This window comes from Enterobacter sp. RIT637 (genome assembly GCF_019718755.1).
Lineage (GTDB): Bacteria > Pseudomonadota > Gammaproteobacteria > Enterobacterales > Enterobacteriaceae > Enterobacter.
This window is the reverse complement of record NZ_JAIHAZ010000002.1, coordinates 414,576-472,246: the sequence shown is the minus strand read 5'-3', so window position 1 is coordinate 472,246 and position 57,671 is coordinate 414,576. Positions and strand designations below refer to the sequence as shown.

General features: G+C 55.9%; 53 protein-coding genes and 1 pseudogene (1 of these 54 only partly in view). 44 read left to right on the top strand and 10 right to left on the bottom strand.

Annotated features, from left to right (window positions below):
- The first annotated feature begins 440 nt into the window (after positions 1-440).
- The 31 genes from K5E19_RS05795 (at position 441) to tri1 (ending at position 35,520) form a co-directional block, all read left to right on the top strand.
- A complete protein-coding gene (locus K5E19_RS05795; RefSeq protein ID WP_221550358.1) occupies positions 441-935 on the top strand; it encodes an SH3 domain-containing protein in 495 nt (164 codons plus the stop codon).
- A gap of 24 nt (positions 936-959) precedes the next feature.
- On the top strand, positions 960-1,463 hold the full coding sequence (tssJ, locus tag K5E19_RS05790; protein WP_010432816.1) for a type VI secretion system lipoprotein TssJ: 504 nt from the start codon (positions 960-962) through the stop codon (positions 1,461-1,463).
- Between the two features lie 28 nt (positions 1,464-1,491).
- Positions 1,492-2,835: a type VI secretion system baseplate subunit TssK gene (tssK, locus tag K5E19_RS05785; RefSeq protein ID WP_221550357.1), complete on the top strand. Its 1,344-nt coding sequence runs from the start codon at positions 1,492-1,494 to the stop codon at positions 2,833-2,835.
- Positions 2,836-2,852: 17 nt separating this feature from the next.
- Positions 2,853-4,091 (top strand): DotU family type VI secretion system protein, encoded by a 1,239-nt coding sequence (locus K5E19_RS05780; RefSeq protein ID WP_221550356.1) that lies wholly within the window; start codon positions 2,853-2,855, stop codon positions 4,089-4,091.
- Between the two features lie 2 nt (positions 4,092-4,093).
- A complete protein-coding gene (gene tssM / locus K5E19_RS05775; protein WP_221550355.1) occupies positions 4,094-7,714 on the top strand; it encodes a type VI secretion system membrane subunit TssM in 3,621 nt (1,206 codons plus the stop codon).
- Between the two features lie 16 nt (positions 7,715-7,730).
- The gene (tagF, locus tag K5E19_RS05770; protein ID WP_221550354.1) at positions 7,731-8,447 is read left to right on the top strand and encodes a type VI secretion system-associated protein TagF; all 717 of its coding nucleotides are present in this window, start codon (positions 7,731-7,733) and stop codon (positions 8,445-8,447) included.
- Between the two features lie 11 nt (positions 8,448-8,458).
- The gene (tssA, locus tag K5E19_RS05765) at positions 8,459-9,475 is read left to right on the top strand and encodes a type VI secretion system protein TssA (RefSeq protein ID WP_221550353.1); all 1,017 of its coding nucleotides are present in this window, start codon (positions 8,459-8,461) and stop codon (positions 9,473-9,475) included.
- A gap of 75 nt (positions 9,476-9,550) precedes the next feature.
- Positions 9,551-10,075 carry a type VI secretion system contractile sheath small subunit gene (gene tssB / locus K5E19_RS05760; protein ID WP_010432827.1) on the top strand — a complete coding sequence of 175 codons (525 nt, stop codon included), beginning with the start codon at positions 9,551-9,553 and terminating at the stop codon, positions 10,073-10,075.
- A 3-nt stretch (positions 10,076-10,078) separates the two neighbouring features.
- Entirely contained in the window at positions 10,079-11,578 is a 1,500-nt protein-coding gene (gene tssC / locus K5E19_RS05755; protein ID WP_028018712.1) for a type VI secretion system contractile sheath large subunit, read from the top strand.
- A gap of 368 nt (positions 11,579-11,946) precedes the next feature.
- Positions 11,947-12,336, top strand: a complete 390-nt coding sequence (locus K5E19_RS05750; RefSeq protein ID WP_221550506.1) for a T6SS amidase immunity protein Tai4 family protein — start codon at positions 11,947-11,949, stop codon at positions 12,334-12,336.
- A 180-nt stretch (positions 12,337-12,516) separates the two neighbouring features.
- Positions 12,517-12,999: a type VI secretion system tube protein Hcp gene (locus K5E19_RS05745; protein WP_010432842.1), complete on the top strand. Its 483-nt coding sequence runs from the start codon at positions 12,517-12,519 to the stop codon at positions 12,997-12,999.
- A 65-nt stretch (positions 13,000-13,064) separates the two neighbouring features.
- Positions 13,065-13,469 carry a hypothetical protein gene (locus K5E19_RS05740; protein WP_221550352.1) on the top strand — a complete coding sequence of 135 codons (405 nt, stop codon included), beginning with the start codon at positions 13,065-13,067 and terminating at the stop codon, positions 13,467-13,469.
- Positions 13,470-13,597: 128 nt separating this feature from the next.
- Complete coding sequence (locus K5E19_RS05735; RefSeq protein ID WP_221550351.1) at positions 13,598-14,614, top strand: hypothetical protein; 1,017 nt, start codon at positions 13,598-13,600, stop codon at positions 14,612-14,614.
- A complete protein-coding gene (locus K5E19_RS05730; protein ID WP_143350104.1) occupies positions 14,615-15,007 on the top strand; it encodes a hypothetical protein in 393 nt (130 codons plus the stop codon).
- Between the two features lie 123 nt (positions 15,008-15,130).
- Positions 15,131-16,897 (top strand): type VI secretion system-associated FHA domain protein TagH, encoded by a 1,767-nt coding sequence (gene tagH / locus K5E19_RS05725; protein WP_221550350.1) that lies wholly within the window; start codon positions 15,131-15,133, stop codon positions 16,895-16,897.
- The gene (locus tag K5E19_RS05720) at positions 16,894-17,691 is read left to right on the top strand and encodes a PP2C family serine/threonine-protein phosphatase (protein ID WP_042714629.1); all 798 of its coding nucleotides are present in this window, start codon (positions 16,894-16,896) and stop codon (positions 17,689-17,691) included. Before tagH ends, K5E19_RS05720 begins: the two co-directional genes overlap by 4 nt.
- A 16-nt stretch (positions 17,692-17,707) precedes the next feature.
- Positions 17,708-18,694, top strand: coding sequence for a hypothetical protein (locus K5E19_RS05715; protein WP_221550349.1), 987 nt, complete (start codon positions 17,708-17,710; stop codon positions 18,692-18,694).
- 9 nt (positions 18,695-18,703) lie between these two features.
- A complete protein-coding gene (locus K5E19_RS05710; RefSeq protein ID WP_221550348.1) occupies positions 18,704-19,516 on the top strand; it encodes a type VI secretion system accessory protein TagJ in 813 nt (270 codons plus the stop codon).
- Positions 19,509-20,072 (top strand): type VI secretion system baseplate subunit TssE, encoded by a 564-nt coding sequence (gene tssE / locus K5E19_RS05705; RefSeq protein WP_010432861.1) that lies wholly within the window; start codon positions 19,509-19,511, stop codon positions 20,070-20,072. The genes K5E19_RS05710 and tssE overlap by 8 nt, the downstream gene beginning before the upstream one ends.
- A 2-nt stretch (positions 20,073-20,074) precedes the next feature.
- Entirely contained in the window at positions 20,075-21,946 is a 1,872-nt protein-coding gene (gene tssF, locus K5E19_RS05700; RefSeq protein WP_221550347.1) for a type VI secretion system baseplate subunit TssF, read from the top strand.
- Positions 21,943-22,986 carry a type VI secretion system baseplate subunit TssG gene (tssG, locus tag K5E19_RS05695; RefSeq protein WP_221550346.1) on the top strand — a complete coding sequence of 348 codons (1,044 nt, stop codon included), beginning with the start codon at positions 21,943-21,945 and terminating at the stop codon, positions 22,984-22,986. The genes tssF and tssG overlap by 4 nt, the downstream gene beginning before the upstream one ends.
- A 34-nt stretch (positions 22,987-23,020) precedes the next feature.
- Positions 23,021-25,636: a type VI secretion system ATPase TssH gene (gene tssH, locus K5E19_RS05690; RefSeq protein ID WP_221550345.1), complete on the top strand. Its 2,616-nt coding sequence runs from the start codon at positions 23,021-23,023 to the stop codon at positions 25,634-25,636.
- 24 nt (positions 25,637-25,660) lie between these two features.
- Positions 25,661-27,085 carry a serine/threonine-protein kinase gene (locus tag K5E19_RS05685; RefSeq protein WP_221550344.1) on the top strand — a complete coding sequence of 475 codons (1,425 nt, stop codon included), beginning with the start codon at positions 25,661-25,663 and terminating at the stop codon, positions 27,083-27,085.
- Between the two features lie 32 nt (positions 27,086-27,117).
- Positions 27,118-28,584, top strand: coding sequence for a phospholipase (locus K5E19_RS05680; RefSeq protein WP_221550343.1), 1,467 nt, complete (start codon positions 27,118-27,120; stop codon positions 28,582-28,584).
- Positions 28,581-29,342 carry an ankyrin repeat domain-containing protein gene (locus K5E19_RS05675; protein WP_311775511.1) on the top strand — a complete coding sequence of 254 codons (762 nt, stop codon included), beginning with the start codon at positions 28,581-28,583 and terminating at the stop codon, positions 29,340-29,342. The genes K5E19_RS05680 and K5E19_RS05675 overlap by 4 nt, the downstream gene beginning before the upstream one ends.
- 199 nt (positions 29,343-29,541) lie before the next feature.
- Positions 29,542-31,470 carry a type VI secretion system Vgr family protein gene (locus tag K5E19_RS05670; protein WP_221550342.1) on the top strand — a complete coding sequence of 643 codons (1,929 nt, stop codon included), beginning with the start codon at positions 29,542-29,544 and terminating at the stop codon, positions 31,468-31,470.
- Between the two features lie 11 nt (positions 31,471-31,481).
- Entirely contained in the window at positions 31,482-32,276 is a 795-nt protein-coding gene (locus K5E19_RS05665) for a DcrB-related protein (RefSeq protein ID WP_221550341.1), read from the top strand.
- Between the two features lie 2 nt (positions 32,277-32,278).
- Positions 32,279-33,541: a polymorphic toxin type 46 domain-containing protein gene (locus tag K5E19_RS05660; protein WP_221550340.1), complete on the top strand. Its 1,263-nt coding sequence runs from the start codon at positions 32,279-32,281 to the stop codon at positions 33,539-33,541.
- Positions 33,534-33,881: an immunity protein Tsi6 family protein gene (locus tag K5E19_RS05655; protein WP_221550339.1), complete on the top strand. Its 348-nt coding sequence runs from the start codon at positions 33,534-33,536 to the stop codon at positions 33,879-33,881. Before K5E19_RS05660 ends, K5E19_RS05655 begins: the two co-directional genes overlap by 8 nt.
- A 309-nt stretch (positions 33,882-34,190) precedes the next feature.
- On the top strand, positions 34,191-34,349 hold the full coding sequence (locus K5E19_RS24225) for an immunity protein Tsi6 family protein (RefSeq protein ID WP_311775510.1): 159 nt from the start codon (positions 34,191-34,193) through the stop codon (positions 34,347-34,349).
- 70 nt (positions 34,350-34,419) lie between these two features.
- Positions 34,420-35,520, top strand: a complete 1,101-nt coding sequence (gene tri1 / locus K5E19_RS05645; RefSeq protein ID WP_221550338.1) for an ADP-ribosylarginine hydrolase Tri1 — start codon at positions 34,420-34,422, stop codon at positions 35,518-35,520.
- A 126-nt stretch (positions 35,521-35,646) separates the two neighbouring features.
- On the opposite strand, the gene ychF is transcribed toward tri1, so the two are convergent.
- A complete protein-coding gene (gene ychF, locus K5E19_RS05640; protein WP_010432886.1) occupies positions 35,647-36,741 on the bottom strand; it encodes a redox-regulated ATPase YchF in 1,095 nt (364 codons plus the stop codon).
- A gap of 126 nt (positions 36,742-36,867) precedes the next feature.
- Positions 36,868-37,452 carry an aminoacyl-tRNA hydrolase gene (pth, locus tag K5E19_RS05635; RefSeq protein ID WP_023336005.1) on the bottom strand — a complete coding sequence of 195 codons (585 nt, stop codon included), beginning with the start codon at positions 37,450-37,452 and terminating at the stop codon, positions 36,868-36,870.
- Between the two features lie 274 nt (positions 37,453-37,726).
- Between pth and ychH the strand changes: the two genes are divergently transcribed.
- Positions 37,727-38,002 (top strand): stress-induced protein YchH, encoded by a 276-nt coding sequence (ychH, locus tag K5E19_RS05630; RefSeq protein ID WP_221550337.1) that lies wholly within the window; start codon positions 37,727-37,729, stop codon positions 38,000-38,002.
- Positions 38,003-38,122: 120 nt separating this feature from the next.
- On the top strand, positions 38,123-39,181 hold the full coding sequence (locus tag K5E19_RS05625; protein WP_221550336.1) for a MerR family transcriptional regulator: 1,059 nt from the start codon (positions 38,123-38,125) through the stop codon (positions 39,179-39,181).
- On the opposite strand, the gene dauA is transcribed toward K5E19_RS05625, so the two are convergent.
- The 4 genes from dauA to lolB all read right to left on the bottom strand — a co-directional run bounded on the left by dauA (position 39,167) and on the right by lolB (position 43,521).
- Positions 39,167-40,846 carry a C4-dicarboxylic acid transporter DauA gene (gene dauA / locus K5E19_RS05620; protein WP_221550335.1) on the bottom strand — a complete coding sequence of 560 codons (1,680 nt, stop codon included), beginning with the start codon at positions 40,844-40,846 and terminating at the stop codon, positions 39,167-39,169. The two genes, K5E19_RS05625 and dauA, sit on opposite strands and share 15 nt — an antisense overlap.
- Before the next feature lie 124 nt (positions 40,847-40,970).
- Positions 40,971-41,918, bottom strand: coding sequence for a ribose-phosphate diphosphokinase (prs, locus tag K5E19_RS05615; RefSeq protein WP_003856663.1), 948 nt, complete (start codon positions 41,916-41,918; stop codon positions 40,971-40,973).
- Between the two features lie 125 nt (positions 41,919-42,043).
- Positions 42,044-42,913 (bottom strand): 4-(cytidine 5'-diphospho)-2-C-methyl-D-erythritol kinase, encoded by an 870-nt coding sequence (gene ispE / locus K5E19_RS05610; RefSeq protein WP_221550334.1) that lies wholly within the window; start codon positions 42,911-42,913, stop codon positions 42,044-42,046.
- The gene (gene lolB / locus K5E19_RS05605; RefSeq protein ID WP_221550333.1) at positions 42,910-43,521 is read right to left on the bottom strand and encodes a lipoprotein insertase outer membrane protein LolB; all 612 of its coding nucleotides are present in this window, start codon (positions 43,519-43,521) and stop codon (positions 42,910-42,912) included. The genes ispE and lolB overlap by 4 nt, the downstream gene beginning before the upstream one ends.
- Positions 43,522-43,722: 201 nt before the next feature.
- Here lolB and hemA point away from each other — a divergent pair, with 201 nt between their 5' ends.
- The 6 genes and pseudogenes from hemA (at position 43,723) to kdsA (ending at position 48,766) form a co-directional block, all read left to right on the top strand.
- Complete coding sequence (gene hemA / locus K5E19_RS05600; RefSeq protein WP_010432912.1) at positions 43,723-44,979, top strand: glutamyl-tRNA reductase; 1,257 nt, start codon at positions 43,723-43,725, stop codon at positions 44,977-44,979.
- Between the two features lie 41 nt (positions 44,980-45,020).
- Complete coding sequence (gene prfA, locus K5E19_RS05595; RefSeq protein WP_221550332.1) at positions 45,021-46,103, top strand: peptide chain release factor 1; 1,083 nt, start codon at positions 45,021-45,023, stop codon at positions 46,101-46,103.
- Positions 46,103-46,933, top strand: a complete 831-nt coding sequence (gene prmC / locus K5E19_RS05590) for a peptide chain release factor N(5)-glutamine methyltransferase (RefSeq protein ID WP_221550331.1) — start codon at positions 46,103-46,105, stop codon at positions 46,931-46,933. The genes prfA and prmC overlap by 1 nt, the downstream gene beginning before the upstream one ends.
- Positions 46,909-47,051 (top strand): annotated as a pseudogene (locus K5E19_RS24220) (siroheme synthase); the annotation flags it as partial. The gene prmC and the pseudogene K5E19_RS24220, both read left to right, overlap by 25 nt.
- A gap of 14 nt (positions 47,052-47,065) precedes the next feature.
- Positions 47,066-47,875, top strand: coding sequence for an invasion regulator SirB1 (sirB1, locus tag K5E19_RS05585; protein ID WP_089599489.1), 810 nt, complete (start codon positions 47,066-47,068; stop codon positions 47,873-47,875).
- A gap of 36 nt (positions 47,876-47,911) precedes the next feature.
- Positions 47,912-48,766 (top strand): 3-deoxy-8-phosphooctulonate synthase, encoded by an 855-nt coding sequence (gene kdsA / locus K5E19_RS05580; RefSeq protein ID WP_029741601.1) that lies wholly within the window; start codon positions 47,912-47,914, stop codon positions 48,764-48,766.
- 114 nt (positions 48,767-48,880) lie between these two features.
- On the opposite strand, the gene chaA is transcribed toward kdsA, so the two are convergent.
- Positions 48,881-49,981 carry a sodium-potassium/proton antiporter ChaA gene (chaA, locus tag K5E19_RS05575; RefSeq protein WP_010432924.1) on the bottom strand — a complete coding sequence of 367 codons (1,101 nt, stop codon included), beginning with the start codon at positions 49,979-49,981 and terminating at the stop codon, positions 48,881-48,883.
- A 270-nt stretch (positions 49,982-50,251) separates the two neighbouring features.
- On the opposite strand from chaA, the gene chaB reads away from it, so the two are divergent.
- Positions 50,252-50,482, top strand: coding sequence for a putative cation transport regulator ChaB (gene chaB / locus K5E19_RS05570; RefSeq protein ID WP_032680829.1), 231 nt, complete (start codon positions 50,252-50,254; stop codon positions 50,480-50,482).
- A 177-nt stretch (positions 50,483-50,659) separates the two neighbouring features.
- Entirely contained in the window at positions 50,660-51,355 is a 696-nt protein-coding gene (locus K5E19_RS05565; RefSeq protein ID WP_221550330.1) for a gamma-glutamylcyclotransferase, read from the top strand.
- A gap of 30 nt (positions 51,356-51,385) precedes the next feature.
- On the opposite strand, the gene K5E19_RS05560 is transcribed toward K5E19_RS05565, so the two are convergent.
- From K5E19_RS05560 to K5E19_RS05550, 3 genes are all read right to left on the bottom strand, one after another.
- Positions 51,386-51,625: a DUF1883 domain-containing protein gene (locus K5E19_RS05560; RefSeq protein ID WP_010432930.1), complete on the bottom strand. Its 240-nt coding sequence runs from the start codon at positions 51,623-51,625 to the stop codon at positions 51,386-51,388.
- A gap of 194 nt (positions 51,626-51,819) precedes the next feature.
- Positions 51,820-53,604, bottom strand: a complete 1,785-nt coding sequence (locus tag K5E19_RS05555) for a methyl-accepting chemotaxis protein (RefSeq protein ID WP_221550329.1) — start codon at positions 53,602-53,604, stop codon at positions 51,820-51,822.
- Positions 53,605-53,710: 106 nt separating this feature from the next.
- Positions 53,711-54,064: a DsrE/DsrF/TusD sulfur relay family protein gene (locus K5E19_RS05550; RefSeq protein ID WP_010432934.1), complete on the bottom strand. Its 354-nt coding sequence runs from the start codon at positions 54,062-54,064 to the stop codon at positions 53,711-53,713.
- A 73-nt stretch (positions 54,065-54,137) separates the two neighbouring features.
- Between K5E19_RS05550 and nasR the strand changes: the two genes are divergently transcribed.
- The 3 genes from nasR to ntrB all read left to right on the top strand — a co-directional run.
- Entirely contained in the window at positions 54,138-55,322 is a 1,185-nt protein-coding gene (gene nasR, locus K5E19_RS05545; protein WP_221550328.1) for a nitrate regulatory protein NasR, read from the top strand.
- A 227-nt stretch (positions 55,323-55,549) separates the two neighbouring features.
- A complete protein-coding gene (locus tag K5E19_RS05540) occupies positions 55,550-56,797 on the top strand; it encodes a CmpA/NrtA family ABC transporter substrate-binding protein (protein ID WP_221550327.1) in 1,248 nt (415 codons plus the stop codon).
- Positions 56,798-56,799: 2 nt separating this feature from the next.
- Positions 56,800-57,671, top strand: the 5' portion of a protein-coding gene (gene ntrB, locus K5E19_RS05535) for a nitrate ABC transporter permease (protein ID WP_221550326.1). The gene runs 7 nt beyond the window's last position; the window shows 872 of its 879 coding nt (coding positions 1-872); the start codon lies at positions 56,800-56,802; its stop codon lies beyond the right edge, outside the window.

Below are 57,671 nucleotides of genomic sequence, written 5' to 3'. Positions count from 1 at the left end.
GTTCTTCTGATATCACCAATACGCCAATTCTACTAATTATGGTAGTGGCGATAATAGCGACATTGCGTTAATGAAAGTGGTTCTCTTTTGGTTTTTTTATTTATAAAACAGATTGTTATATAGGTTTTAGGTAAGGGAATAAAGGGATTCAGGCCATGTATGATTTTTTATTAAGATTAATCCTATAATCTACCGACTGCTTCATTTACCAACAGTTACGTAACGGTAAATATTGAATTGATGCGAAGCTCATGTAAACTTGTTTACCGTTTGTCAAAATATGTCAGGAAGACGCTGGGCCTTATTCTGAAAGGCTCGTGCGGTAGCTATGCCCTAAAAATAGTAACGCCCCGAAAATATCCTGACTATTTTAACAATAGCACTTAAGTCAAACTTCATCTCCTTATCTCCATCATCGAAATATCGCTACGGAAAAGCATATGAAAATGCGCGTACTGTTTTCACTTCTGTTTGTAATGGCGGTGGCGGGCTGTAAAGCGCCGCAGAAACCTGCGATCACTGACGATACCATCGTGACCAGCCAGGTTAACGGCGTCACCTTAACTCACCGTCACGTTGTGCTGCCTCCGGCAGAGTTCACCCAGGTGAATGAGCCTTATCGCGCCATGTATCCCGCATCCCTGATGAGCCGTCCGGACTACGGCGGAAAAGTGATCCGCACGCTCGAGACCGGCAAAACCTACGTGGTGCTGGGTCAGGTTGAACACTTCTGGATGGCGCTTGCCGACGAAGGGAATGAGCAGCTGATTGGTTACGTTCCTATGCGCGCCGTCATCAAGGCCGACCAGTACGAAGCCACCGTGCGTAAACAGGCGATCCGCCCTAAAGCGCGTAAGAAAGCAACCTGTGTTGACGTCGATGGCAACAGCAAAGCCTGCAAAGACAGCGCAAACGGCACCTGGATCCTGAACTAAACGGGTTTCAAGAGCGTATTTTTTATGAATACAAAAACGTTTCATCAGCTCGGGTTAGCATTTTTCGCGGTGATTTTCACCCTGTTGAGTGGTTGTACGTCGTCTTCACACAGCGACCCCTCCCGCTACAATCTGCAGTTTCAGGCTCACCCCCAAATCAATGATTCTGCGCCATTAAAGGTCAGAGTGTTGCTGCTGAAATCCGATGCGGATTTCATGTCCAGCGACTTCTATTCCCTGCAGAACAACGCGTCAGCCACACTTGGCGCGAATCTGCTTAACAGCGATGTGTTCTTCCTGATGCCGGGCCAGCTTTCGAAAACCCTGAGTGGACAAAGCTCGCCCGAGGCACGCTATATCGGCGTGATGGCGGAATATCAGACGCTGGACGGGAAAAAATGGCGCGTCTCAATCCCATTGCCTGTTCCCGGCGAAAACCATTTCTACCAGTTCTGGAAATGGTCCGCAGATGAACTCATCGCCAACGTCTTCCTGGACGTGAACGGTATCCGGGTCATCAGCCAGTAACGCGCTTCATAACAGGAAACACATCATCATGACGAAAGCAGAAAAGGTCGTCTGGACCGAAGGGATGTTCCTGCGTCCACACCATTTTCAGCGGACAGAAAGTTACCTGCTGAACCACATTCGTGAATGGGGTGCGCTGCAGCGATCGTATCTGTGGGGCTTTCTCGACGTTGAACTGGACGAAGCGATGCTCCGCCAGGGCTGCATAGCGCTGAGCTACTGCAGCGGGTTATTGCCTGACGGCACCTTTTTCCAGGTGCGAAATGGCCGCAACGGCCCGGTGCCGCTGAAGATCCCTGACAATCTCACCAATGAGAAGGTGGTGCTTGCGCTGCCGGTTCGCCGCGGCGAACGTGAAGAGGTGATTTTCAGCGAAGAGCAGGCCTCGCTGGCGCGTTACCTCGCCTTTGAAGAGGAAGTCGAAGACGATAACGCCATGTCAGTGGGCGATGCCACGGTACAGTTTGGCCGTCTGCGCTTGACCCTGATGCTGGAAAAAGATCTCACGGCAGAGTGGACCGCCATCGGCGTGGCCTTCGTGAGCGAAAAACGCAACGACAACCACGTGCGGCTCGACAACAGCTACATTCCGCCGATGCTAAACGCCAACTACAGTCCGCAGATCTACAGCATGATCAACGATCTGCACGGGCTGCTGGTGCAGCGCAGCCAGCAGATTGGCGGACGTCTGCGCCAGCCCGGGCGTTTTAATACCTCCGAACTGATTGAGTTCACGCTGCTTTCGCTGGTTAACCGCCATCTTGGTGAAATTTCCCATTTAAAAACCCTGCCGCTCCTCCACCCGGAAACGCTGTGGCGCAGCTGGCTGCCGTTTGCGACGGAACTGGCCACCTGGACCTCTCAACGCACCGCCGAGAGCGTGCTTCCGGTGTATGACCATGACGATCTGGCGATCTGCTTCAGCAAGCTGATGTTGATGCTGCGTCAGGGGCTGTCGCTGGTGATGGAAGATCACGCTATCCAGCTGCCGCTCAACGAGCGTTCCCACGGTCTGAATATCGCCACCGTGCCGGAGACCAGCATGGTGCGCGAGTTCGGCTTCGTGCTGGCGGTGAAAGCCAACGTGCCGGGCGAACACCTGCAAACCCATTTCCCGGCCCAGATGAAGGTGGCACCGGTCTCGAAAATTCGCGATCTGGTTCAGCTGCAGCTGCCGGGTATTATGCTGCGCGCCATGCCGGTCGCCCCGCCGCAGATACCGTGGCACGCGGGCTACAGCTATTTCGAGCTGGAGAAAGGCAGTGAGCTGTGGCACGAGATGGATAAGTCCGGTGCGTTCGCTCTGCATCTCGCAGGGGAGTTTCCGGGTCTCGATATGGAGTTTTGGGCCATCCGTAGCCCGACAGAATAATAAAGCGAGCACTAAATATGCAGGAACGACAGGATACCGGCAGTGATGCTGTGTTTACCGGAGCCAGTGGCAACAATCAGCTGGTGGCGGCTGCCAACCCGCTGCTCAATGCCATTCCACAAATCCGTCATTCGGTTTCTCATGACGATCAGGTGGCGTTGCGCCAGCGTTTGATCGACGAAATTCGCCGTTTCGAAGTGCGATGCCAGCAGGCGGGGCTGCCGTATGAAGTGATCGTCGGCGCCCGCTACTGTCTGTGTACGGCGCTGGATGAAGCCGCCGCGCTCACACCCTGGGGCAGCAGCGGCGTCTGGTCCAGCAGCGGCCTTCTGGTGACGTTCCATAACGAAACCTGGGGCGGGGAAAAATTCTTCCAGCTGCTGGCGCGCCTCTCTCAGAACCCGCGCGAACATATTCTGCTGCTGGAGATGATCAACTACTGCCTGCTGCTCGGTTTCGAGGGCCGCTATCGGGTGCTGGACAATGGACGCACCCAGCTTGAAACCATTAAACAGCGACTGTGGCAGATGATCCGCAGCGTGCGCGGCAGCTACGCGCCACCGCTCTCGGTGCACCCGGAAGATCGTCCTGTACTGCGCAAGCTGTGGCGTCCGATGGTTCCCCTCTGGGCCTGCGTGGCGCTGGTCGGGTTTATCGCCTGTCTGTTTTATATCGTGCTTAACTGGCGTCTGGGCGATAACACCAGCCCGGTGCTGGCGAAGATTTACCAGTCTCAACTGCCGGAAACCACCATTCAGCAGCCGGCTCGCCAGCTGCCTGCGGTACTGAACCTGCGCGGCTTCCTGAAGCCTGAAATTGATGCCGGTCTGGTGGCGGTGAAGGATGAAGCGGATCGCAGCGTGGTGATCCTGAAAGGGGACGGCCTGTTCGCCTCGGCCTCGACGGTGGTGCGTGACCGCTATGAGCCGGTCATCAACCGCATTGCGCAGGCGATGAATAACGTCAGCGGCAAAATTCTGGTGGTGGGCTACAGCGACAACGTGCCGATCCGCAGCGCGCGCTTTGCCTCCAACTATGAGCTCTCTCTCGAACGCGCCCGGTCGGTGCAAAAACAGCTGCAGGGAAGTCTCTCGCAGCCTGAACGCGTGAAAGCGGAAGGGCGGGGCGAGATTAACCCGGTGGCACCAAACAATACGCCAGAAAACCGCGCCCGTAACCGCCGTGTGGAAATTACTCTGCTGGTGTCGCCTGAAAATACGCAGGCTGAGCTGAACGGATTGCCGCAAGGAAACTAAGGATGCTGACTACTCTTCTTTCCATACTGACCAATCGCATTCTGTGGAGCTTCCTCGGCGTAACGGCGCTCGCGGCGGTGATCTGGATGATTGGTCCGCTGTTGTCCATCGTGGATACCCGCCCGCTTGAATCTGAACAGAACCGCGTTATCAGTATCGCGGTGGTGTACCTGATTTGGGCCCAGAGCCACATTCTGCCCCGGCTGTATAACGCCTGGCTGAACCGCAAGCTGATGGACAAGCTCAATGAAAACACCACCAAAGCGGACGCGGCCGACCCGCAGAAACGCCTGAATAACGAGGAGCAGATCCTCGCAGGTCGATTCGACGAAGCCGCGCAGATGCTGAAAAAAGCCCACTTCAGTAAAGCGGGCCACAGCGCGCAGTGGACGCAGCGTTTCAGCACACAGTATCTCTATCAGTTGCCGTGGTACGTCATCATCGGCGCGCCGGGCTCCGGGAAAACCACCGCGCTGGCCAACTCCGGGCTGCAGTTCCCGCTGGCGGATCGCTTCGGTAAAACCGCGCTGCGGGGCATCGGCGGCACGCGCAACTGCGACTGGTGGTTCACCAACGAGGCTGTCCTGCTGGATACCGCCGGACGCTACACCACGCAGGAGAGCGAACAGGTTCAGGACGCCGGGGAATGGCTGGAGTTCATCAACCTGCTGCGTAAGTATCGTCGTCGCCAGCCGATCAACGGTGTGATTATTACCATCAGCATTTCCGACCTGCTCACCCAGTCCGCCGAGGCGTCCCGCCAGCAGGCGGTGAACCTGCGCCAGCGTCTTTCCGAGCTGCATGAGCAGTTGGGCATCCGCTTCCCGGTGTACGTGATGGTAACCAAGGCTGACCTGCTCAAGGGCTTCCGCGCCTGGTTTGCCGATTACGACAAAGCGCAGCGCGACCAGATCTGGGGCTTTACGCTGCCGTGGGAGCAGACCAAACACGCGGATTACGACCTGATGGGCAACTTCCAGCAGGAGTTTTCTCTGCTCCAGCAGCGCCTGGATGCCGGTCTGCCGGAGACCATGCTCAAGGAGCACGACGGCAAAACCCGCGCGGAAGCCTATCTCTTCCCGCAGGAGTTTGCCGCGCTGCGCCCGCTGCTGGCGGATTACCTGAGCACGGTCTTTGCCCGTTCAAACTTTGAAACCGAATTCTCGCCGCGCGGTATCTACTTTGCCAGCGGGACCCAGGAAGGCATGCCGTTTGACCGCGTGATGGGCGAGCTTAACCGCGCGCTCTCTCTGCCGGAAGGGGCCGAAAGCGACAACTGGGATTCCGTCAGCAAAGAAGCCCCGATCCCGGGCGCGAAGGGCCAGAGTTTCTTTATCAAGAATCTGCTGCAAAACGTCATTTTCCAGGAAGCGGGCATTGCCGGTGAAAACCGCTGGTGGGAGTTGCGCAACCGGGCGGTGATCTGGTCCGGCTACGCGGCGCTGCTGGCCCTGCTGGTGATTCTGGGCGGGCTGTGGCTGACCAGCTACGCTAAAAACAAGGCGTATCTGGAAGAAGTTGACGCCAAAGTGCCGGTGCTGGAGCAGCAGAGTAAGGCGCTGCAAAATCAACCTCAGCGCGATCTCTTTGCGCTGCTGCCGCTGCTAAATGGTCTGGTCGATTTGCCGAAGAGCGGTGCCTTTGATGTGAATGACCCGCCGGTCTCTCGCCGCATGGGTCTTTATCGCGGGGATGACGTCAGCGATGCATCGCAGTCCCTGTATCAGAAAGCGCTGGATCAGATGTTGCTCCCCGCCGTGGCGATGCACATCACCACCTGGCTGCGTAACGACAACGGCAGCGACGTCGAATACAGCTACGAGGCGCTGAAAGCCTATCAGATGCTCTATCAGCCGAAACACTACGACGGCAAATTCCTGCATTCCTGGGTGATGCTCAACCTGCAGCGCAACCTGCCGCAGGACGTCACGCAGGCGCAGCTTCAGCAGCTTGAATGGCATCTGACCCAACTGCTGGAACCGAAAATTCAGGCGTCACCCTATGCGCTGGATGAATCCCTGATCGCGCGCGAAAGGGCGCTCATCAATCAGCAGCCGCTCTCCACTCGCGTCTACGGTCGTCTGAAGCGCCTGCTGGAGCACGATGAGAACCTGAAGCCAGTTTCGCTTTCCGATCTCGGCGGCCCGCAGAGCGAGCTGGTCTTTTCCCGCAAAAGCGGCAAGCCGGTCAGCGAAGGCGTGCCGGGTCTGTATACCCCGGACGGCTACTGGAAAAGCTTTAACGGCCAGATTGACAGCGTTACGACCGCTCTGCATGAAGACGACGCCTGGGTATTGGGTGCCACCACGGCCCAGGAAGATAAACAGCAGATCGATAACGCGGTGCGCCAGCTTTACATGCGTGACTTTATCGCCAACTGGGATCGCTTTCTCGCCGACATTCAGCTTAACAACAGCGCCGATCTCTCCCAGCGTATCAACACCGCGCGCCTGCTTTCCGGGGCAAACTCGCCGCTGCGCCGTCTGGTGCTGAACCTGAGTCAGGTGCTGACGCTGTCGCGAAATGCGCCTGCGCCAGAGGATGCCGGGAAAGCGGAGGAGCAGAGCAACCGTGCTACCCGCACGCTGCAGGCGCTGTTCAGTAACAGCGATGCGGCGCCAACGCAGGGAGCGGTAGCGGTACAGGCGCCTGAGCAGCTGGTGACTGATCACTATGCGCCGATGATAGAGCTGGCGCAGCCGCTGGAGAAAGGCGGAAAGACCATTGTGTTTGACGATTTTCTCAAGCAGGTTGATGAGCTGTATCGCTACCTGACCGCCGTTCAGGATGCGGCCAACAGCGGAATGCCTGCGCCGGGCGGCGACGCGATTAGCCGTCTGCAGGCCAGTGCGGGCCGTCTGCCGGGCGGGCTGCAAACCATGTTCAGCAATATGGCCGTGGGTGCCAGCAGCGACACCCAGCGCCGCGATCTGGAAAACGTACGTAAGCGCATTAACGTGGAAGTGGGCGGTTTCTGCCGTCAGGCGATTGCCGGTCGCTACCCGCTGGTGCGCAGCGCCAGCACGGAAGTCACGCCTGACGATCTCGCCCGCATGTTTGCCCCCGGTACCGGGCTGATGGATACCTTTTTCCGCGATAACCTGACCAACAAAGTCGACACTACCCAGGCCAACTGGCGCTTTATGCCGGGGATCGACGGTAAAACCCTGCCGGGCAGCGAAGGGCTGCTGCGCCCGTTCCAGCAGGCGCAGTCAATCCGCGACGCTTTCTTTGCCAACGGGGCGACAACGCCGTCCTATAAGGTCACGGTGCGCACCGTGCGGATGGATAACACCATTCTGAACCTGACGCTGGACGTTGACGGCCAGCTTCTGCGCTACAGCCACGGCCCTCAGGCGGTGCAGATCATGAACTGGCCAGGACCGGGCGGCACCAACCAGGTGCGTATGCAGCTCGGGCTGGCAAACGGCAGTACGGCATCTCTGGTGACTAACGGATCCTGGGCGCTGAACCGCTTTTTCGATAAGGCCCGGACCAGTCCTGGCGCGGGTAGCCTGAGCCGTCAGGCCACCTTCAACGTCGACGGTCATCAGGTCACGCTGGAGTTTGCGCCAAACAGCATCCGCAACCCGTTCCAGCTTCCCCGTTTCTCATGCCCATAACCGCAAGGACAGCCGTATGACGAATACCCCTGCGATGAACCGCTACAGCTGGTATGGCAAATTACCCAGCGCCGGTGACTTTTTGCAGCGTCGCTTTCCTGACACCCTTCAGCGCCAGTGGTCACACTGGTTTCAGGTCGGCCTGCTGGCCTGGCAACAGGAAGAGCAGCGCAGCGGTGAGCGCCAGTTTACGAAAGCTCCGGTGTGGAACTTTGTCGTCCCGCCTATGCTTGGCAGCCAGATGATCCAGATGGGCTGCCTGCTACCGGGACGTGACAGCGTAGGACGCCACTACCCGGTCTGCATTCAGCTGAGCTTTAGTCCTGCCGAATGGTCATCGCGTCTGCTCGGCCAGGCCGAAAGCTGGTACCAACAGCTGGGTCGTCTGGGACTGCACGCGGTGCGCAACGGTTTTTCCGCCTCGCAGCTTGACGAGATGTTGATGAGTATCCCGGCGCCGCAGCCCGTTGAGCCACAAAAGCGATCCGACATTCTGGACGTGATTGGCTATGACGATGACGGTCAAACCACGCTGGGCTGGCCGCAGGCGGCAGAGTGTTTTGACCCGCTGCGTCAGACCAGCTTCTGGTGGACGAACCGCTGTGACGGCTACCCGCTTTACACGCACGTCCACAGCGGCAACTTTACCGGGCAGCTCTTTACGCTGCTGTTCGATCCGGCAGGTGGCGCCCGACCGGGCCGCCACGGTCTTTATCCGCCAATGTTTGAATAAGCAGGGATCTCATGAATATCGAAGAATTTCTCGCGCCGATAAGCCCCGAAAAGCCCTGCGGCGAAAACCTGGAGTACGACGCCGATTTCCAGATCATGAATCAGGCCAGCCAGGGGAAAGCGGAGCAGCAGTTCGGCGACACTATCATTCCGGCAGAGCCCGCTGACTGGAACACGGTAGAAAAATTCGCTACCAGCCTGCTGACCCGCACCAAAGATCTTCGCGTCCTGCTGGCGCTTACCCATGCCTGGACGCGTCGTCGTGGGCTCGCGGGCTATGCAGACGGGCTGCTACTGGTGCAGGAAGCGCTGACCCGTTACTGGGAGCAACTCTACCCGCTGCTGGAAGAGTATGGCGAAACCGATCCGTTCTACCGCATCAACGCCCTTGCGGGGTTGAGCGATAAATCTGACCTCACCGTCGCGGTACGCAACGCCTCGCTGCTGCGCTCGAACGGGGATGAAATTTCGCTTCGGGACGCGCAGGCGCTGCTCGACGGCAGTAAAACCGAATGCCCTGATTATCCCGGCGGCCGCCCAAGGCTGATTGACGAGCTGGCCCGCGGCGACCAGCCCGGCACCGCAGCGGTCATTGTGATTAACGAACGCCTGCTGGCCATTCGCGATCTGCTCACCGGGTATCTTGGCGAGAGCGGCGTACCGGAGATGGAACAACTGCTGAAAACCGTTGGGCTGGTCGCCAGCGCCTGTCAGGTGACCGACATCAGCAAGCTGCTGCCGAACCGTGAGGCGCAGGCTGAACCCCAGACCGAGCAGCAATCGGCGGCACCGCAGCCCGTTCAGCAGGTCACTGACTGGCGCAGCGTGCAGGTCACCAGCCGTGCCGACGCCCAGCTGATGCTGGAAAAGGCGAAACAGTATTTTGCGCAGTACGAACCGAGCCATCCCGCACCGCTGATGATTGAGCGGGTGCAGCGGCTGTCTGAACTTAACTTTATGGACATTATTCGCGACCTGGCGCCAGACGGCGTTAACCAACTGGAAAACATCTTTGGACGCCGCGAATAACGCGTCCTGGCATTATGACGACAGGCATGGAGCCTGCCGTTTCACCTTCACCGCGCATCTTTGATGGAGAACATCATGGCAATGAGTAACAGTGGACAGAAATTCATCGCACGTAACCGTGCTCCCCGCGTCCAGATCGAGTACGACGTAGAGATCTACGGTGCAGAACGTAAAATTCAGCTGCCGTTTGTGATGGGCGTCATGGCCGATCTGGTCGGTAAACCGGTGGAAAACCTGCCGGCCGTCGATGAGCGTAAATTCCTTGAAATCGACATCGATAACTTTGATGAACGCATGAAGGCGCTGAAGCCGCGCGTGGCGTTTAACGTGGATAACACCCTGACGGGCGAAGGCAAACTGAATGTTGATCTGACCTTCGACAGCATGGACGACTTCCTGCCGGATGCGGTGGCCCGCAAGGTTGAGCCGCTGAACAAGCTGCTGGAAGCGCGTACCCAGCTCTCTAACCTGCTGACCTACATGGACGGCAAAAACGGTGCGGAAGAGCTGATCGCAAAAATTCTGCAGGATCCGACGCTGCTCAAATCCCTGAGCCAGTTGCCGAAAAATGACGAAAGCGCGAAAGGTAGCGAGGAATAATCGATGAGCAACCAGACTCAACAACACGAGCAGCAGGCGGGTCAGGCGTTCAGCCAGGATGAGTTCAGCGCGCTGCTGAACAAAGAGTTCCGCCCGAAAACCGATCAGGCGCGCTCCGCCGTAGAAAGCGCGGTCAAAACCCTGGCGCAGCAGGCGCTGGAAAATACCGTCACCTTCTCTAACGATACCTACCGCACCATTCAGAACCTGATTGCCGGTATCGACGAGCAGCTGTCGCAGCAGGTGAACCAGATTATTCACCACGACGAGTTCCAGAAGCTGGAGAGCGCCTGGCGCGGCCTGAGCTACCTGGTAAACAATACTGAAACTGACGAGATGCTGAAGATCCGCTTTATGAGCATCTCCAAGCAGGAGCTGGGCCGCACCCTGAAGCGCTACAAGGGCGTGGGCTGGGATCAAAGCCCGATCTTCAAGAAAATCTACGAGCAGGAGTACGGTCAGTTCGGCGGCGAGCCGTTTGGCTGCATCGTGGGCGACTACTACTTCGACCACAGCCCGCAGGACGTTGAGCTGCTGGGCGAAATGGCGCGCATCGGCTCTGCGGCACACTGTCCGTTTATCACCGGTACCGCACCGGGCGTGATGCAGATGGAGTCCTGGCAGGAGCTGGCTAACCCGCGCGACCTGACCAAGATCTTCCAGAACACCGAATACGCGGCCTGGCGTTCACTGCGTGAATCCGAAGATGCCCGCTATCTGGGTCTGGTGATGCCGCGCTTCCTGTCGCGCCTGCCGTACGGCATTCGCACCAACCCGGTCGACAGCTTTGATTTCGAAGAGCAGACCGACGGCGCGAACCACAACAGCTACTCCTGGGCGAATGCCGCCTATGCGATGGCTGCCAACATCAACCGCTCCTTCAAAGAGTACGGCTGGTGCACCTCGATTCGCGGCGTGGAGTCCGGCGGGGCGGTTGAAAACCTGCCGTGCCACACCTTCCCGAGCGATGACGGCGGCGTGGACATGAAGTGCCCGACCGAGATCGCCATCAGCGACCGTCGTGAAGCCGAGCTGGCGAAAAACGGCTTTATGCCGCTGGTTCACCGCAAAAACTCCGACTTTGCCGCCTTCATTGGCGCGCAGTCGCTGCAAAAACCGGCCGAGTACCACGACCCGGATGCCACCGCCAACGCGCGTCTGGCCTCACGTCTGCCGTACCTGTTCGCCTGCTGCCGTTTTGCCCACTACCTGAAGTGCATCGTGCGCGACAAAATCGGCTCCTTCCGCGAGCGCGAAGAGATGGAGCGCTGGCTGAACGACTGGGTAATGAACTACGTGGACGGTGACCCGGCTAACTCCTCCCAGGAAACCAAGTCCCGCAAACCGCTGGCGGCTGCGGAAGTGCAGGTGCAGGAAATCGAAGACAACCCGGGCTACTACGCCGCGAAGTTCTTCCTGCGTCCGCACTACCAGCTGGAAGGTCTGACCGTTTCCCTGCGTCTGGTTTCTAAACTGCCGTCGCTGAAGACGAAAGACGCGTAATGAAGGTGGCCGGCCCATTGGGGCCGGCGGCCTTACTGTGAATACGAGATAGCTAATGAATTTACCTGTGAAAGCGATAACAAAAAAATTCATCAGCTATTTAACGATTTATACGTTGTTAATTATTTCATTCATGCTGTGTGTGACGGTATCCGGCTACTATCTGTTTATCTTTGACTGGCCGGAAGATATACCCCGGATCGCAATGCATGGGTTCTTATGTGCTGGACTTAATGCATTAGCGATAGGGATATACGTTGTCGCAGAGAAATGGAAAGAGAAAAGTTAGTGCCTCACGCTGGCAGATGCGCTACTGAGCATATGGCAAAGGATATAAGGTGAAACGTTTCTGTTTTTTCTTCGCATTTATGACTTTTTACGTGTGTGCCGGAGATAGCTATCCTGATTTTTATCATCAGCAAACATATCGGCAGGTTTTAAAAGATTTAGTTCTGGCGCGCTGTCTTGCGCAAGTGGCAGATAAAGGCAGCCAATTTTCTGCTGATGCGTCCCGTAGTGCGAGTGCATTCATTGAGTGGATACCTTTTGATGCCGAAAATGGCACTGATAAAGTGAATGCCCTTATTGCGAAATATAAAAATCAAATTAACGATTTTCATTCAGAGCGAAAACCCGATATCAAAGGCGTAACCTTAAACTGTTTACGTCTTTATCATAGCGACGAACTGAATAAACTGGTTCCGCAGGTCATCATTGGCGATCCTGAACGTACCTGGATTCAGGATAACCCGGAGTAGTAAAAGACTTCACATTCTTTCCGTTCATTCAGGGGGAATGTAAGACTGTCAAATGACACGGGTCATTTGATATGAGGCAGAGGTAAAATATGGACGGTTTTATTCAGCCCCATGCTTTCCTGTTTGCCATATAAGGGCTTTTTCGAAAGCAATATTGTTCATTCACGAAGAGTAGATATTATGGCTATTGATATGTTTCTGAAGGTCGAGGGTGTTACGGGCGAGTCTAAAGATTCTAACCACACCGGCTGGACTGATATTACCTCCTTCTCCTGGGGTGCATCCCAGCCGGGTAATATGAGCGTTGGCGGTGGCGGCGGTGCCGGTAAAGTTAACTTTAACGACCTGCACGTTAACGCGCTGATCGACAAATCCACTACAGCAGTCCTGAAACACTGCGCAAGCGGTAAGCACCTGACCAAAGTTGAACTGTCCGTCTGCAAAGCAGGTGGCCAGCAGGTTGAATACACCCGCATCACCCTGGAAGACGTCCTGGTGACCTCTGTTCAGTACACCGGTGCAGACAACGGCGACACCGTTGGCGTGACCTACGCATTCCAGGCTGCGAAAGTGAAACAGCAGTACTGGGAGCAGACCACCGCCGGTGGTAAAGGTGCTGAAAGCAGCGCTGGCTGGAACATCAAAGAGAACAAAGAAGCGTAATTGTTCATCCATGACCGGGGAACCTCCCCGGTCATGATGATTGATTCCTAATATGCTGCAGGTTAATGATGATTAGAGAGTTAAGCGTATTATCGATTGCATTAGCGTGTAGTGCTTGCATCTCACCTCCTGCACAGTATGAGAAACTTTCTGTCACGTTAGAAAACAATATCCCTTGTCTTGGTATCAGGCAGGATTCAAATTTTAATGGGCCTATATCAGTTTACGCACCATCTGTAATGAAACACGTTGGTAATCAATGGGAAAATATGAATTTCCATGTTCAACCTCCAGCAATGCGTATCTTGAATTCAGAGGAATGTATTCGTCTGGATGAGGTTGACTGGCGCGAGGGCGAGTATGATGTTGTATTGAAGGTTGTCAATGAAAAAACTGCTATTCGATATGCAGCACGGTTTATATTAAAGAAAGGTTCGAGTAGCGACTTACTTTTAATGATGAGTGAATGATATAGTTTTCAAACGCAGATGTTTTAAAGAGTGCGTCAGCGTTTGAATATTTGTTTAATTACAAAATGATTAAATAATTCATCACTGCAAACTCTGAACACTAAGTGTGTTGATTAAAGGGATTAAATATGACACAACGTTCAACCGTTAGCCCGGGCTACTGTGTGGTCCAACATCCTGGAACTTTAGATTATCAAGCGCGATTATTGTTTAATAATGTAAATAGCGAAGCCGCCAGATACTTTATGCAAATAAACAATGATACTCCTTGGTTGAAACCGGGACAGTTACTCATCGTGGCTGACCCAAACAATACGAATCAGTCATCGCAACTGAGTATTCTTGCCAGAGCAAAACAGAAAAGTAACCATGCGTTGGCATCATTAAACACATCTGTTGCAGAGTATCTCCACGCTAATTATGAAAATATTTCTGCATTGACTTCCTTAGGCGATAAACTGGCTGGAAATGCTGGTGATTTAGGTGAAAAATATTTCAGGCAAATTGAAAGTATACTCATTAAAATTGAGAGAACTTATCAGAATCAATTTATATCACAAGGTTCTTTAATTGGTCAGCAGTTTTATATAGAAAGAAGGGCGTTATTCTCTCAGCTAAAACCTCTACTAAATAACGTAAGCAAATTAACTCTTAAGATTCAAACCTACGAAAACATTAAAAAAGCATTGAACTTATCAAGCCGCTCTATCGTCCATGAATGGAGTACGGTTGGGGTTGGCGCGATTCCTGGATATTCAGATTATATAGTACGCTCTTCACGCGCAGCTAGCATCATGAAAGCAGGTGGTTGGATCTCATTAGGTTTCTCTTTTTTAAATACTTCTAATGATGTTTATAAAGCCTGTACTGTCGATCGTGAAGATGAATGTGGAAAAGTTGCTGTTACTGAATACAGTAAGTTTGGAGGAGGCACGCTTGGCGCTGCGGGAGGAGCCTGGGCTGCGTCTTTAGGAACTGGCGCTCTTTGTGGTGCAATGGGAATACCTACGATGGGTACTGGTGCCCTTGTGTGTGGAATTGTTGTAGGACTAGGTGCTACTTCAGCGGGAGCCTGGATGGGTACAAAAGGGGGGGCTGAATTGGGTGAAGGGATTAGCAACTTGATTTTTTCCGGGGACGAGTAAATGTACGAATCAATGCGTCTGATGCTGCTTTCTTTTGTATTTTTAGGTTTGTTTGTTTCTCTAGTTTTATATGTTTATTTTTATCGGAAACACTCTCAGGAACTTACAGAAGCATTTCACCTTCTGAGTAGTAAACAATACTTAGAAATAAATGATTACCTTTTTTATGAACAGCTTGGATTACCCGGATTTGCTCATCGCGTATTCTTAATGAGAAAAATAATTGCGTGCAAGCCGATAAAGTCAGGGAGCACAAGACAAATTTCTCCTGAAGCAGGAACATTAATACTGTCAACATACCGCTTCTCCTGGATTAATATGTTTCACAAAGTAACGATTTCAGTGGTGTGTTTAATGCTGTTGTTATTTGTGTTAGTTGCTACCGGGCGATAAAAAATGCCGTTCCAGATGATGCTCAATTTATTAAACTGTCCCTTGCATTACCACCCAAACGCCGCCGTTCTCGCCCCGAGAGCGGCAGCGTTTGAGCGCTAATCATACCAGCAGGAATACGCCATGCGATTCACGATTATTTCTACGAAACCCGGTCATCAGCCGCCGCAGAGCAGCTGTGATTTTTACGCCCCGGGCGGCACCATTGGGCGCGGTACGGATAACAATCTGGTATTGCCGGACAATGACCGCACCATCTCGCGTCTGCAGGCTATTGTTCACGTTGACGCCAATGGCGAATGTCGCGTCACTAACCGTGGCAGCGTTACGCGCGTGGTGTTGAACGATATTCCACTGGAACGCGGGCGTCAGGTTGAGCTGCAGGATGGAGACGTTCTGGGTATTGATGACTACCGCATCGAAGTGGCTGAAATTATCCACGATACGCAGCCGGTGAGCCGCATGGCGGCCAGCATGCATCAGCAGGCGCGTCCGACAGTCGCACCCGCGCCAGCGCCGCAGCCTAAACCGGCGAGTGACGCACCGCGCGGGAAGGGCGAGCCGACCGCCGTGCCAACGGAGATCTGGGATAGCCTGATGCAGGAGTTCTCTATCTCCGACAGTATCTCCAGCAATCGCACAAAACCCCAGCCAGCGGCATCACAGGATCCGTTCTCCCAGCCTGCTGCATCGGAGCGTAACGCCGAAGATCCGCTGGCGATGTTCAACGACAGCGATCCGAAGCTCGAGCGTAAGAACGTTGACCCCGACACGCTGTTCGGCGATGAAGCATTGTTCAAAAAAGAGAGCATCTTTGACGACATTACGCCATCAACGCTGGTGCCGCCGGTAGAGACAAAGCCCGTCGAACCTAAAGAAGAGGCGGGGGATGAACTCGATCCGCTGGCCTTGTTTGGCGGCACGGCCAGCGCGCCCGCCGCGCGTAATGACGACCCGCTCGGGCTGATGGGCGGCGCGCCATTAACCCATCCGGATGACATTCTTGACGAAAAGCCTGCGCCAGTGACGGAACCTGAGCAGCAGGAGGACGTGCTCGCCGATTCTCCGCTGTTTGCCCCTGAGCCGCAGGAAGCCCCGCGTGCTGTTGAAGAAGAGCCCGCGCGTCCGGATTACGCAGGTTTCACCATGCCGACACCGCAGGCGGTTGCGCGCAGCAGCGCTCAGGCACCTAAGGGCCGCCTGCGCATCGACCCGGTCAATAATGCCTCATCCCCAACCGCCGCTGTAAATAACGGCGAGAAAGGGGACGTGTTACAGGGCGAGCTGCTGGAGGCGCTGCTGGAAGGCATGGGCCTGAGCGAAATGCAGCCCGTCCCGCAGTTTGACCGTGAGAATATGCGTCAGCTGGGGCAGATCCTCGGCATGTTCTCTCAGGGCACCGTGGCGCTGCTCTCCTCGCGCTCCATCCTCAAACGCGGCGTGAAAGCCGATATGACCATGGTGCTGGACGATGCCAACAACCCGTTCAAGCTGCTGCCAACCGGGAAAACCGTACTGATCCAGATGTTCGGTACGCCGATGCCGGGCTTTATGCCGCCGACCAAATCGGTGCGCGATGCGCTGATCGATCTGCAGGCGCACCAACTGGGCATGATTTCCGGTATTCGCGCCATCATCGCCGCAATGCTGCAATCCTTTAACCCGGAACAGCTGGAAGAGCAGGCGAAGCAGAACGGCATGACCTCCCGTCTGGCGCTGCCGGGCAGCCGCAAAGCCGCCCTGTGGGACTACTTCGTTCGCAGCTATGGCGAGACGGCAGGCGAAATTGAGGATGACTTCCACACCCTGTTCGGCGAAGCCTTCCTTCATGCGTATGACATGGAGGTGAATCAGTACAAAGACTCACAGAGCGGATCGGAAGACAAATGAATATCGCAACGGCTTCTCTCTCCCGCCAGGGGACGCGCGCCAGCAACCAGGATCAGACGGGAGAAACCATAGGGGAACGTTCAGCCTGCTTTGTCGTCTGCGACGGCATCGCGGGTCTGCCGGGCGGTGAGGTGGCCGCTGAGCTGGCCCGCAACAGCATTATTTCCCGCTTTGATGGCGACAAGCACCTGAATGCGCAGCATATTCGCGACTATGTGCAAACGGCGAATCGCACCATTCTCAGCGAACAGCAGGCGGTTCAGGATTACCGTCGAATGGGCACAACGCTGGTGAGCCTGTTCATTGACCGGGATTACCGTCTGGCCTACTGGGCGCACGCCGGGGACAGCCGCCTGTATCTGTTTCGCCGCGGCTGGCTGTGGCATGTGACCACCGACCACAGCCTGGTGCAGCAGATGAAGGATGCGGGGCATCAGACCGACGATCTCAACAGCAACCTGCTGTACCTCGCGCTGGGGATTGAAAACGGCGGGCCGGAAGCGAGCTACAGCGACGTGGTGCAGGTGGAAGACGGCGATGCCTTTTTACTCTGCACCGACGGGTTCTGGCACGGCGTCAGCGAAGAGCAAATGAAGCAGTCGCTGCATATGGTCAATACGCCCCAGGAGTGGCTGACCTTAATGAACCAAATCATTCAAAAGAATGGCGAGCAGGAGGGGAATGCTCAGGACAACTATACGGCCCTGGCGGTATGGATGGGCGACCCTCAGGACACCACTTTGCTGCATACGCTCTCTGACGCAGCGCAATTTCTTCCCTGCGGAACTGATTAGACACACAAGGAACGATATGAAACTTTGGCTATCGGGTTTAGCACTTCTGGCGGTGACCTCCACCGCGCAGGCTGAGAATTTCCGCATCGTGCAGTCGCCTGCGCAGAAGCTGGATATCTGGATCGACAACATCAAAGACAACACGCCGCAGAGCTGGTGTAAGCCTGAAGTGGCGCTGCGCATTGTGGCAAACGGCAAGAAAGACGTCTCCGTGCTGGAAAACTTTGTGCCGCGCCTTGGCTCACTGCTGGAACACCAGTGCAGCAAAGTGAATAAACTCAGTTGGACGCTTAACGATCCGGCGGGCGTCACGCTGGCTGAGGGTACCGCAGGGAAAGCGCAGGACTGGGCGCTGGTGGTGAAACAGCAACAGGCGGCTCCGGCCAGTACCGACGCCAGCGGCGCGCTGCTGCCGCCGGATCAGAACGCTGAAGCCCGCACCGTGGCTGCCGACCGCACGCCGTGGCAGGAATTTACCCTCCAGGACGGCTGCCATCTGCGCACGTTCTGGGAAGGCGGTTCCTCCGCACCCGCACTGTTCATCCCGGACACCGATACCACCCGCTGCGGCAACGGCAGCTGGCTGAGCGGTCATACCGTTATCTCTCAGACCCGCAACGGCGAGCAGAAAGAGATGGCGGTGACCTACATTCACGGCTTCCCGGTCATGGGCCTGAACAAAAGCGCCGATCCTGAAAACGCCCTGATCACCTCCGTCAACAAAGAACGCATGGTGTTCAGCACGCAGAACAGCGATCAAAGCTGGATGATCCTGCCCTACGACAACGCCCTGAACGGCTGGAAAAGCAACGGTACGGTGGCGGTAGAGATTTCACGCGAGATCGCCAGCGATGACGCCAAACTGCAGGCGCGCATTGCCGAAGTGAAACAGACCTGGGGCGCGTGGGTGACTCCCGGTACCTCGCTGAATATTGTCCTGATTGATACCCTTCGTCCTCAGCTGCGCGATCCGGCTGTGGGCGCATGGCGCGCGGCAAACTAAGGAGTGGCGATGAATACGCTCTATCAACACCTGGCGGGTGAGCCGCTCAGCGATGCGCTGCGTCGTCTGGAAGCCGATATCAAAGTCCGTCCGGCGGATGCCGACCTCCGCGCCGCGTTTGTGCAGTTTCTGATCCTCAGCGGCAACTGGACGCGCGCCCTGACCCAGCTTAAAAGCTGGGGGGCGCTGAAGCCTCAGGCGAAGCCAACCGTTACCCTACTGGAGCAATCCATTCAGGGCGAGATGCAGCGTGCGCAGGTGATGGCGGGACAGGCCCGTCCGGCCATGCCTGAAACCCAGTGGCCGTGGCTGACAACTCTTGCCGCGGCGCTGAGCGAGGAGGGCGAACGCGCCAGTGCGCTGCGTCTTGAAGCCCTTGACCAGGCTCAAGCAAACCCAGGCCACATTGTCCTCGAAAACGAGGAGACGCAGGCGTTTGGCTGGCTGATGGATGGCGATGCCCGCCTCGGCCCGGTGTGCGAAACCATCGTGAACGGCCGTTATTTCTGGCTACCGTTTAGCGCTATCGCCGAGATCCGTTTCCAGGCGCCTGCCAGCGTCACCGATCTGGTCTGGCGTCACGCGCTGGTGCGCCTGACCGACGGTACGGAGCAGGTATGCCAGATCCCGGCGCGCTATCCGTTTGCTGAAGACGCTTCCGATGCCGTCATGCTTGGACGTACGACCGAATGGTTGCCGCTCGACGCTGACGGTACGCTGTACGAAGGACGGGGCCAGAAAGCGTGGCTGAGCGAACAAAGCGAATATCCGCTGCTGTCTCTGAACCTCGTGACGTTTGCGACGGATGGAGCCGATGAGTAATCCCGCTGGCGAAGGCGATCTGCTGCGCAGCGGCTGGCAGGCCCGCAGCAAGCAGGAGAAGGTGGGGGCGCGCGACAAAATGCAGCCCTCGCTGCTGGATCGTCTTACCGATAACGACCCGGAAAAAAAACGCGAGTCGGCCAACAGCAATCTGATCACCCACGCCGCCCTGCGCCGCAACGTGCTGCGCGATCTGCAGTGGCTGTTTAATACCATCAACCACGATGCCTCCGGCGATTTGAGCGCCTTGCCGCACGTGAACCGCTCGGTGGTCAACTTCGGCGTCGCACCGCTGGCCGGGAAAAGAATGTCGGATATCGAATGGCACGACATTCAGCGCAAGCTCACCGAGGCCATCATCAATTTCGAACCGCGCATTTTGCCGCAGGGGCTGCAGGTCCGCTGCGTGTCGGATACCTCCTCGCTGGATCTGCACAACGTGCTCTCCATCGAGATCAAAGGGCGTCTGTGGTGTGTGCCGTACCCGCTGGAGTTTCTGTTTCGTACCGATGTCGATCTGGAAAACGGCCATTTTGAACTGAAAGATGCGGGGTAATCATGGAAAGTAAACTGCTCGAATACTACAACCGTGAACTGGCCTACCTGCGTGAAATGGGGGCTGAGTTTGCCGAACGCTACCCAAAAGTCGCCGGACGGCTGGGCATGCGCGGCATCGAAGTGGCGGACCCGTATACCGAACGTCTGATGGAGGGCTTCGCCTTCCTGACCTCCCGCGTGCAGATGAAAATGGACGCGGAGTTTCCGCGCTTCTCCCAGCGTCTGCTGGAGATGATTGCGCCTAACTATCTCGCGCCCACGCCGTCGATGGCGATCGCGGAGATTGAGCCCGACAGCAGCCGGGGCGACCTGAGCAAGGGCTTCATTGTGCCGCGCGGTACCATGATGGACAGCCTGGCGCTGAAAAAAACCGGCGTGACCTGCAGCTATACTACGGCGCACGAGGTCAACCTGCTGCCGCTGAAAATCGACAAAGTTGAGCTGGGCGGCGTGCCCGCCGATCTGCCGCTGGCGCAGCTGGGGCTGAGCCAGCAGGGGATCAACAGCGCCTTACGGATCCGCATCGCCTGCGACGGCCCGCAAAACCTCGGGCACCTGGATTTCGACCGTCTGGAGTTTTTCCTCGGCGGTCCGGATATTGAAGCGCTGAAGCTGCTGGAGCTGGTGATGGAGCACCACGCCGGGATCGTCTGTCAGACGGTCAGCCCGCAGCCGCAGCGACAGCTGTTGGCGTCTGACGCGCTGCGCCAGGAGGGCTTTGAGCCTGACCAGGCGCTGCTTCCGGACGATCTGCGCAACTTTGACGGCTATCGCCTGCTGCAGGAGTATTTCGCGTTTCCGGCCCGCTTCCGCTTTATTAGCCTGAGCGGTCTGAGCACGCTTATCGAACGCTGTGAAGGCGAAAAAGCCTTCGACATCTTCATTCTGCTGGATAAGTCGGATGAACAGCTGGAGCGCGTGGTCGATGCCAGCCATCTGGCGCTGCACTGCACGCCTGTCATCAACCTGTTCCCCAAGGTCGCGGCGCGTCAGAAGCTGAATGAAGGCCAGCATGAATACCATCTGGTGGTCGATAACATTCGTCCGCTGGATTATGAAATCTACGCGGTCAAAAAAATCTACGGCAGCGCGGACGGCCAGCGTGATGACCAGACGTTTCGTCCTTTCTGGAGCACCTGGAGCGGCGATGCGGGCAACTACGGGGCCTATTTTTCTCTGCGTCGTGAACAGCGCGTGCTGTCCGAGCACGCCCTGCGCTACGGCACCCGTACCGGTTACATCGGTTCAGAGGTGTTTGTTTCGCTGGTGGATGAACAGCACGCCCCGTGGCAGGAAAACCTGCGCTATATCTCTGCCGAGGTGCTGTGCACCAGCCGCGATTTGCCGCTGATGCTGCAGCAGGAGCTTGGGCAGTTCATTATGGCCGACTCCATGCCGGTGAAATCTCTCACCCTGCGTAAAGGCCCGACGCCGCCGCGCCCCGCGCTGGCAGAAGGGTTCAGCACCTGGCGGCTCATCAGCCAGCTGCAGATGAACTACCTCAGCCTGATGGACAGCGAAAACGAAGAGGGTGCGGCCGCGCTGCGACAGCTGTTAGGGCTGTACGCCAACCTGGCAGAAACGCCCGTTGCGCGTCAGGTGGAGGGGGTACGCCACTGCGTGCTGGAGCCGGTTCACCGCCGCGTGCCTGAACCCGGCCCGGTCGTTTTCGCCCGCGGGATCGGCATTACCCTGACTGTCGATGAGCGAGCCTTTTCCGGCGCCAGCCCGTGGCTTTTCGGCAGCGTGATGGAACGACTTTTTGCCCGTCTGGTGTCCATCAACAGCTTTACGGAGTTCACCCTGAAGAGTCAGCAGCGCGGCGAGATTGGCTACTGGGCGCCGCGTATGGGTAAAAGGGCGCTGATATGAGTGACGCTGCCACTGCACCGCTGCGCGTACATCGCCTGACCCGGCTGCCGGATGCGTTCTGGAGCGGGGTCCGCGAGACGCCCTGGCGCTACGATCTGTTTCAGCTGTTAAGGCGCATTGATGCCCAGGGCGGCGAGCGCTACCCGCTGGGACGCGCGCCGCTGCCGAAATTTGAGCCGCTGCGCATCGGCCAGCAGCCGTCGATGAGTTTTGCGCCGTCGACGCTGGCCCAGGTACGTCAGCGCGAAGAGAGCGGGCTGCATGAGGTGTCCATCCTCAGCTTCGGCCTGTTTGGCCCGAATGGCCCGCTGCCGGTCCACATGACCGAATACGCCCGCGAGCGTATTTATCATCATCAGGACAGCAGCCTCAGCGCGTTTGCCGACCTGTTCCATCATCGCCTGACGCTGCTGTTTTACCGCGCCTGGGCGGATGCGCAGCCGGCGGTCTCTCTGGATCGCGCCGACAATAATCGTTTTGAGGGCTATCTGGCGTCGCTGATTGGCATGGGGCAGCCGGGTCAGATGAACAAAGGCAGCCTGAGCTCGCATGCCCGCTTTACCCACGCCGGACACCTGACCCGTCATGGGCGGGATCCGGAGGGGCTGGAGAAGATCCTGCGCAGCTATTTTAAAGCGCCGGTTAAGCTGGTGAGCAACGTGCCGCAGTGGATGCCGCTTTCCACGCGCGAGCAGGCGCAGCTGGGAGCAGGACGCCGCATGCCGCGCATGGGGGAGTCCGCTTTTCTCGGCGTCGCCGTCCGCGACGTGCAGCATAAGTTTCGCATCGAAATTGGCCCGCTGAGCGCGGAGGAGTACAACCGCTTTCTGCCGGGTGAAGCCTGGGTCACCGAGCTGCGCGACTGGGTGCGTCAGTACGCCGGGGTGGAGTTTGAATGGGAAACACGGGTGATCCTGCGTGAAGACGCGGTGCAGGGCACCTCGCTCGGCAGCAATGGGCGATTAGGCTATAACACCTGGCTGGGCCTTCAGCCGCAGCCTGTCCCGCGTGGCGATCTGGTGTATTGCGCAGAGCGATAATTTTTCTAACGCATTGTTATCAATGGAACCGAACATGTCAGAAATAAGCCGTGCCGTGCTTTTCGGCAAACTGGATACGCTGTTATTTACCTCTCTGGAAAGCGCCACTGCGTTCTGCAAGCTGCGCGGCAACCCCTATGTTGAGCTGGTGCACTGGCTGCATCAGCTCATGCAGCAGCAGGATGGCGATCTGCAGCAGGTCATCCGCCACTTTGCCCTTGATGAACAGCAGCTGACGCGCGATATCGTGGCGGCGCTGGATGTCCTTCCGCGCGGGGCGAGTTCCGTTTCCGATCTCTCCGAACACATCGACAGCGCCGTGGAGCGCGCCTGGGTCTTCGGCTCGCTGAAGTTTGGCGTCAGCCGCATTCGCGGCGGCCATTTGCTGATCGGCATGCTTAAAACCTGGAACCTCGCGAACGTGCTGAAAAGCATCTCGTCGCAGTTCACCCGCCTGAACGTCGAGGTGCTGATTGAGCAGTTCGACGCGATTTGCGCCAACAGCAAAGAGACGCAGCAGGCCGCTGCCGCCGTCGACGCACCAGCGGGTGCGGTACCGGCTGCGCAGGGGACGCTGGCGCAGTACGGCCAGGACCTGACCGCCCGCGCTCGCGAAGGGAAGATTGACCCGGTTGTCGGGCGCGACGAGGAGATCCGCCAGATGGTGGATATCCTGATGCGTCGCCGCCAGAACAACCCCCTGCTGACCGGGGAAGCCGGGGTCGGCAAAACGGCAGTGGTGGAAGGGCTGGCGCTGCGTATCGCCGACGGCGACGTCCCGGAACCGCTGCAAAATATTCAGCTGTGGCTGCTGGATATCGGCATGCTGCAGGCAGGCGCAGGCATGAAAGGCGAGTTCGAGGCCCGGCTGCAGGCGCTCATTAATGAAGTCCAGTCCAGCGCCACGCCGATCATTCTGTTTATCGATGAGATCCACACCCTGATTGGCGCAGGCGGCCAGCAGGGGACCGGCGATGCGGCGAACCTGCTGAAGCCTGCGCTGGCGCGCGGACAGCTGCGCACCATCGGGGCCACCACCTGGGCGGAATACAAAAAATACATCGAGAAAGACCCGGCGCTGACCCGTCGTTTCCAGACGGTGCAGGTTCACGAGCCGGACGAAGCGAAAGCCATTCTGATGCTGCGCAGCACCGTGTCGCCGCTGGAGACGCACCATCAGGTGCTGCTGCTCGACGAAGCGGTCAGCGCGGCGGTGAAGCTGTCGCATCGCTACATTCCGGCGCGTCAGTTGCCGGACAAAGCCGTTGCGCTGCTCGACACCGCCTGCGCCCGCGTCGCGGTCAGCCAGAGCGCGCCGCCTGCGCAGCTGGAAGACTGCCTGCGCCACCTTGCCGCGCTGGACGTGGAAATTGAGATCGCTGAGCGCGAAGCGCGCGTCGGTGCCGGTGACGCCGAGCGCGTAACGGCGTTACGCGCAGAACGCGACGCGTACGAAACAAAACGCGAAGCCCTGGCCCAGCGTTGGGAAGAAGAGCGCAGCCTGGTGCAGGAGATTATCCGCCTGCGTGCCGCACTGTTCGCGGCGGGCGAGGAAGATACCGCCGAGCTGCGCGGCCAGCTGGCGGAACAGCAGCAGGCGCTGAACGCCCAACAGGGCGATGAACCGCTGCTGTTTGCGGCGGTGGATGAAAACGTGGTTGCCGCGGTGGTCTCTGACTGGACCGGGATCCCGCTGGGCCGGATGGTGAAAAACGAGATCGATGCGGTGCTTAACCTCGCCGACACGCTGAACCAGCGCGTTATCGGCCAGCGTCACGGTCTGGATCTTATTGCCCGCCGCGTGAAAACCTCGCGGGCGAAGCTCGACGATCCGAACAAACCGGTGGGCGTCTTTATGCTGTGCGGCCCGTCCGGGGTTGGTAAAACCGAAACCGCGCTGGCGCTCGCGGAATCCCTGTACGGCGGCGAGCAGAACGTTATCACCATCAACATGAGCGAGTTCCAGGAAGCGCACACCGTTTCCACCTTAAAAGGTGCGCCTCCGGGGTACGTAGGGTATGGTGAAGGCGGCGTGTTAACCGAGGCCGTGCGCCGCCGCCCGTATAGCGTGGTGCTGCTGGACGAAATTGAAAAAGCGCACCCGGACGTGCACGAGATCTTCTTCCAGGTCTTTGATAAAGGCTGGATGGAAGATGGCGAGGGGCGCCATATTGATTTCCGTAACACCATCATTATTCTGACGTCTAACGTCGGCACCGACCTGATTAGCGCCATGTGCGCCGATCCGGAACTGATGCCGGAGCCGGACGCGTTAAGCGGCGCCCTGCGCCAGCCGCTGCTGGAGGTATTCCCACCGGCGCTGCTGGGTCGTCTGCTGGTGGTGCCGTACTACCCGCTCAGCGATGAGATGCTGGGGCTGATTGTTCGCCTGCAGCTCAAGCGCATTCAGCGTCGTCTGGAAGAGAATCACAGCATTATTTCTGAGTTTGACGACAGCGTGGTGGAACAGATTGTTCAGCGCTGTACCGAGGTGGAGTCCGGCGGCCGCATGGTGGACGCTATTCTGACCAACACCTTGTTGCCTCAGATGAGCCAGATCTTACTTACCGCCAGCCGCAGCGACGAGCAGTACCGACGTCTGCACGTTACCTGCGAGCAGGGCGAGTTTCACTGTCAGTTTGCCGCGTAATAATCATCAAGAGAACTGTAAAAGATGACGGATAATGATAACAATCGGACTGTCCCAAACGCGCTCCCGGTCGGGTACCGCTTCAACGAGTTTGAAATCAAAGAGGTGATCGGCGGCGGCGGTTTTGGCATTGTCTATCGCGCGTGGGATCACCAGCTCGAACGCACTATCGCTATCAAAGAATTTATGCCTTCCTCGCTCGCCGTGCGCGGCGACGACATGACCCTGGTGCTGCGCAGCGAGCGCTTTGGCAAAGCGTTTTCCGCAGGCCTGAACAGCTTTATTCAGGAAGCTCGTCTGCTGGCGCGCTTTAACCACCCGAACCTGCTGCACGTCCTGCGCTTCTGGGTGCAAAACGACACGGCCTACATGGGGACGCTGTTTTACAGCGGCACCACGCTTTCACGCCTACGCGAAGAAAAGCCAGAGCTGATCAACGAGGCCTGGATCCGCCGCACGCTGCCGATGCTGTTCGGCGCGATCAAGACCATCCACGACGAAGGCTATCTGCACCGCGATATTTCTCTGGATAATATTCAGATCCAGGATAACGGCCTGCCGGTGCTGCTCGATTTCGGCTCCGCGCGCCGCACCATCGGTAATCTCTCCGACGAGACCGAAACCATGCTGCGCCCGGGCTTTGCGCCGATCGAGCAGTACACCGACGACAACGAAAGCGAGCAGGGCCCGTGGACGGATATTTACGCCCTCGGCGCGGTGCTGCGTACCCTGATTGTGGGCTCTCCGCCGCCGGTCAGCGTGGTGCGCTCTATTCAGGATACCTGCAAGCCGCTGGTGGAAATCATGCCGCAGGGCTATTCCATTCCGCTGCTGCAGGCCATCGACCGTGCGCTGGCGCTGCACATGGAGGACCGTCCGCAGTCTATCGACGAGTTTGCCGCGCTGATTGAGATGCCGGTCGCCGGGATCAACGATGTGCTGACCGCCAAAAAAACCGGCACCATGCTGGTTCCGGTAGAGGAAGAGAAACCGGCATCAGCGCTTGACTGGCGCCGCTACAAGATCCCGGGCATGGTTGCCGCAGGCGTGCTGGTGGGCGTTGTTGCCGGAGCAATGCTGTTTAGCGGCGGCGGTCAGGATGCGCCCGAACAGGCTGCACAGGCACCGGCAGAGACGCGTCCGACAGAAACCGCCGCGAACACGCCAGACGTGAAGCCGGAAACGGCGAAGGTTAGCGAGCCGGCAGCGTCGGAACAGACTCCGCCACCTGTCGATGCCAGCCCGGTCGCGCTGGTCTATATCCGTATCCAGGACGGCGAAACGCTGAAAGTGAACGGCGAGCCAAAAGCGCTGCGTCCGGCGACGAACGGCTATGCATCGCTCAAGCTGCCAGCTGGTGAGGTGAAGATTGAACTGCAGGGCAACGGCAGAACGCGCAGTCAGACGCTGGATATCACCAAGCCGGGCACCTGGCTGGTGAATCCGTAAGTCAGGCAGGGACAGGGAACAGGACGGAGCGAATGTATAACATTAAGTTTGTCTATCTTTTCAGCGAGAACGTCTCGCCAGCGCTTTTTGCGAAAATTATCCGCCCGTCCGTCGCCGGGCAGTGGATTATGTCGGTGCCCGACAATTCGCTGCGCTCGCTGTTCACGCGCTACGATCTGCTGTACTCCATTACCGGTGCAAATCCGTATCAGTCAGGTCGCGATACCCGCAAGTTGATTGTGCAGGATCTCGACATGGGCAGGATCGTGGCTATCGACGAGAGTTTTCGTAACTGGTCGTCAGTGACTGAGATGTTTTATATCAATGCCGATGGGCGATTACAGGCTGCCTCAAATACGGGTCTGGGCTGGTATCCGGAGAGCACTATCGTTGAACGTTACGAAACCATGGTGCGCACCTACGGTTCCCGCCCCGCGCCAACGGAGCTGCCGACGCAGGTGGTGAAATCCAAAGCGGCGCAGGTGCCTGACCAGCCGACGCCGGGCAAAGACGGTAAAACCTATGCGGCGCAGTTGGAGAATATGACCAAAGCCGAACGCTGGCAGGCTCGTAAGGACCTGATTGCGAAGGGCAGCAACAGTCTCTATCCGGATGCGCAGATCGCGGCTAAACGGCTAGCAGCGAATAACATTGCGGTGGAGAAAGCGAAGCTTGCGGAAAATGTTTATAAGACCGTAAACCCGCTGGAAACGACGCCGGACGTGCCGAAGGGGTGGACGGATATTAGTAATGACGATGCGCTCCTGGGCAAGTATGGTCTGAATAAATCGATGCTCTTCGACGATGACACCGCTCCTAATTTTCTTGCTCGGGTCTATCAGCCTAAACCGGATGTGTTTGGGAATGATATGAATCCCACTGTGGTATTCCGGGGATCGAGGGAGCCGGGTTTTGCGTCGCTGTCTGATAATGTTACCTCGTTGCTCACCAAAGGGGAGCTGGCACCCGTTAAAAACGGTGCAGACTGGTCTAATAACTTCTCCCAGGGCATGGGAATGGCATCTGATTATTATAAAAAAGCCGTGAGTATTGGTAAGGAACTGGCAAGGTCAGGTCAGAATATTGATATTGCCGGACACTCGCTGGGAGGCGGGCTCGCGTCTGCAGCCTCAATGGGAAGTGGTAAAGCGGGATGGACATTTAATGCCGCAGGGCTTAACGCCGGAACGGTAGAAAAATATGGCGGTAAAATCCTGGGCAGCACGGAGAATATTCAGGCGTATCGAGTTAACGGAGAACTGCTGACGAAGATTCAGGAAGTTAATCTTTGGGAAGATCTGAAAACGGTGAAGGGGCATGTCCCGGCTTTAATTCTCAAAGAGGAAATTTCTGCGCTGAGCCCGAATGCTGCAGGTATCGCCCACGATCTTCCCGGTGGGACCGGAAGTGCGCTCGACCGGCATGGTATTGATCAGGCGATAAATTGCATTGAGCAGCAAAAGGATGAAGATATTTCGATAATCGGGAGTCGGTTGTGAAAAAACGTTTGATGGCTTTTGTAGCGTTATGTTTTTTAATCATGATTCAGGGGTGTAAGCAGGATATGGAACTCAATCCACAGGATTACTTCAACGGTCAGCAACTTGAACTGGCGAGAGCGATTGAAGAAGGCAATGTCGACGTGGTGAAGACGCTTGCACCCGATAGCAACCTTAACCAGCCCGGAAAGGAGGATATGACGCTCCTTTTCTGGGCGCTTGGCAACGCAATTAATGATAAAAAAACATCTCCCCATTTGAAGGTCATCACTTTGCTTGTTGAGGCCGGTGCGGATCCGCTACAGCCTCGCCCACAAGGGAAAAGCAGCCCCGCAGAATTCGCTCTGAAAGGGGACAGTGCAGACTGGATTAACGCGATGCTGGACGGTGGCCTGTCGCCCGATGTGAAAGATAAGGTTTTCCACGAGCCGATAATCTTCCAGTCGATTAAAGCGAAAAACACACAGACGCTGGAAGCGATGCTCGATCACGGTGCTGACGTCAATGCAACCAATTCATTAGGCAAAACGCTGGTATTCGACGCGCTGGATAATCAGTCATACGATCATGTTTTATTGTTGCTCGATCGTGGAGCGGATCCGTCAATTAAGGCAAAAAATGGCTGGTCAATGAGCAGCGCGCTTGCGGATGCACTGAGTGGGCTTGAAAAAGGTAGTGAGCACTACGAGAAATTAAACGAAATTAAAGAGAAGCTCATCCAGAAAGGTGGTAAATGGCCACCTGAGCCTGTTAGGTAAGGGCTAACTCTCCCCACGATAATTAAACAGAACGTTTTTATTTTCTGAGGGTGCATGGATGTTCTGGCTATATAGCGCTTAGCTATACATAAAAGTTCTCGCCATACGTAAATGATGGTTTGTACAAACTTAATATATCCTCTCAAACAACATCCACTATTAAAAACTTCTCAGCATAAACCATTACGGAATACAGATTATGCTCAACCGAATTACCGTTCAGCTCCCGGTTGAGGGGCTGCTCTTCTGGAAACTCTCCGGCCGCGAGGCGATGTCCGAGTCGTTTGCCCTGACGCTGACCCTGCTCGGCACGGATGCGCGCATTGACCGCAGCAAATTACTCGGTCAGCCGGTCACGGTGACCATCCCGACGCAGAACCTGCTCACCTCCCGCTACATCAACGGCAAAGTCACGCGCGTGGCGGTCAGCGCCGTTGAGCTGACGGGCACCCGCTATGCGGTCTACCAGCTGACGGTGGAGCCGGACCTGTGGCCGATGAAGCGCGACCGCAACCTGCGTATCTTCCAGGGCCAGACGGTGCCGCAGATAGTGAAAACCCTGCTGGGCGAGCATCAGGTCAACGTTGAGGATAAACTCACCGGCAGCTACCGGGTGTGGGACTACTGCGTGCAGTATCAGGAGTCGAGCCTGGACTTCATCAGCCGTCTGATGGAGCTGGAGGGGATTGCCTATCACTTCAGCCACGAGGCGGACAAACACACCCTGGTGCTGACTGATGCCGCCACGCAGCATCAGCCGTTCAGCGGCTATGAGGTCATTCCTTACCACCAGACGCCGTCCGGCGGCAGTACGGATGAAGAGGGCATCAGCCAGTGGGCGCTGGAGGACAGCGTGACGCCGGGGATTTACAGCCTCGACGACTACGACTTCCGCAAGCCGAACGCGTGGCTGTTCCAGGCCCAGCAGAACCCGGCGTCGCCGAAGCCGGGCAGCATTGACGTCTACGACTGGCCGGGACGCTTTGTGGAGACCGGGCATGCGGAGTTCTATGCCCGCATTCGCCAGGAGCGCTGGCAGGTGGAGCACCAGCAGATTCAGGCCACGGCCACGGCGGCGGGCATTACGCCGGGCCACATCTTCACCCTGACTAACGCGCCGTTCTTCAGCGATAACGGCCAGTATCTGGTGACGGCGGCCGGATACCACTTCGAGGAGAACCGCTACGCCAGCGGCGAGGGTGAAACTATCCATAGGACTGATTTCACGGTCATCCCGGCGTCGGTCTCTTATCGCCCGGCACAGAGCACGGCGTGGCCGCGCACCTACGGCCCGCAGACGGCGAAAGTGGTGGGGCCGAACGGCGAGAGTATCTGGACGGACAAATACGGTCGCGTGAAGGTGAAGTTCCACTGGGACCGTCTGGCGAAGGGCGATGACACCAGCTCCTGCTGGGTGCGCGTGTCGAGCGCGTGGGCGGGCCAGGGCTACGGCGGGGTGCAAATCCCTCGTGTCGGCGATGAGGTGGTGGTGGACTTCATCAACGGCGACCCGGACCGGCCGATTATTACCGGCCGCGTGTACAACGAAGCCAGCATGCCGCCGTGGGCACTGCCGGCTGCGGCGACGCAGATGGGCTTTATGAGCCGAACGAAGGACGGTTCCGTCGACAATGCCAACGCACTGCGCTTCGAGGATAAGGCGGGAGGCGAGCAGGTGTGGCTCCAGGCCGAGCGCAACCTGGATATCAACGTCAAAAATGATGAATCCCATTCGACTGAAAAGAATCGAACCCAATATGTGGGAGAAGATGAAACCTTACGGGTTGTAAAAAATCAGAACGCGGGGGTCAAAGGGGACGTTATTTGCCTGACGGGTAACAGTCGCAGTGACAAAGTGGTTAACGACTATATTCTTTCAGCGGGTAATACGCTGAGGCTGGAGTGCGGTGAAAGCGCCATTGAATTATCGAAAGATGGAAGCGTTAATATCATTGGTAATAACTTCAACTTTACTGCTAAGCAGAATGCGCAAATAAACACGCTCTCCGGCGAACTGCATTTAAATCCTGATGATGGAAGCAATGCCATCGATCCTCCTGGGGCATCCCATCAGAGTGAAATCCAGCAAGAAGTGGATAGTTTTTTTGTTATTAATGCTAACAAATAAGAGTAACTCGAATGGCTGAATATATTCTCCAGGAAGCTACCCTGGCGTTACCAGATGTCTATAAAGACAGAACTATGAATTTATTTACCCTGAGCGAAAATGGTGCCAGTGAGTTTACCTTTGTTGTTTCGCGTGCCAGTGTAAAAAAAGATGAGAGTGTGCATGATGTGGCAACGCGTCTGGTGCGCGAGTTAGAAACTACCGTGCCAGATTTTAACCTGACGTCCTCACATATGACCATTGTTGATAATCACGCGGCTGCAGAGCTTTTTTATCAATTTAAAAATGATGGTATGACTATTTTTCAGAAGCAGACCATTATTTTGTTGGACGAGCATCCCGCAGGGCGAAAAATGGTGTGTTACATCGGTACTTGCCCTGGTGAGTTTAGCGATTATTATCACAATCAATACCTGTCAATTATCCGCAGTATTAAGTTCCATAAGCCAGCCCCGACTGAAACCAGAGACATGCTTGCGGCCAACTCAGAGGGTCCATTTTTTGCACTTGATAGTGAGAGTAAGATACTCAGTGTCTTTAAAAACATTCAGGAGCTTTACGGGCATCTTTCGCTTCAGCGGGCGAAAGAGGGACACTATTTACTTTTTGAAAAGCAGGGGGCACCGCTAAGTATTGCGCCTGTCCCGGGCAGTCAGCCTCTTCGTTATGCGCTGTGGACCCTTTCTGCAGAAAAATCCCACCACTTAATTTCACAGCTTTCTCTTTGCCGCCAGGTCTCAGGTTCTGACGACCTTAACTCACCCGATCAGATCCGCAAGTATCTGATGGCGCAGAGAGCTGAATAGTCATGTCCGAATGTCTGGCCGCACGTGTAGATGACGAGATTGCTCATACAGCTTCTAAAGGATGGATGATCGCTGGGCTCGTAGGTGGGGCAATTCTGGGTGCAGCTGCCGTTGTTGTAACCGGTGGGACCGCTCTGGTAGCCGTTTCTGCTGTCGCCGCTGGGGCGTGTGCTGCTGGTGGTTTGGGTGAGGTCCTGGGAAGTATGTCATGGGCACCACGGCATGCCACAGGTACGCTTAAAGAAGGTTCGCCTAATGTTTTTATCAACAGCCGAAAGGCTATCCGCGCTCATCTTTCTGCTGGGGAGTGCGACGAGCACAGTGGAAGTTTGCAACGGGTTGCAGAAGGTTCGATAAAAGTTTACATCAACAATTTTCCCGCTTCGCGAACTGGCGATAAGTTGACATGCAGCGCTGAAATTAGCCAAGGATCCCGTAATGTTATCATCGGTGGAAGTAAGGTCCAGACTGATGAAATAAGTCCTGAAATTCCTGAATGGGTAAACTGGACGATGCTCGCCGTTGGTGCCGGAGCGATGGCGGTGCTGGCCAGTCCGGCAATCGCACTTCTGAGCACCCTCGGTGCAATGGGCGGTGGGACTGTTGGTAGCTACGCGGGTGGGATGCTGTTTGGCGAAGGTAGCGACGGTCAGAAATGGGGGATGCTGATCGGCTCTGTTATCGGCGGCGGGGCTGGACTGAAAGGAGGAGCGAGGTTTGATGCCTGGCGGGCTGGGAAGCCTGTTCTCGAACCGGTTAAGCCAAATATTTCGGCCCGAAGGGCTGAGCTTAATGAAAAATTTGGACGTACGGGCGATCTTAATAGAGATATTACAGCCAGAGGAAATAAAGAGCAGGCAAGAAACTGGCTCGAATCTAAGGGTTTCACACCGCAACAGATTCGTGACTTTGATAATGGTATTGATTATACAAATAGAGTGAGTGTTGAAACGATAAATAGAAATAAAACACTCTATCAAAACCAGGTACCAGGAGGGCGACAGGGAAACTGGTATGCTCTTCGAGAAGATGTTAAGCCAACAGAGTTGGGTATTAATCCAAAAGGCACTATTTATGGTACTGATCAGGTTGTTGATAAAATAGCAAAACCTTATGTTTCACAGCAAAAAGTCGAGATGTTACGTAGTACTTCTTTGCCCGCACTTGATACTTGGTCAGTGAAAGATGTACCCTACCAGACAAAGGGTGGGGCAATACAGATGCTTTCAAGCGAAAAGGATATATTTAAGGTGACTCATGAGTAAAGAAAATTACACCGCGCTGGATTATATCAATGACGCTATTGATGCAATCAATCATCGATTGGAACAAAATCCTACATTTTCTTTATATATTATGGCAAAGAATCAGTTGGATTATATAAAATCCATTCTAACTGGTGCTGAAAAGGATAAAAGTAAATTACACACATTGAATCTTGGAGTGCTTGCGTCCAAAGAGTTTGATACTACCGATGCCGAACTTGCTCAGCATTTGTCCAATGTTAATTATATAGCTTCACAGATGGGACAAGGATTGAAGGTTATTCTCCCCCATGAGCAAGACGTAGAGTACTTGAAAAGGCAAAAAAGATATCGCAAGTGATGAGCAATTTTTGATTAAAGATTTAAATGTAATCATCCTGGTTTGAATTACCAAGGAGAAGTAGGGGCATAACTTGCTATCATGTGCGATATTTTAAGGTAATTCGATTTAATGCGATGAATGAAATAACAATCTTTGGTTATGTTGAAAAAGCATTGACTTTAGCATAAAAGAGATATGCTAAAGTCAAAAATCGTAACCTCTATTCACCTGTTTTACAAATGTACGGCTCTATTTCACAACAATTAATGTTTCTACAGGATTTAATCGAAGGCAAGGCAAGGAAAGGATAAATCTAAATTATGGAAAATGACCTTCGGTATGTATACAGTGAAGGGGTTTGACAATTCTGATGCGTTGTTTTTTGAAAGGTTGTCGGATGCCTTGTTTATTGTGGATCAAATCCGATGTGGGCTAAAGGTCAGGCTGCCACATGAGGTTGATGCCAACTACGTAATAAAACAATAAAATCTCAAGGTGAAATATCCTGACGAATTTTAGGGTTTCACGTTAAATACATTTTTATTATGGGTGAAAGGTGATTAATTTACATGCTAACTTTAATGTTTTGTTAAAATATGTAGAGAAATATAGTAATTACTTACCCATTAGCAGTCCTTCAGTCCAGCGGAGGATGCAGTATACATATGATGATAAACCCTTAGAATTATCCTTAAATAGTGATACACAAAATCAATGGGATTTAACACCATCTTGTAGTCTCTCACTTGCGGAGTCACGGGATCGCGCGATAGGTGCGCTTATTGGTCTTGCGGTCGGGGATGCTGTAGGTACCACACTCGAATTTCTACCACGTGACAGAGCACACGTTAAGGATATGACAGGGGGGGGACCATTTCGACTGCGCGCAGGCGAATGGACGGATGATACATCCATGGCATTATGCCTTGCGGAAACTCTTCTTGAGAAAGGCGATGCGGATACAATATCCTTTAGGAATAAACTGCTTGCATGGTATCAGCATGGTTATAACAGTTCAAATGGCGTCTGTTTTGATATAGGGAATACAACTCGATTTGCTTTGGAACAATATTTGGCTATTGGTCCTGGTTGGAACGGTAATACTTCACCAGAAACTGCAGGTAATGCATCTATTATCAGACAAGCGCCTGTCTCTATTTTTTTTAGAAAATCATTAAGCAAAGCATTTTATGAAGCTAAAAAACAAAGTATTGCTACACACGGTGCTGCAGAAGCAATAAATAGCACGCAGTATTTAAGCTATTTACTTGTATATATGATTAATGGTAGCAATAAAGATTCTGTATTTGCTCCCCACATCATGCCGCTCCAGCCACGTGTAATGATTATTAATGCGGGCGAGTATAAGCAAAAAACTCGCGATCAGATTCGCTCAAGTGGTTATGTGATTGATACGCTTGAAGCCGCTATGTGGGCGGTCTGGAACACCGATAATTTCAGGGATGCAATCCTATTGGCAGCCAATCTGGCCGATGATGCTGACAGCGTTGCGGCGACGGCGGGACAAATAGCTGGCGCATTATATGGTTATTCCGGTATTCCTCAGGAATGGAAAAACAAGCTGGTCCAGCACGATCGTATTTTCCAAATAGCAGGGGATTTGTTCGATAGGGCACCCGAGGACACTTTTCTATAGATATATCATAGTGTCCCGCACCGTGAATTTGGGCGGAAAAATCATAATATTAAGCTAATTCAGCCGGTTGTTTCTAAGAATAAAAAAATCCACGCCAGGGCGTGGATTTTTTTCATTCAAGACGACTCAGACGTTAAACAGGAAGTTCATCACATCGCCATCTTTAACGATGTAATCTTTCCCTTCCGCACGCATCTTGCCTGCTTCTTTCGCGCCTTGCTCACCCTTGTAGGTGATAAAGTCTTCAAACGCGATGGTCTGCGCACGAATAAAGCCTTTCTCGAAGTCGGTGTGGATTTTACCAGCAGCCTGAGGCGCAGTTGCACCTACAGGGATGGTCCACGCACGCACTTCCTTCACGCCAGCGGTGAAGTAGGTCTGCAGGTTCAGCAGCTCATAGCCTGCGCGAATTACGCGGTTCAGGCCCGGCTCTTCCAGACCCAGCTCGGCCATGAACTCCTCACGGTCGGCATCGTCCAGCTCGGCGATGTCGGATTCAACTGCAGCGCAAACCGCCACAACCACAGAACCTTCCGCCGCCGCGATTTCACGCACTTTGTCGAGGTACGGGTTGTTCTCGAAACCGTCTTCGTTAACGTTGGCAATGTACATGGTTGGCTTCAGGGTCAGGAAGCTCAGGTATTTAATCGCCGCCTTGTCTTCTTCAGTCAGGTTTTTCAGCGCGCGCAGCATGCCGGCGTTTTCCAGCTGTGGCAGGCATTTTTCCAGCGCAGCCAGTTCCGCTTTCGCGTCCTTATCGCCGCCTTTGGCTTTCTTCTGCACGCGGTGAATCGCGCGTTCGCAGGTGTCGAGGTCAGAGAGCGCCAGCTCGGTGTTGATGACGTCGATATCGTCAGCCGGATCCACTTTGTTGTTTACGTGGATGATGTTGTCGTTCTCGAAGCAGCGCACAACGTGGCCGATCGCTTCGGTTTCACGGATGTTGGTCAGGAACTGGTTACCCAAGCCTTCACCTTTGGATGCGCCTTTTACCAGGCCCGCGATGTCCACGAATTCCATGGTGGTTGGCAGAATGCGCTGCGGCTTCACGATTTCCGCGAGCTGGTCCAGACGCGGGTCCGGCATTGGCACAACGCCGGTGTTAGGTTCGATGGTACAGAACGGGAAGTTCGCCGCTTCGATACCCGCTTTGGTAAGCGCGTTAAACAGGGTGGATTTGCCCACGTTTGGCAGACCGACGATACCGCATTTGAATCCCATTTCTAAATCACCTTAATATCTTGATAATCAATCCGTTAACGATAACCGATTGATGAAAAGTAAATAACTACGCCTATTATACACGTAACCCGCATGACGCGCGGTAAAAAAGCCGGATCGGGCAGATTATTGCGCTTTGAAAGCGTGTAACCGGTTTGTCGCTTTGGTTAACCCATCTTTCAGCCAGATTTCGGTGCAGCGCGCCGCTTCGTCTACCGCTTCGTCAATCAGTTTCTGCTCAGAAACCGGGGGCTTACCGAGTACGAAACCGACAACTTTGTTTTTATCGCCCGGATGGCCGATTCCTACGCGCAAACGGTGGAAATTCGGGTTATTACCCAGCTTGCTGATGATGTCTTTAAGACCGTTATGGCCGCCGTGCCCGCCGCCCAGTTTGAATTTTGCTACGCCAGGTGGGAGATCCAGCTCATCGTGAGCCACCAGAATTTCATCCGGATTGATGCGATAAAACGTTGCCATTGCCGCCACGGCTTTACCGCTCAGGTTCATGAAGGTGGTGGGCACCAGTAAGCGAACGTCCGCGCCAGCAAGGTTGATACGTGAGGTATACCCGAAGAATTTAGGTTCTTCACGCAGGGGAGCACGTAACCGCTCGGCCAGCAGATCGACGTACCATGCCCCGGCGTTGTGGCGGGTGGCCGCATATTCTGCGCCCGGGTTGGCGAGGCCGACAATCAGTTTAATCGTCACGATTCAATTCCTAATGGGTTCCAGATCTGGCGCGTAGTTTACTGTCTGGCGCGCCGCTTGACAAAATTCTGCGATCTTCTCAGCGAAATACGAATAATTTCTGCTTTGAACAATTAGAATTTCAAGCTGTTCAAAGTCTTATTTGTAAACTTTTGTTTGGGAGTTATCTGTAATTGTGATCATTCACGCAACTCATAAAAGGGGCGTTGTCTATACTTTACACACAAGGATTAGGGGCTTTTCCCCTGACAACCCAAAGTTCCGGAGGTGACACATGAAACGCAAAAACGCTTCGATACTCGGTAACGTGCTGATGGGGTTGGGGCTTTTCGTGATGGTAGCCGGCGTGGGCTATTCAATATTAAACCAGCTGCCGCAGATTGATCTCCCGCAATACTTCGCGCATGGCGCGATATTGAGCATCTTCGTTGGTGCAGTATTGTGGCTGGCAGGGGCTCGCGTGAGTGGCCATGAGGAAGTGTGTGACAAGTACTGGTGGGTGCGCCACTACGATAAACGCTGTCGTCGCGACCAGCATAAACACAGCTAGCGCTACAATATAGAACACCGAAACGGCTCCCGAGGGAGCCGTTTTTTTTGCTTTAAGACTTGACCCTCACGTAACGTAAGGCTCCAGAGTGGCGCCACTGGCAAAGAAAAAGGAGCAGTTATGTTGATTCAGGTGGGTGAGCTGGCGAAACGTGCCGGGATCACCGTGCGGACATTGCACCACTATGAGCAAACAGGGTTGTTGCTGCCTTCTGCCAGAAGCGCGGCAGGTTACCGGCTTTACAACCTGGCAGATGTCCAGCGTCTGCACATGATCCAGGCGCTGGCAAAAGCGGGGCTGGAACTTGCTGAAATCAGGGATTTCCTGGAACAGGAGTCACTGTCGTTGACCGAGTTACTCGATGCGCAAATCACGCTGCTGGATAAACAGCTGCGCAGCATACATACGCTGCGCGAACGTCTGGTGGAGCTGCGGACCGGGCTTATCGACGATGCGACGCCGGATCTGGAATCCTGGCTACAGACTCTGGAGTTAATGAATATGTATGATCGCTGGTTTAGCAAAGAAGAGTTACAGCAGCTGCCGTTTGCGGTGCAGAAGGATGCGCTGGCGGCTATCTGGTCAGGGCTGGTTGCAGAGGTCAAAACGCTTCTGGAGCAACATATACCCGTTACTGACGCGCGGGCGATGGACCTGGCGACGCGCTGGATGGAACGCCTGGAGCAGGACACGGCGGGCAAGCCGGAGTTTCTCACCCGGCTAAACGAGATGCACAGCGTTGAACCACAGATGCAGGCGCAGACCGGCATCACGCCGGAGATGACGGATTACATCACGCGCGCGTTTGCGGAATCCAAGCTCAGCATATGGGAGAAGTATCTCACTGCCGAAGAGATGGCCTTTACCCGGGCACACTACTTTGACCGCATGATGGAGTGGCCGCCGCTGGTGGCGAAACTGCATCAGGCGCAGCGGGAAAATAGTGATCCTGCCTCGGAGGAGGCGCAAAAGCTGGCTGAAAACTGGCTGGCATTGTTCCAGTCTTACGCGGGCACCAACCCGGAAACTCAGCAAAAGTTTCGCGCTGCAATGCAGCAGGAGGCGCACCTGATGAAAGGAACATGGATGACGCCTGCCGTGCTTGCGTGGCTCCAGCAGGCGATCGGGGTGATGATGCAAAGACGTTTCTCTGCATCAGGTCACTCACAGATCCGCTAATGCGGCTTCACGGTTAGGATAGAAGGAGAGTCGGCCAGGGATAGGCTGCACGCCCGCGCGCGCCATGGTGCGCAGAGGCTGGAATTCCAGGTTACTCACCCGCAGCTCGCAGCCTTCCGGCAGACGTGCAACAAAGCGCTGGAAGGCATCCAGGCCACCTGCATCCAGCACCGGTACAGCATCCCATTTCAGCACCACAACCCGTTTACCCGCGATGCGGGACTCCAGATCGCTGAACAGACCTTCCGCCGCGGCGAAGAACAGCGGGCCAATCACGCGCAGCACCAGCACATCGTCAGGCACCTCGACGTTAACCGGAGAAAGGCGCGTCATTTGCGCGATACGGCGCATAAACAGCAGGGATGCCAGCACGATCCCGACGCTAATGGCGATAACCATATCGAACAGCACGGTCAGCGACATGCAGATAAGCATCACGATGATGTCGTCTTTCGGCGCGCGACGCAGCAGGTTCACCACCTTATGCGCCTCGCTCATATTCCAGGCAACCATCAGCAGCAGGGCAGCCATGGCGGAAAGCGGCAGCCAGGAGAGCAGCGGGGCGAGGATCAGCAGGGCGAGGATCACCAGCACGGAGTGGATTACCGCCGAAACGGGTGAGGTTGCCCCCGCGCGCACGTTGGCAGCAGAGCGGGCGATGGCTGCCGTTGCGGTAATACCGCTGAAGAACGGCGCGACGAGGTTGCCTAATCCCTGACCGACCAGCTCGCTGTTGGCTTTGTGTTTGGTGCCGGTCATGCCGTCCAGCACGACGGCGCAGAGCAGGGATTCAATCGCCCCCAGCATCGCCATAGAGAACGCGGCGGGAAGGAGGGCACGAAGGGAATTCCAGCTTAGGGTAAAGCTGGAGCCGGGCATGTCCCACGGCAGCACCAGCTGCGGCAGCAGTTGCGGAATGCCGCTGCCCTGTGAACCGTCCGCCAGAACATAGTGGAACTGCGAGCCTATAGTCGCGACGTGACCGCCGAACATATTGACGATAGCCATCACCGCGCAGCCCAGCAGTAGCGCGGGCAGGTGACCCGGCAGGCGGATCCCCAGACGAGGCCAGACGATCAGCGTGCCCAGCGTCACAATCCCGATGGCGGCGTCGCCCAGGTTAGCGGTGGGCAGCGCCATAAACAGCGCCCCCACTTTCTGTAAATAGTGCTCAGGAACATGAGCCATCTGCAGGCCGAGGAAGTCCTTGATCTGCATGGTTCCGATGGTAATACCAATCCCTGAGGTGAACCCCAGCGTCACGGAGAGGGGGATGTACTCGATCAGCCGCCCAAATCGGGCCAGGCCAAACAGAATCAAAAAGACGCCGGACATCAGGGTGGCGACAAGCAGGCCAGCCAGGCCAAACTGCTGCGAAACCGGGTAGAGGATCACCACAAAGGCGGCGGTCGGGCCGGAGACGCTGAAGCGCGAGCCGCCCGTCAGGGCAATGACTATCCCGGCAACGGCCGAGGTGTACAGACCGTACTGCGGCGCAACGCCGCTGCCAATCGCCAGCGCCATCGCCAGCGGGATGGCGATAATGCCGACGGTGATCCCGGCAATCAGGTCACGGACAAAGCGTGACGAGGTGTACTTCTCTTTCCAGCAGGCGTCGATGAGGGCGCGAAAGGGCAGAACATGTGAGGAGGTTACGTTTTTCACAATTATCTATCATCCGTATGCGCATCATCTGTCATATGAATGGCAGGTGAAGGAGGCATTAATCATACAAATAAAACCCAGAGACAAAAAAACCCGCCGCAGCGGGTTTTTCGGCCGTGTTCGATTAGTGTTCGAACATTGCGGAGATGGATTCTTCGTTGCTGATACGACGAATCGCTTCGGCCAGCATCCCGGACAGGGTCAAGGTACGCACGTTTGGCAGTGCTTTGATCTCGTCGCTTAATGGGATGGTATCGCATACCACAACTTCGTCAATGACGGAATTGCGCAGGTTGTTTACCGCGTTACCGGAGAAAATCGGGTGGGTCGCGTAAGCGAACACGCGCTTGGCACCACGCTCTTTCAGCGCTTCAGCTGCTTTACACAGCGTACCGCCGGTATCGATCATGTCGTCAACCAGAACGCAGTCACGGCCAGCTACGTCACCGATGATGTGCATCACCTGAGAAACGTTAGCGCGCGGACGGCGTTTGTCGATGATCGCCATGTCGGTATCGTTCAGCAGCTTAGCGATAGCACGGGCACGTACCACGCCGCCGATGTCCGGAGAAACCACGATTGGGTTATCCAGGTTCAGCTGCAGCATGTCTTCCAGCAGGATTGGGCTGCCGAATACGTTATCAACCGGGACGTCGAAGAAGCCCTGGATCTGCTCTGCGTGCAGGTCAACAGTCAGTACGCGGTCAACGCCGACGCTGGACAGGAAGTCAGCGACAACTTTAGCGGTGATTGGCACACGTGCGGAACGGACGCGACGGTCCTGACGGGCATAGCCGAAGTAAGGGATTACAGCAGTGATACGGCCTGCTGAAGCGCGACGCAGAGCGTCGACCATAACAACCAGTTCCATCAGGTTGTCGTTCGTTGGAGCACAGGTGGACTGGATGATGAAAATATCACCACCGCGTACATTTTCGTTAATTTGTACGCTGACTTCGCCGTCGCTAAAGCGACCTACGGCGGCGTCGCCGAGGGAAGTGTACAGGCGGTTGGCAATACGTTGTGCTAGTTCCGGGGTGGCGTTACCAGCAAAAAGCTTCATATCAGGCACGAGAAGAACCTCAGGCATGCGTCCAGTGGTGGATAGCGTTCGCCGCAAACTGTGCGGGCCAGGCGAAGGCTATCCAGGCGGTGTATTAAAGAGCGCGATGCAACGTCTGGAACAGGGTGACGTTGTCACCGAAACTCAGTCTGCGCCAGTATGGTCTGCTGTAGGGGGGAGGTGTTCATCCCGCGTGCTACAAAACCATGCAGCCAAACCGGCGCTTGCTCAAGCACCTGACGAGCGGCGGATTCGGTGTCAAATTCAGCAAAGACACAGGCCCCTGTACCCGTAAGGCGCGACGGCGCGTATTCTAACAGCCAGGAAAGCACCGCATCAACCTCGCGAAAACGTTTTCTTGCGATATCCTCGCAATCGTTGCTGAATTCACAATTTAATAACGTTTCTATTGACCGTTCCGGGGTATTTCTTTTCAGGTCAGGATCTTTAAAGATGACCGGCGTGGGTATGCTCACGCCAGGGTGGGCAACCAGATACCATTTTTCCGGCGGGTCGACCGGCGTGAGGATCTCGCCAACGCCCTCGGCAAATGCCGCATGACCGCGAACAAACACCGGGACATCCGCCCCCAGCGTCAGGCCTAAGACGGCCAGTTCGTCCGTCGACAGCCCGCAGCCCCAGAGATGATTCAGTGCAACCAGTATGGTCGCGGCATTAGATGAGCCACCGCCCAACCCGCCGCCCATAGGCAAACGCTTCTCAATGCGGAGATCCGCGCCGCTTCCTGCAGGTAATCGCCCCGAGTCTGCCGCGGCTTTCATCAGCAGACGGGCGGCGCGCACGATCAGGTTGTCTTCATGCGCCACGCCTTCGACCGGCGTGAGCAGGCAAATCTGCCCGTCCTGGCGCAGTTCAATGGCGATCGTGTCGCCATAGTCAATAAACTGAAACAGCGTCTGCAGGGTGTGATAACCGTCAGCACGCTGGCCGGTGATGTATAAAAACAGGTTCAGCTTTGCCGGAGAGGGCCAGTGGGTCATCATTTAACGATCCAGTTGTCCATTTTCAGCTTGATGCGCTGGCTACCTTGCGTCAGCTCCATATTCGACGGCAACGACGGTTTACTCTTGCTGTCATAGGCGCTGTACACCACTTTCCAGGTCTTGCCGTTCTGAGTGTAGTTCACCTGGCTAAGACGATATTGATCGTCAAGCTGGTAGTCTGTTGCCTCACCTGGCAGGCCGAGGATCCACTGGCGCAGGCTGTTCAGCGGGATAGGCATCCCCGTCAGTTTGCTAATCATCTCTTCGGCATCTGTCGCGGTGTAGTGCTGGCCTTTGTTATCAGTGATCTGTGCTTCGCCCGGTTTAGCGATAAGCTCCAGTTCGGTGCTGCCCAGCGGGTTCAGCAGCAGCAGACGGTAGTTATCCTGACCCGTTTGCTGCCAGAAGAAACGGGCATAAACCTTCTGCTCGTCAGAGAGATAAGCGAAAGCGCCGCGGGTCTGGTACTGGCTCAAATCACGGACGTCCTGCTGGTGCTGACGCCACTGCGGTGAATCAGGGCTTTTGCCCGGGCCTTTTGGTTGGGTGACGGTACATGCGGTCAGAACCAGTGCCGCCAGCGGCAGCAGGCGAATCAGTCGGGTCATAATGAGGACAAATCCTTGAGATACGTTGCAGTTATAACTGTTAATGCTAGCGTCGAAGGGGGCTAGCGTCTACGTTCAAATTATCTCAAAGGGTTGTGTAACCTATTACTCCGAAAGGGGGCAGTCCCTTTTATTGATCTCGCGCATCCTGTATGATGCGTTCTGCTAACCTTATTAACGCTGGTACTACTCCCGCTCAACATGACCCTATTAGCACTCGGCATCAACCACAAAACAGCCCCGGTTTCGCTGCGAGAACGCGTGACGTTTTCGCCGGATACGCTCGACCTGGCGCTGGATAGCCTGCTTGCACAACCGATGGTGCAAGGTGGCGTGGTGCTCTCGACGTGCAACCGTACCGAGCTGTACCTCAGCGTGGAAGAGCAGGATAACCTGCATGAGGCGCTGATCCGCTGGTTATGCGACTACCACAACCTCAACGAAGAAGAGCTGCGTAATAGTCTGTACTGGCATCAGGACAACGATGCGGTCAGCCATCTCATGCGCGTGGCCAGCGGGCTGGATTCGCTGGTACTGGGCGAGCCGCAAATCCTTGGGCAGGTGAAAAAGGCCTTTGCGGATTCACAAAAAGGGCATCTGAAGGCCAGCGAGCTGGAGCGTATGTTCCAGAAGTCGTTCTCCGTGGCAAAGCGAGTGCGAACCGAAACCGACATTGGTGCCAGTGCGGTTTCTGTTGCTTTCGCAGCCTGTACCCTCGCTCGTCAAATCTTTGAATCCCTGTCGACCGTCACCGTGCTGCTGGTGGGTGCGGGCGAAACCATCGAACTTGTGGCGCGCCATTTGCGCGAGCATAAAGTGAAAAAGATGATTATCGCCAACCGCACCCGCGAGCGTGCGCAGGTGCTGGCGGACGAAGTGGGCGCAGAGGTTGTTGCGCTGAGCGACATCGATGAACGCCTGAAAGAGGCGGACATTATTATCAGCTCTACCGCCAGCCCGCTGCCGATTATTGGCAAAGGGATGGTGGAGCGTGCGCTGAAATCCCGCCGTAATCAGCCGATGCTGCTGGTCGATATCGCCGTCCCGCGTGATGTCGAACCCGAAGTGGGCAAACTGGCGAACGCCTATCTTTACAGCGTGGATGATCTGCAAAGCATCATTTCGCACAACCTTGCCCAGCGCAAAGCGGCAGCGGTTCAGGCGGAAACCATTGTTGAGCAGGAAACCAGCGAGTTTATGGCCTGGCTGCGCGCGCAAAGCGTCAGCGAGACCATCCGCGAGTACCGCGGACAGGCGGAGCAGGTGCGTGATGACCTGACTGCCAAAGCGTTAGCGGCCCTGGAACAGGGCGGTGACGCAAATGCAATCATGCAGGATCTGGCGTGGAAACTGACCAACCGCCTGATCCATGCACCAACCAAATCTCTTCAGCAGGCCGCCCGTGACGGGGATGATGAACGCCTGACTATTCTGCGCAACAGCCTCGGGCTGGAATAGCGCCCTATACCCATTTTCTAAGACAAGGTGCACTTACGCCTATGAAGCCTTCTATCGTCGCTAAACTGGAAGCTCTGTACGAGCGCCATGAAGAAGTACAGGCGCTGCTCGGCGATGCCGGGACCATCGCGGACCAGGAACGTTTTCGCGCACTGTCGCGTGAATATGCGCAGTTGAGTGATGTGTCTAAATGCTTTACCGACTGGCGACAGGTTCAGGAAGATATTGAAACCGCGCAGATGATGCTCGACGATCCTGAGATGCGCGAGATGGCGCAGGAAGAGCTGCAGGACGCAAAAGCGCGTTCTGAAGAGATGGAGCAGCAGCTCCAGGTGCTTCTGCTGCCGAAAGACCCGGACGATGAACGTAACGCGTTTGTGGAAGTGCGCGCCGGTACCGGCGGTGACGAAGCCGCGCTGTTTGCTGGTGACCTGTTCCGCATGTACAGCCGCTACGCCGAATCCCGTCGCTGGCGCGTGGAGATCATGAGTGCCAACGAAGGCGAACACGGTGGCTATAAAGAAGTTATCGCCAAGATCAGCGGCGACGGCGTGTATGGTCGTCTTAAGTTTGAATCCGGCGGTCACCGCGTGCAGCGCGTGCCTGCGACAGAATCTCAGGGACGTATTCACACCTCAGCCTGTACGGTTGCGGTGATGCCGGAACTGCCGGAAGCCGAACTGCCGGACATCAATCCGGCGGATCTGCGTATTGATACGTTCCGCTCCTCCGGGGCAGGGGGTCAGCACGTTAACACCACCGACTCCGCGATCCGTATTACTCACCTGCCAACCGGTATTGTGGTGGAGTGTCAGGACGAACGTTCCCAGCACAAAAACAAAGCCAAAGCGTTGTCCGTGCTGGGCGCACGTATCCGCGCCGCCGAAGTGGCGAAACGTCAGCAGGCGGAAGCGTCTACGCGTCGTAACCTGCTGGGCAGCGGCGATCGCAGCGATCGTAACCGTACCTATAACTTCCCGCAGGGCCGCGTGACCGACCACCGCATCAACCTGACGCTCTACCGTCTGGATGAAGCAATGGAAGGCAAGCTCGATATGCTGATTGAGCCTATCGTGCAGGAATACCAGGCCGACCAGCTGGCGGCGCTGTCCGAGCAGGAATAATGGATTTTCAGCGCTGGTTACGTGAGGCGGTCGGTGAGCTTTCAGAAAGCGAAAGCCCAAAACGCGATGCCGAAATATTGCTTGAGCATGTGACGGGCAAAGCCCGCACGTACCTGCTGGCATTTGGTGAGACGCTGCTGACCGATGAACAGGAAGCGCAGCTCGCGGCGCTGCTTGCCCGCCGTAAAACGGGCGAGCCTGTGGCGCACCTTGTCGGCGAACGTGAGTTCTGGTCGTTACCGCTGTACGTCTCGGCGGCAACGCTGATCCCACGTCCTGACACCGAGTGTCTGGTGGAGCAGGTGCTGGCGCGTTTACCCACAGCGGCCTGCAGCATTCTCGACCTCGGCACTGGCACGGGCGCTATTGCGCTGGCGCTCGCCACCGAGCGGCCCGACTGCGCGGTGACGGCGGTGGATGTGATGCCCGACGCGGTGGCGCTTGCGCAGCGTAACGTTGAACGTCTTGGGCTTAACAACGTGACGGTACTGCAAAGCAGCTGGTTTTCCGCGCTGGAGAATCGCTTATTTGCGCTGATTGTCAGTAACCCGCCTTATATCGACGAACACGATCCGCACCTTGCGCAGGGCGATGTTCGTTTCGAACCACTGACTGCACTGGTCGCGGCCAATGAAGGCTTAGCCGATCTTGATCACATTGTGACAACGTCACGACAACATTTGCTTCCCGGTGGCTGGCTGCTGGTGGAACATGGCTGGACGCAAGGGAACGCGGTGCGCACGCTGTTCAGCAACGCAGGCTATTGCGCAGTCGCAACCTGCCGCGATTACGGCGGCAATGAACGTCTGACGCTGGGACAGTGGGTATGAATCACCACTATCTGCCATTAACTGATAAAGGCGCATGGCTGACTGAAAAGTGGTTTGGCGTTATCATCTACATCGTTTGAGTTTTATCGCGTCTGGACGTCATTGTACGCGCAGTCGTTACTGGGGTAAGTCATGAGGTCCTTAGCCGATTTCGAATTTAACAAAGTGCCGCTGTGTGAAGGCATGATCCTGATTTCTGAAATGATTCGCGATGATTTTACGTCGCAGTACGTCCACGCTGAGCTGGAGAATCTGGTCAGCCTGGCGCGGGAGGAGATCAGTCAGGCGCGTCCGCAGGACTGGCAATTAGAGAAGCTGCTTGAGCTTTTCTACGGCGAATGGGGTTTCTGCGACACGCGTGGCGTGTATCGCCTGTCAGACGCATTATGGCTGGACCAGGTCTTGAAGAATCGTCAGGGCAGCGCCGTCGCGCTGGGATCCATTTTGCTGTGGGTCGCCCATCGTCTGGATATTCCGCTGGTGCCGGTCATTTTCCCGACGCAGATGATTTTGCGTGCGGAGTGGCTGGACGGCGAGATGTGGCTCATTAATCCCTTCAACGGCGACACGCTGGATGAGCACACGCTGGACGTGTGGCTGAAAGGCAATATTAGCCCGGTGGCCGAGCTCTTCAACGAAGATCTCGACGAGGCGGATAACGCCGAAGTGATCCGCAAGCTGCTGGATACGCTAAAGTCTGCGCTGATGGAAGAGCGGCAGATGGAACTGGCGCTGCGTGCCAGCGAAGTGCTGCTGCAGTTCAACCCGGAAGATCCGTACGAAATTCGCGACCGCGGTCTGATTTATGCGCAGCTCGATTGCGAGCATGTTGCGCTAAGTGATTTGAATTATTTCGTCGAGCAATGTCCGGAAGACCCGATTAGCGAAATGATTCGTGCGCAGATCAACGCGATCTCGCACAAACAAATTACACTGCATTAATCTTAATTCCGATTCACACCTGAATAAGGCGATCCTATGAAACAAAAAGTGGTTAGCATTGGTGATATCAAGGTAGCAAACGACCTGCCGTTCGTGCTGTTTGGCGGCATGAACGTGCTGGAATCCCGCGACCTCGCCATGCGTATCTGCGAGCACTACGTGACCGTGACCCAGAAGCTGGGCATCCCGTACGTGTTTAAGGCCTCTTTTGATAAAGCCAACCGCTCCTCCATCAACTCTTACCGTGGCCCGGGCCTGGAAGAGGGAATGAAAATTTTCCAGGAGCTGAAGCAGACCTTTGGCGTGAAAGTGATCACCGACGTGCATGAAGCCTCACAGGCGCAGCCTGTGGCTGACGTGGTAGACGTGATTCAGCTTCCGGCGTTCCTGGCGCGTCAGACCGACCTGGTTGCGGCGATGGCGAAAACCGGTGCTGTTATCAACGTGAAAAAACCACAGTTCGTGAGCCCTGGGCAGATGGGTAACATCGTCGATAAGTTCATCGAAGGTGGCAACGACAAGGTGATCCTGTGCGACCGTGGCGCAAACTTCGGTTACGACAACCTGGTTGTCGACATGCTGGGCTTCAGCGTGATGAAGAACGTCTCCGGCCAGTCTCCGGTGATTTTCGACGTGACGCACGCCCTGCAGTGCCGCGATCCGTTTGGGGCCGCGTCCGGTGGCCGTCGTGCCCAGGTTACCGAGCTGGCACGTGCCGGTATGGCGACCGGCCTGGCAGGCCTGTTCATTGAAGCGCACCCGGATCCGGCTAACGCGAAATGCGACGGCCCATCCGCGCTGCCGCTGGATAAGCTGGAGCCGTTCCTGAAGCAGATCAAAGCGATTGATGATCTGGTGAAGAGCTTCGACGAGCTGGATACCAGCAACTAATAAAAAACCCGCTTCGGCGGGTTTTTTTATGGAGCATATTGCCGGGTGGCGCTGCGCTTACCGGGCCTACAAAACCCGTAGGCCCTGCAAGCGAAGCGCCGCTGGGCAAAAAGGCTACGCAAAAATCGTCATCAAATAGGCAATAAACAACGCCATATGCGCCGCGCCGTTCAACACGTTGGTGCGTCCGGTAGAGAACGAAATCTGGCACAGCAGCAGCGAGGCCACCATCACAATCATCTCCGGCGCGCCCAGCGCAAACTGCAGCTCGTTGCCCGTCATAAAGGCAATCAGCGTCACCACCGGGACAGTGAGTGAAATTGTCGCCAGTACGGAGCCGAAGAACAGGTTCATTGCGCGCTGCACCTGATTATTCAACACCGCTTTCAGCGCGCCCAGCCCTTCAGGGGACAGGATCAGCAGCGCCACCAGGAAACCGGTAAACGCCACCGGCGCGTTCAGCTCGGTTAACAACGTCTCCAGCGGGTTGGCGTTCATCTTGGTGACCGCAATCACCGCAATCAGATGCACGATCAGCCAAACCGTATGCCACGCGCTGCTGTGGGCCGACGGCTTGCCGTGGTGCGGGTCATCATCGTCGCCGTCATCTTCATGCTCGTACACGAACAGGCTCTGGTGCGTTTTGGTCTGAATCAACAGGAACACGCCGTACATGGCGGCGGAAATGAGCGCAACCAGCAGCGCCTGACCGGTAGAGAAGTTTGCGCCCGGCAGCGCCATAGGGAACACCAGCACGATAATCGCCAGCGGGAAGAGGGCAATCAGGTACTGTTTAATGCCGAACAGGTTCATATACTGGGTCGCGAACTTGCGGCCGCCCAGCAGCAGAGAGAAGCCCACAAGGCCGCCCGTCACAATCATAATGATGGAATAGAGCGTGTCGCGCATCAGCGTCGGCGCAGCATCGCCGGTCGCCATGAGCGCGGAAATCAGGCTGACTTCGAGAATAACAACGGAAAGGCTGAGAATTAACGAGCCGTAAGGCTCACCCAGACGGTGGGCCAGAACGTCTGCATGGCGAACCACGCTAAAGGCGCTGGTTAAAATACCCACCAGCGCAAGAATATTGATACCAACCACCACTGGCAGTGACTGACTGCTTCCCCAGAAGAGCAGCACAGCCAGTGCCAGAACCGGGAAAATGAGCGACGTCTCCTTGTGGCGGGTCTTAACCGCCTCGTGTGTTGTTGTCATGTGCTTCTCCATCAATGCAGGTGCTTGTAATTATAGATAGATTTTTGAGGGCATTAAACTAACAGATATCTGTTAAATACCGTTGAAGTTTTACTTAATTTTACTGTTTGAGGTTAATATTTATTATTACGCCTATAAATAGCAATTATCAATAAAATAGCACCGTATTACAGTTAATTAGATTCATTGTTTAAGCATAAATGAAATCAACCTGGCAGGCGAAGGTATCCTCAACCACACTTATCTCTTTAGCAAAAAGAGAGGTTTTCGATGCCATACAAAACGAAACGCGAATTACCCGATAGCGTCCAGCACGTCCTCCCTGCCCACGCGCAGGATATCTACAAAGAAGCCTTTAACAGCGCCTGGGATCAATACAAAGATAAAGAGGACCGCAGGGATGATGCCAGCCGTGAAGAGACGGCGCACAAGGTTGCCTGGGCCGCCGTAAAACATGAATACGAGAAAGGCGACGACGATAAATGGCACAAAAAGAAATAGCCGCAAAATAATAAGCTGCCTGCATTTTGACTTTTCAGGCGGTTGAACTTCCGTTGTATTGCAACTGGTCCGCTAATTGCTTATCGTTATTTAACTGCTGGCAAAATGACCAGCAAAAAATGCCGGGAAGGCGGATTACAGATGTCGCAAGGAAGCATGCAGTGGCGGAGGTGTAATGTGTTAACGCGTGATTTCTTAATGAAGGCAGATTGTAAGACGGCATTTGGTGCTATTGAGGAATCGCTTCTCTGGTCAGCAGAACAACGGGCGGCGTCACTTGCTGCCACGCTTGCCTGCCGACCGGATGATGGCCCGGTATGGATTTTTGGCTACGGTTCGCTGATGTGGAACCCGGCTCTCGAATTTGTCGAATCGGCGACGGGAACCTTGCCTGGCTGGCATCGCGCGTTTTGCCTGCGCCTGACCGCCGGACGCGGCAGCGCGTGCCAGCCGGGGCGCATGCTTGCACTGAAAGAGGGCGGGCGCACCACGGGTGTCGCTTACCGCCTGCCGGATGCCACGCTGGAAGACGAGCTGACGCTGCTCTGGAAGCGCGAGATGATCACCGGCTGCTATATGCCGAGCTGGTGCAAGCTGGAACTGGATGACGGACGCACCGTCAATGCGCTGGTATTTATTATGGATCCGCGCCACCCGCTGTATGAAGCGGATACCCGCACGCAGGTGATCGCGCCCCTGATTGCCGCGGCGAGCGGGCCGCTGGGCACCAACGCGCAGTATCTCTTCTCCCTCGACCAGGAGCTAACCCGCCTCGGCATGAAGGACGACTGTCTGAATGAGCTGGTGGTGAAGGTGAAAGCGCTGCTTGAAGGGAACCTGCTGAATAACCCGCTACGTCCGGGTTTTGCCTGAAAAAAGGCCCGGCTAAACCGGGCGTTCGTTTTATGCGGCCACGTAGCTGACCGAATGCTCCAGTGATTGACTGTGGCTGTCAATCAGGACATCCCAGGTGCCGGTATAAGGCACAGTCAGCCACGCCTTGTCATCCTGCACCGTCAGAATATCCGCCTGCGATTGCTTCTGCGCTTTTGAACTCATGAGATGAATGCGGCAACGTTCTGAGCAACGTACCACGACCGTATCCCCGCCAAACAGTTTCAAACTTGTCTTCACCAGTGCCATTTTTTACCCCGTCGATTTTGCCCATCCCGAGCGTGATATTGTTCACAATTTACTCATTGCATAACACCAAAGGGGAGGGGGAAGGATGATGATTTTGATCAAAAAATGGCATAACGATTAAACAAAAATGACAAAATGCCTGAAAGCATTCAGCTGGCGCGTGTTTTACCCGGTTAACCCGCGCCAGAAGAAAATTATATGCGGAAATGGCCGGCGGTTTCAGCAAGGTCGCCCGCCTGACTCTGCAGCGCGCTGGCCGCTGCGGCAGACTGCACCACCAGTTCGGCGTTCTGCTGAACCATTCTGTCCAGATGCGTTACCGCGTGGTTGATCTCGTGAATGCCTTTCATCTGCTCGCTGGTGGCTATCGAGATTTCACGCATAATGCCCGAGACGCTACCGATGCTGGAGCGGATCTCATCCATGCTTTCTCCGGCCAGATGCACGTAGCGCGAACCCGTTGCCACGCTGTCGGTTGTGGAATCGATAAGGGATTTGATCTCTTTCGCCGCCTGAGCGCTGCGGCTGGCGAGGTTACGCACTTCTCCTGCCACCACCGCGAAACCGCGGCCCTGTTCGCCCGCGCGCGCCGCTTCGACCGAGGCATTCAGCGCCAGAATGTTGGTCTGGAAAGCAATGCCGTCGATCACGCTGGTGATATCGCCAATCTTCGCCGAGGCCACCTCAATAGACTGCATGGTGCTGATAGCCTGAGAAACCACTTCACCTCCGCGCGACGCTGCAGCAGAGGCTTTGCTTGCCTGCTCGTTCGCTTCTGCCGCCGATTCATTTGACTGGGTGACGGAGGCGGTGATCTCTTCGACGGCGCTGGCGGTTTCGCGAAGGCTTGACGCCGCTTGCTCAGTGCGCCCGGAGAGATCCTGGTTACCGGCTGCGATTTCCTGCGCCGCATTTTTCACCGACGCGCTGGCGTCGCGCAGCTGAACCATGACGACCGAGAGCTTATCGCTAAAAGCGTTGAACGCCTGGGCGATTTGCGCCACTTCGTCATCGCCGCTGTCCGGCAGGCGCTGTGAAAGGTCATTAGTGCCGTTTGCGATGTTATTCATGGCGTCGCGAATATCGGACAAACGCTTCAACAGGCGGGCGATCAGGAAATGAACAATCGCGCCGCTCAGCAGAGCGAGGATCACCAGAGACAGCGCAGAGGCTTTCAGCAGCGAGCGCATGCCGGAGGTGGCATCATCGTTATCGAGCGCCACAGCCAGCATCCAGTGCGTGCCCGGCACGGCGGTCGCCAGGAAGGTTTTTTCGCTGCCGTTGAACGTCCCCTCAACCAGGCTACCGCTTTTCAGCGCCGCAAAATCGGTCCCTTTGATGGTTTCAGCGAAAGGTTTGAGCGTGAGCGCCGGATCGCTGGCGGCAATCACCGTGCCATCGCTATCAAGGAGTAACCCGCTGCTGGCCGGCGTCGGGTGAATACCGCGTACGTTAGCCACCACGCTATCCATCGCCACGTCGCCTGCCACAACCGCTTTCAGCGCACCGTTCTCCTTCACCGGCACCGCAAAGGTCACCACCAGTTTCCCGGTGCCTGCGTCCACGTAGGGGGCGGTCACGACCGGGCCATCAGTGCTCACCACCTGCTGATACCAGGGACGAATCGTAGGGTCGTAATCCGCCGGGACGCCCGCCGGGTCGGAGAACTTCGCCGTTTTGCTGGCGTAGCCGACATAGACGTTGGTGAAGCCGCCAGCCTGAGCAAGCTGCTTAAATACCGGAACGGGATCGTCAGCCAGCGCGATGCTCTGCGCGGAGGCAATCACCGTCATTTTGCTTTTAACCCAGTCCGCAATCGCCATGTTATGGCTGGCACTGGTGCTGGTCAGAATATCGCGCTGCGACTGCTGGTTATCCTGGCGCGTGACCTGGAAATTAATAACGGTATTGAGAAGAAGGGCGACGACCAGACAACCTGTCGTCGCGGCAATAATACGGGCACGAATGGATCTGAACATAAGTGAAATACCTGCTGTGTTGTTTCCATGCCTATCGGCAGCCGCGCAGGTAAACTTGATGCTGAAACCGCGTCCATAAGAAAATAATATTTTTACGGGTTTATTATTAAAAAGTTAATACTTTATCGGCGGTCAGGGTCCACTCGGCCAGCTCAACCAGCGTCCCAATCTCGACGCCATCGATCAACGGCAGCCCGGTGATGCCGCGCCCGTCTGTGCAGGTCTTACACAGTTTGACCGGCACATTTTGCGCGGTCAGGATCTCCAGCATCTGCTGGATGTTGTACCCTTCGGCGGGTTTTTGTCCCTTCAGCCCCGCGGTGACGGCGTCCGACATCAAAAAAAGACGTAGCTCAAGCGCGCTCTCTTTTTCACGCAGCGCTATCGCCAGCCGCAGGCTGTTGAAAAGGGATTCGCTGCCGTAGGCCGCACCGTTGGCGACGATCACAATCTTCTGCATGTTGACTCCTGTTGTTTGAAAGGCACGAATATTGCTTATCTCTCCAGGAGATTCGCTACCCGGGAGAGTAAGCATGACATTAATGGCGGGCAGTTCACCCGCGGCAACCGAGTGGTTCCAGCGCGCGACATTCCTTCGCCGGGAGCAGCTCGGCAGACTGGCTGCACTGGGCGTGCTGGTTAACGGTATCAGCCGCCTTGTGCACATGCTCCAGTGCGAACGCGGGGCATCCAATGTCTGGCTCTGCTCCCAGGGTAAGCTGTATGCCCCCGAATGCAAAGCCAGTCGTGGGCTGGTGGATGAAAACCTCACCGCGCTGCAGGCCATGCTCGACGCACAACTTCCGGTCTCGGGGAGCGGCGTTTGTGAGCGCGTCGCCTGTGCGTTACTCAGCCTGGAAACACTGCCTTTGCTGCGTGACGGGATAGACACCCAAAGCATAACGGCACCTCAGGCAATGGATCATTACTGCCGGATGCTTCGCCATCTGCTCAGTATCGTACCGCAACTCAATGACAGCATTGACGATCCGCAAATCGCGGGGCGTTTTGTCGCCCTTTATAGCCTGATGCAGGGCAAAGAGCTGGTAGGGCAAGAGCGGGCACTCGGGGCGATAGGCTTCACGCAGGGGTTTTTCAATGATGAAACCCGTCAGCGACTGGTCGACAGGATTGACGGGCAGCAGGCCTGCTTTGAGATCTTTTTATCCCACAGCCACGGGGAGGTGCAGAACACCTTTACCCAACACTGTCAGCCCGACCGAGAAACAGAGCAACTCCGGCGCGTCGCCTGCACCCGCCAACCCGCCGCTGACAATGGCAATACCGCGCTGAACTGGTTTGCCCTGCAAACCTCGCGTCTTGAGCATCTGCGCGCGCTTGAAGAGATCGTCATTGCAGATCTAATGGTGGCAGTGGATGACGCGATTCAGGCGTCCGGTGAAGCCACGATGCGGAGCGATGAGCATGACGATCCACTTGCGCTTTACCCGGATAAACCCTTACTGCTGCTGGTTCGCCAGCAGGCGCGGGAGATAGAGCAGCTCTCCCGCCAGCTGGCATCGCTCCGCGATACGCTTGAGGAGCGCAAAACCATTGATAAAGCCAAAAGCGTGCTGATGACCCATCAGGGCATGAGCGAAGAGCAGGCCTGGACGACGCTGCGCAAAATGGCGATGGACAAGAACCAGCGCATGGTGGATATCGCCCAGGCGTTGCTTATGGTGAAGAGCGTGTGGCAGCTAACACCAAAGGAGTAGCTGCACAATCAGTGGGCATTTAGTGCCTGATTGAGGTGCGTAAACGCGAGGCAACGCGGGTTATCGCCTCAGAAACAGGGGCATTAAACCTGGCATTCACTTTGCATTATACAATTAACCATTTTTGACGGTGCGCCAACGGCGGTGCATCAGTCTTCGGGATAAAGGCGTCCAGCGGTGCTCCGGCACGGCGGGCGCTTTTTTTTTGCTTTTTTTCGGGAGCGGTTATGGCGGATTTGTCGAGACGGCGATTTTTGCAGGCCAGCATGCTGGCGAGTGGCGCAATGCTGTTACCGGGTGTCATGCATTCCGCATGGGCGGCAGGCTCGGATAAACCGGAGCAGGAAACGGTGCGCATCGGGTTTATCCCGCTGACCGACTGTGCCCCGGTGGTTATCGCGGCGCTGAAAGGGTTTGATAAAAAATACGGCATCACCATCGTGCCTACCAAGGAGGCGAGCTGGGCGGCGGTGCGCGACAAGCTGGTGGCGGGCGAGCTGGATGCCGCGCACATTCTCTACGGCCTGCTGTATGGGCTGGAACTGGGGATCGCGGGCAAGCCGCAGCAGATGGCGAACCTGATGACCCTCAACCAGAACGGTCAGGCCATTACGCTCTCAAGCGATTTGGCGGAGAAGGGCGTTCACGAACTCGACGGGCTGAAAAAGCTGATTGGCCAGCACGCGCCGGGAACCTACACCTTCGCGCACACTTTCCCGACCGGGACGCACGCCATGTGGCTCTACTACTGGCTTGCCAGCGCGGGCATTAACCCCTTCGACGATATCCGGACCGTGGTGGTACCGCCGCCGCAGATGGTGATGAACATGCGCATTGGCAACATGGTGGGCTTTTGCGTCGGCGAGCCGTGGAACGCGCGGGCGATTAACGACCGCATCGGCTTCACCGCCGCCACGTCGCAGTCAATCTGGGCCGACCATCCGGAAAAAATCCTCGGCACGCGCCGCGACTGGGTGGAGAAAAATCCGCACACCGCGCGGGCGCTGGTGAGCGCCGTGATGGAGGCTGCGCGCTGGATCGACGCTTCCCCGGAAAACAAGCGCGAGACCGCGCGGATCCTCTCCCGCCGGGCGTGGCTCAACTGCAAAGAGCAGTACCTCACCGGACGGATGCTGGGCGAGTACGACAACGGCCTGGGCCAGCGCTGGCAGGACGCGCACCCGATCCGCTTCTTCAACGAGGGGGCCGTCAGCTATCCGTATCTCTCTGACGGAATGTGGTTCCTGACTCAGTTCCGTCGCTGGGGCTTGCTCAAAGCCGCGCCGGACTACACGGGCATTGCGCAGCGCATTAACCAAACCTCGGTCTGGCAGGATGCCGCTACCGCCGTCGGCGGCATGTCCACGCCGTCATCACCGTACCGCAGCAGCACGCTGATGGACGGTACCGTCTGGAACGGTACCGATCCGGAAGGGTACGCCAGCCGTTTCGCCATTCACCGTAAAGGGGCCTGATTATGCAGCATCTGCAAAACACGAAACCACAAGAGACGTCGGAGAGCGGAGAAGTGATTGTCCTGCCTCCGCTACAGGTTCGCCGCCGCACGCCCGCGTTTGCGCGCCGCATGAACGATTTTTTGCAGCGCGTGATTCCGGCGCTGCTCGGCCTCGGGCTGCTGGTGGTGCTCTGGCAACTGGCGGCCATCAACAGCAAAGGCTTCCCGACGCCGCTGAGTACCCTGGACTCGGCAATCACGTTGTTTGCCGATCCGTTCTACCGCGACGGGCCAAACGATATGGGCATTGGCTGGAACGTACTTGCTTCACTGCTGCGCGTCGCCATCGGCTTTGGGCTGGCAGCGCTGGCGGGCATTCCGCTGGGCTTTTTGATTGGCCGCTTCACCTTTTTCTCGCGCATGTTCAACCCGCTGATTGCGCTGCTGCGCCCGGTTAGCCCGCTGGCCTGGCTGCCCATCGGCCTGCTGCTGTTTCAAAAAGCGGAGCCCGCGTCGAGCTGGACCATTTTTATCTGCTCCATCTGGCCGATGGTGATCAACACCGCTGAGGGCGTGCGCCGTATTCCGCAGGACTACCTTAACGTCGCCCGGGTGCTGCAGCTATCCGAGTGGACCATCATGCGCCGCATTCTCTTCCCGGCGGTACTGCCCGCGGTGCTGACCGGGGTGCGCCTCTCTATCGGCATCGCCTGGCTGGTGATTGTCGCCGCCGAGATGCTCACCGGGGGGCTGGGGATCGGTTTCTGGATCTGGAACGAGTGGAACAACCTCAACGTCGAAAACATTCTCATCGCCATCGTCATCATTGGCGTGGTCGGGCTGCTGCTGGAGCAGGGGCTGATGCTGATTGCCCGCCGCTTTAGCTGGCAGGA

Bases quoted from the DNA above. Each gene is read 5' to 3' on its own strand.
- K5E19_RS05795 (WP_221550358.1), top strand. From the start codon at position 441: ATGAAAATGCGCGTACTGTTTTCACTTCTGTTTGTAATGGCGGTGGCG.
- tssJ (WP_010432816.1), top strand. From the start codon at position 960: ATGAATACAAAAACGTTTCATCAGCTCGGGTTAGCATTTTTCGCGGTG.
- tssK (WP_221550357.1), top strand. From the start codon at position 1,492: ATGACGAAAGCAGAAAAGGTCGTCTGGACCGAAGGGATGTTCCTGCGT.
- K5E19_RS05780 (WP_221550356.1), top strand. From the start codon at position 2,853: ATGCAGGAACGACAGGATACCGGCAGTGATGCTGTGTTTACCGGAGCC.
- tssM (WP_221550355.1), top strand. From the start codon at position 4,094: ATGCTGACTACTCTTCTTTCCATACTGACCAATCGCATTCTGTGGAGC.
- tagF (WP_221550354.1), top strand. From the start codon at position 7,731: ATGACGAATACCCCTGCGATGAACCGCTACAGCTGGTATGGCAAATTA.
- tssA (WP_221550353.1), top strand. From the start codon at position 8,459: ATGAATATCGAAGAATTTCTCGCGCCGATAAGCCCCGAAAAGCCCTGC.
- tssB (WP_010432827.1), top strand. From the start codon at position 9,551: ATGGCAATGAGTAACAGTGGACAGAAATTCATCGCACGTAACCGTGCT.
- tssC (WP_028018712.1), top strand. From the start codon at position 10,079: ATGAGCAACCAGACTCAACAACACGAGCAGCAGGCGGGTCAGGCGTTC.
- K5E19_RS05750 (WP_221550506.1), top strand. From the start codon at position 11,947: ATGACTTTTTACGTGTGTGCCGGAGATAGCTATCCTGATTTTTATCAT.
- K5E19_RS05745 (WP_010432842.1), top strand. From the start codon at position 12,517: ATGGCTATTGATATGTTTCTGAAGGTCGAGGGTGTTACGGGCGAGTCT.
- K5E19_RS05740 (WP_221550352.1), top strand. From the start codon at position 13,065: ATGATGATTAGAGAGTTAAGCGTATTATCGATTGCATTAGCGTGTAGT.
- K5E19_RS05735 (WP_221550351.1), top strand. From the start codon at position 13,598: ATGACACAACGTTCAACCGTTAGCCCGGGCTACTGTGTGGTCCAACAT.
- K5E19_RS05730 (WP_143350104.1), top strand. From the start codon at position 14,615: ATGTACGAATCAATGCGTCTGATGCTGCTTTCTTTTGTATTTTTAGGT.
- tagH (WP_221550350.1), top strand. From the start codon at position 15,131: ATGCGATTCACGATTATTTCTACGAAACCCGGTCATCAGCCGCCGCAG.
- K5E19_RS05720 (WP_042714629.1), top strand. From the start codon at position 16,894: ATGAATATCGCAACGGCTTCTCTCTCCCGCCAGGGGACGCGCGCCAGC.
- K5E19_RS05715 (WP_221550349.1), top strand. From the start codon at position 17,708: ATGAAACTTTGGCTATCGGGTTTAGCACTTCTGGCGGTGACCTCCACC.
- K5E19_RS05710 (WP_221550348.1), top strand. From the start codon at position 18,704: ATGAATACGCTCTATCAACACCTGGCGGGTGAGCCGCTCAGCGATGCG.
- tssE (WP_010432861.1), top strand. From the start codon at position 19,509: ATGAGTAATCCCGCTGGCGAAGGCGATCTGCTGCGCAGCGGCTGGCAG.
- tssF (WP_221550347.1), top strand. From the start codon at position 20,075: ATGGAAAGTAAACTGCTCGAATACTACAACCGTGAACTGGCCTACCTG.
- tssG (WP_221550346.1), top strand. From the start codon at position 21,943: ATGAGTGACGCTGCCACTGCACCGCTGCGCGTACATCGCCTGACCCGG.
- tssH (WP_221550345.1), top strand. From the start codon at position 23,021: ATGTCAGAAATAAGCCGTGCCGTGCTTTTCGGCAAACTGGATACGCTG.
- K5E19_RS05685 (WP_221550344.1), top strand. From the start codon at position 25,661: ATGACGGATAATGATAACAATCGGACTGTCCCAAACGCGCTCCCGGTC.
- K5E19_RS05680 (WP_221550343.1), top strand. From the start codon at position 27,118: ATGTATAACATTAAGTTTGTCTATCTTTTCAGCGAGAACGTCTCGCCA.
- K5E19_RS05670 (WP_221550342.1), top strand. From the start codon at position 29,542: ATGCTCAACCGAATTACCGTTCAGCTCCCGGTTGAGGGGCTGCTCTTC.
- K5E19_RS05665 (WP_221550341.1), top strand. From the start codon at position 31,482: ATGGCTGAATATATTCTCCAGGAAGCTACCCTGGCGTTACCAGATGTC.
- K5E19_RS05660 (WP_221550340.1), top strand. From the start codon at position 32,279: ATGTCCGAATGTCTGGCCGCACGTGTAGATGACGAGATTGCTCATACA.
- K5E19_RS05655 (WP_221550339.1), top strand. From the start codon at position 33,534: ATGAGTAAAGAAAATTACACCGCGCTGGATTATATCAATGACGCTATT.
- K5E19_RS24225 (WP_311775510.1), top strand. From the start codon at position 34,191: ATGACCTTCGGTATGTATACAGTGAAGGGGTTTGACAATTCTGATGCG.
- ychF (WP_010432886.1), bottom strand. From the start codon at position 36,741: ATGGGATTCAAATGCGGTATCGTCGGTCTGCCAAACGTGGGCAAATCC.
- ychH (WP_221550337.1), top strand. From the start codon at position 37,727: ATGAAACGCAAAAACGCTTCGATACTCGGTAACGTGCTGATGGGGTTG.
- K5E19_RS05625 (WP_221550336.1), top strand. From the start codon at position 38,123: ATGTTGATTCAGGTGGGTGAGCTGGCGAAACGTGCCGGGATCACCGTG.
- ispE (WP_221550334.1), bottom strand. From the start codon at position 42,913: ATGATGACCCACTGGCCCTCTCCGGCAAAGCTGAACCTGTTTTTATAC.
- lolB (WP_221550333.1), bottom strand. From the start codon at position 43,521: ATGACCCGACTGATTCGCCTGCTGCCGCTGGCGGCACTGGTTCTGACC.
- hemA (WP_010432912.1), top strand. From the start codon at position 43,723: ATGACCCTATTAGCACTCGGCATCAACCACAAAACAGCCCCGGTTTCG.
- prfA (WP_221550332.1), top strand. From the start codon at position 45,021: ATGAAGCCTTCTATCGTCGCTAAACTGGAAGCTCTGTACGAGCGCCAT.
- prmC (WP_221550331.1), top strand. From the start codon at position 46,103: ATGGATTTTCAGCGCTGGTTACGTGAGGCGGTCGGTGAGCTTTCAGAA.
- sirB1 (WP_089599489.1), top strand. From the start codon at position 47,066: ATGAGGTCCTTAGCCGATTTCGAATTTAACAAAGTGCCGCTGTGTGAA.
- kdsA (WP_029741601.1), top strand. From the start codon at position 47,912: ATGAAACAAAAAGTGGTTAGCATTGGTGATATCAAGGTAGCAAACGAC.
- chaA (WP_010432924.1), bottom strand. From the start codon at position 49,981: ATGACAACAACACACGAGGCGGTTAAGACCCGCCACAAGGAGACGTCG.
- chaB (WP_032680829.1), top strand. From the start codon at position 50,252: ATGCCATACAAAACGAAACGCGAATTACCCGATAGCGTCCAGCACGTC.
- K5E19_RS05560 (WP_010432930.1), bottom strand. From the start codon at position 51,625: ATGGCACTGGTGAAGACAAGTTTGAAACTGTTTGGCGGGGATACGGTC.
- K5E19_RS05555 (WP_221550329.1), bottom strand. From the start codon at position 53,604: ATGTTCAGATCCATTCGTGCCCGTATTATTGCCGCGACGACAGGTTGT.
- K5E19_RS05550 (WP_010432934.1), bottom strand. From the start codon at position 54,064: ATGCAGAAGATTGTGATCGTCGCCAACGGTGCGGCCTACGGCAGCGAA.
- nasR (WP_221550328.1), top strand. From the start codon at position 54,138: ATGACATTAATGGCGGGCAGTTCACCCGCGGCAACCGAGTGGTTCCAG.
- K5E19_RS05540 (WP_221550327.1), top strand. From the start codon at position 55,550: ATGGCGGATTTGTCGAGACGGCGATTTTTGCAGGCCAGCATGCTGGCG.